Origin of the sequence: Kitasatospora sp. NPDC096077 (genome assembly GCF_040303245.1) — a bacterium.
Lineage (GTDB): Bacteria > Actinomycetota > Actinomycetes > Streptomycetales > Streptomycetaceae > Kitasatospora.
Genome location: NZ_JBEOSV010000001.1, coordinates 254,048 through 310,632 on the forward strand (window position 1 = coordinate 254,048; position 56,585 = coordinate 310,632).

At 73.3% G+C, this 56,585-nt stretch carries 50 protein-coding genes (2 of these 50 running past the window's edge); 28 read left to right on the top strand and 22 right to left on the bottom strand.

The annotated features are described in order from the left end of the window. The 3 genes in view from bufB to ABTZ03_RS00890 are tightly spaced (each overlapping or abutting the next) and all read left to right on the top strand, a layout consistent with a single transcriptional unit that may run on beyond the window. Positions 1 to 290, top strand: the 3' portion of a protein-coding gene (gene bufB / locus ABTZ03_RS00880) for an MNIO family bufferin maturase (protein ID WP_350510684.1). 583 nt of this gene lie to the left of the window's left edge; only the last 290 of its 873 coding nucleotides appear in the window; its start codon lies off the left edge, out of view; it ends in the stop codon at positions 288 to 290. Then, positions 283 to 1,206 (top strand): HvfC/BufC family peptide modification chaperone, encoded by a 924-nt coding sequence (locus ABTZ03_RS00885; RefSeq protein WP_350510685.1) that lies wholly within the window; start codon positions 283 to 285, stop codon positions 1,204 to 1,206. The genes bufB and ABTZ03_RS00885 overlap by 8 nt, the downstream gene beginning before the upstream one ends. Next, positions 1,203 to 2,450, top strand: coding sequence for a ferritin-like domain-containing protein (locus tag ABTZ03_RS00890; RefSeq protein ID WP_350510686.1), 1,248 nt, complete (start codon positions 1,203 to 1,205; stop codon positions 2,448 to 2,450). Before ABTZ03_RS00885 ends, ABTZ03_RS00890 begins: the two co-directional genes overlap by 4 nt. Before the next feature lie 42 nt (positions 2,451 to 2,492). Here ABTZ03_RS00890 and ABTZ03_RS00895 read toward each other — a convergent pair whose 3' ends face one another. Both ABTZ03_RS00895 and ABTZ03_RS00900 read right to left on the bottom strand, forming a co-directional pair. After that, complete coding sequence (locus ABTZ03_RS00895; protein WP_350510687.1) at positions 2,493 to 3,053, bottom strand: GNAT family N-acetyltransferase; 561 nt, start codon at positions 3,051 to 3,053, stop codon at positions 2,493 to 2,495. Beyond that, on the bottom strand, positions 3,037 to 3,972 hold the full coding sequence (locus ABTZ03_RS00900) for a class I SAM-dependent methyltransferase (protein WP_350510688.1): 936 nt from the start codon (positions 3,970 to 3,972) through the stop codon (positions 3,037 to 3,039). Before ABTZ03_RS00900 ends, ABTZ03_RS00895 begins: the two co-directional genes overlap by 17 nt. Before the next feature lie 418 nt (positions 3,973 to 4,390). Here ABTZ03_RS00900 and ABTZ03_RS00905 point away from each other — a divergent pair, with 418 nt between their 5' ends. The 6 genes from ABTZ03_RS00905 to ABTZ03_RS00930 all read left to right on the top strand — a co-directional run bounded on the left by ABTZ03_RS00905 (position 4,391) and on the right by ABTZ03_RS00930 (position 9,498). Then, positions 4,391 to 6,211, top strand: a complete 1,821-nt coding sequence (locus tag ABTZ03_RS00905; RefSeq protein ID WP_350510689.1) for an ATP-binding protein — start codon at positions 4,391 to 4,393, stop codon at positions 6,209 to 6,211. 17 nt (positions 6,212 to 6,228) lie between these two features. Further along, positions 6,229 to 6,615, top strand: a complete 387-nt coding sequence (locus ABTZ03_RS00910; protein WP_350510690.1) for a roadblock/LC7 domain-containing protein — start codon at positions 6,229 to 6,231, stop codon at positions 6,613 to 6,615. A 63-nt stretch (positions 6,616 to 6,678) separates the two neighbouring features. Then, positions 6,679 to 7,038 (top strand): DUF742 domain-containing protein, encoded by a 360-nt coding sequence (locus tag ABTZ03_RS00915; protein ID WP_350510691.1) that lies wholly within the window; start codon positions 6,679 to 6,681, stop codon positions 7,036 to 7,038. Next, positions 7,019 to 7,636, top strand: coding sequence for a GTP-binding protein (locus ABTZ03_RS00920; protein ID WP_350510692.1), 618 nt, complete (start codon positions 7,019 to 7,021; stop codon positions 7,634 to 7,636). Before ABTZ03_RS00915 ends, ABTZ03_RS00920 begins: the two co-directional genes overlap by 20 nt. A gap of 72 nt (positions 7,637 to 7,708) precedes the next feature. Further along, complete coding sequence (locus tag ABTZ03_RS00925) at positions 7,709 to 9,169, top strand: cytochrome P450 family protein (protein ID WP_350510693.1); 1,461 nt, start codon at positions 7,709 to 7,711, stop codon at positions 9,167 to 9,169. 92 nt (positions 9,170 to 9,261) lie between these two features. Further along, positions 9,262 to 9,498, top strand: a complete 237-nt coding sequence (locus ABTZ03_RS00930; protein ID WP_350510694.1) for a hypothetical protein — start codon at positions 9,262 to 9,264, stop codon at positions 9,496 to 9,498. 61 nt (positions 9,499 to 9,559) lie between these two features. Here ABTZ03_RS00930 and ABTZ03_RS00935 read toward each other — a convergent pair whose 3' ends face one another. Further along, a complete protein-coding gene (locus tag ABTZ03_RS00935) occupies positions 9,560 to 10,276 on the bottom strand; it encodes an SDR family NAD(P)-dependent oxidoreductase (protein ID WP_350510695.1) in 717 nt (238 codons plus the stop codon). 145 nt (positions 10,277 to 10,421) lie between these two features. Between ABTZ03_RS00935 and ABTZ03_RS00940 the strand changes: the two genes are divergently transcribed. Continuing rightward, on the top strand, positions 10,422 to 11,426 hold the full coding sequence (locus ABTZ03_RS00940) for an Lrp/AsnC family transcriptional regulator (protein ID WP_350510696.1): 1,005 nt from the start codon (positions 10,422 to 10,424) through the stop codon (positions 11,424 to 11,426). A gap of 69 nt (positions 11,427 to 11,495) precedes the next feature. On the opposite strand, the gene ABTZ03_RS00945 is transcribed toward ABTZ03_RS00940, so the two are convergent. The 3 genes from ABTZ03_RS00945 to ABTZ03_RS00955 all read right to left on the bottom strand — a co-directional run bounded on the left by ABTZ03_RS00945 (position 11,496) and on the right by ABTZ03_RS00955 (position 14,554). Beyond that, positions 11,496 to 12,137: a DUF4360 domain-containing protein gene (locus ABTZ03_RS00945; protein WP_350510697.1), complete on the bottom strand. Its 642-nt coding sequence runs from the start codon at positions 12,135 to 12,137 to the stop codon at positions 11,496 to 11,498. 141 nt (positions 12,138 to 12,278) lie between these two features. After that, complete coding sequence (locus tag ABTZ03_RS00950; RefSeq protein ID WP_350510698.1) at positions 12,279 to 13,127, bottom strand: SAM-dependent methyltransferase; 849 nt, start codon at positions 13,125 to 13,127, stop codon at positions 12,279 to 12,281. A 62-nt stretch (positions 13,128 to 13,189) separates the two neighbouring features. Continuing rightward, entirely contained in the window at positions 13,190 to 14,554 is a 1,365-nt protein-coding gene (locus ABTZ03_RS00955) for an MFS transporter (protein ID WP_350510699.1), read from the bottom strand. Between the two features lie 300 nt (positions 14,555 to 14,854). Between ABTZ03_RS00955 and ABTZ03_RS00960 the strand changes: the two genes are divergently transcribed. The 3 genes from ABTZ03_RS00960 to ABTZ03_RS00970 all read left to right on the top strand — a co-directional run bounded on the left by ABTZ03_RS00960 (position 14,855) and on the right by ABTZ03_RS00970 (position 20,126). Next, on the top strand, positions 14,855 to 17,188 hold the full coding sequence (locus tag ABTZ03_RS00960) for an ATP-binding protein (RefSeq protein WP_350510700.1): 2,334 nt from the start codon (positions 14,855 to 14,857) through the stop codon (positions 17,186 to 17,188). A gap of 275 nt (positions 17,189 to 17,463) precedes the next feature. Further along, positions 17,464 to 19,380 carry an MGDG synthase family glycosyltransferase gene (locus ABTZ03_RS00965; protein ID WP_350510701.1) on the top strand — a complete coding sequence of 639 codons (1,917 nt, stop codon included), beginning with the start codon at positions 17,464 to 17,466 and terminating at the stop codon, positions 19,378 to 19,380. A gap of 11 nt (positions 19,381 to 19,391) precedes the next feature. After that, positions 19,392 to 20,126, top strand: a complete 735-nt coding sequence (locus tag ABTZ03_RS00970; protein ID WP_350510702.1) for a polysaccharide deacetylase family protein — start codon at positions 19,392 to 19,394, stop codon at positions 20,124 to 20,126. 179 nt (positions 20,127 to 20,305) lie between these two features. Here ABTZ03_RS00970 and ABTZ03_RS00975 read toward each other — a convergent pair whose 3' ends face one another. Then, on the bottom strand, positions 20,306 to 21,280 hold the full coding sequence (locus tag ABTZ03_RS00975) for an AraC family transcriptional regulator (RefSeq protein WP_350510875.1): 975 nt from the start codon (positions 21,278 to 21,280) through the stop codon (positions 20,306 to 20,308). Positions 21,281 to 21,370: 90 nt separating this feature from the next. Beyond that, on the bottom strand, positions 21,371 to 24,469 hold the full coding sequence (locus ABTZ03_RS00980; protein WP_350510703.1) for a hypothetical protein: 3,099 nt from the start codon (positions 24,467 to 24,469) through the stop codon (positions 21,371 to 21,373). 331 nt (positions 24,470 to 24,800) lie between these two features. Between ABTZ03_RS00980 and ABTZ03_RS00985 the strand changes: the two genes are divergently transcribed. The 4 genes from ABTZ03_RS00985 (at position 24,801) to ABTZ03_RS01000 (ending at position 28,253) form a co-directional block, all read left to right on the top strand. Continuing rightward, positions 24,801 to 25,994, top strand: coding sequence for a molybdopterin-dependent oxidoreductase (locus tag ABTZ03_RS00985; protein ID WP_350510704.1), 1,194 nt, complete (start codon positions 24,801 to 24,803; stop codon positions 25,992 to 25,994). Beyond that, positions 25,991 to 26,407 (top strand): hypothetical protein, encoded by a 417-nt coding sequence (locus ABTZ03_RS00990; protein ID WP_350510705.1) that lies wholly within the window; start codon positions 25,991 to 25,993, stop codon positions 26,405 to 26,407. The genes ABTZ03_RS00985 and ABTZ03_RS00990 overlap by 4 nt, the downstream gene beginning before the upstream one ends. Before the next feature lie 144 nt (positions 26,408 to 26,551). Next, positions 26,552 to 27,352 carry an aldolase gene (locus ABTZ03_RS00995; protein WP_350510706.1) on the top strand — a complete coding sequence of 267 codons (801 nt, stop codon included), beginning with the start codon at positions 26,552 to 26,554 and terminating at the stop codon, positions 27,350 to 27,352. A 1-nt stretch (position 27,353) separates the two neighbouring features. Continuing rightward, a complete protein-coding gene (locus ABTZ03_RS01000; RefSeq protein WP_350510707.1) occupies positions 27,354 to 28,253 on the top strand; it encodes a dihydrodipicolinate synthase family protein in 900 nt (299 codons plus the stop codon). A 6-nt stretch (positions 28,254 to 28,259) separates the two neighbouring features. On the opposite strand, the gene ABTZ03_RS01005 is transcribed toward ABTZ03_RS01000, so the two are convergent. Both ABTZ03_RS01005 and ABTZ03_RS01010 read right to left on the bottom strand, forming a co-directional pair. Beyond that, positions 28,260 to 28,835 carry a helix-turn-helix domain-containing protein gene (locus ABTZ03_RS01005; protein ID WP_350510708.1) on the bottom strand — a complete coding sequence of 192 codons (576 nt, stop codon included), beginning with the start codon at positions 28,833 to 28,835 and terminating at the stop codon, positions 28,260 to 28,262. Between the two features lie 132 nt (positions 28,836 to 28,967). Next, positions 28,968 to 30,458 (bottom strand): UbiD family decarboxylase, encoded by a 1,491-nt coding sequence (locus tag ABTZ03_RS01010; RefSeq protein WP_350510709.1) that lies wholly within the window; start codon positions 30,456 to 30,458, stop codon positions 28,968 to 28,970. 130 nt (positions 30,459 to 30,588) lie between these two features. Here ABTZ03_RS01010 and ABTZ03_RS01015 point away from each other — a divergent pair, with 130 nt between their 5' ends. Both ABTZ03_RS01015 and ABTZ03_RS01020 read left to right on the top strand, forming a co-directional pair. Further along, positions 30,589 to 31,515: a helix-turn-helix transcriptional regulator gene (locus ABTZ03_RS01015; protein ID WP_350510710.1), complete on the top strand. Its 927-nt coding sequence runs from the start codon at positions 30,589 to 30,591 to the stop codon at positions 31,513 to 31,515. Between the two features lie 102 nt (positions 31,516 to 31,617). Continuing rightward, complete coding sequence (locus tag ABTZ03_RS01020; protein ID WP_350510711.1) at positions 31,618 to 31,908, top strand: YciI family protein; 291 nt, start codon at positions 31,618 to 31,620, stop codon at positions 31,906 to 31,908. 5 nt (positions 31,909 to 31,913) lie between these two features. Here ABTZ03_RS01020 and ABTZ03_RS01025 read toward each other — a convergent pair whose 3' ends face one another. Beyond that, positions 31,914 to 34,607, bottom strand: coding sequence for an NACHT domain-containing protein (locus ABTZ03_RS01025; RefSeq protein ID WP_350510712.1), 2,694 nt, complete (start codon positions 34,605 to 34,607; stop codon positions 31,914 to 31,916). 48 nt (positions 34,608 to 34,655) lie between these two features. Continuing rightward, positions 34,656 to 35,732 (bottom strand): helix-turn-helix domain-containing protein, encoded by a 1,077-nt coding sequence (locus ABTZ03_RS01030; protein WP_350510713.1) that lies wholly within the window; start codon positions 35,730 to 35,732, stop codon positions 34,656 to 34,658. A gap of 152 nt (positions 35,733 to 35,884) precedes the next feature. On the opposite strand from ABTZ03_RS01030, the gene ABTZ03_RS01035 reads away from it, so the two are divergent. Further along, on the top strand, positions 35,885 to 36,433 hold the full coding sequence (locus ABTZ03_RS01035) for a hypothetical protein (protein ID WP_350510714.1): 549 nt from the start codon (positions 35,885 to 35,887) through the stop codon (positions 36,431 to 36,433). 88 nt (positions 36,434 to 36,521) lie between these two features. Here the strand turns inward: ABTZ03_RS01035 and ABTZ03_RS01040 are convergent, their stop codons facing one another. Next, positions 36,522 to 37,517 (bottom strand): serine hydrolase, encoded by a 996-nt coding sequence (locus ABTZ03_RS01040; RefSeq protein WP_350510715.1) that lies wholly within the window; start codon positions 37,515 to 37,517, stop codon positions 36,522 to 36,524. 370 nt (positions 37,518 to 37,887) lie between these two features. Between ABTZ03_RS01040 and ABTZ03_RS01045 the strand changes: the two genes are divergently transcribed. Genes ABTZ03_RS01045 through ABTZ03_RS01060 form a run of 4 tightly spaced genes read left to right on the top strand, consistent with a single transcriptional unit; the run spans position 37,888 to position 43,812 of the window. Next, the gene (locus tag ABTZ03_RS01045) at positions 37,888 to 39,807 is read left to right on the top strand and encodes an ABC transporter substrate-binding protein (protein ID WP_350510716.1); all 1,920 of its coding nucleotides are present in this window, start codon (positions 37,888 to 37,890) and stop codon (positions 39,805 to 39,807) included. Between the two features lie 43 nt (positions 39,808 to 39,850). Next, positions 39,851 to 40,795, top strand: a complete 945-nt coding sequence (locus ABTZ03_RS01050) for an ABC transporter permease (RefSeq protein WP_350510717.1) — start codon at positions 39,851 to 39,853, stop codon at positions 40,793 to 40,795. Continuing rightward, positions 40,795 to 41,745: an ABC transporter permease gene (locus ABTZ03_RS01055; protein ID WP_350510718.1), complete on the top strand. Its 951-nt coding sequence runs from the start codon at positions 40,795 to 40,797 to the stop codon at positions 41,743 to 41,745. The genes ABTZ03_RS01050 and ABTZ03_RS01055 overlap by 1 nt, the downstream gene beginning before the upstream one ends. Positions 41,746 to 41,766: 21 nt before the next feature. After that, positions 41,767 to 43,812 carry an ABC transporter ATP-binding protein gene (locus ABTZ03_RS01060; protein ID WP_350510719.1) on the top strand — a complete coding sequence of 682 codons (2,046 nt, stop codon included), beginning with the start codon at positions 41,767 to 41,769 and terminating at the stop codon, positions 43,810 to 43,812. Between the two features lie 71 nt (positions 43,813 to 43,883). Here the strand turns inward: ABTZ03_RS01060 and ABTZ03_RS01065 are convergent, their stop codons facing one another. Continuing rightward, entirely contained in the window at positions 43,884 to 45,272 is a 1,389-nt protein-coding gene (locus tag ABTZ03_RS01065; RefSeq protein WP_350510720.1) for a hypothetical protein, read from the bottom strand. Positions 45,273 to 45,624: 352 nt separating this feature from the next. Here ABTZ03_RS01065 and ABTZ03_RS01070 point away from each other — a divergent pair, with 352 nt between their 5' ends. Then, positions 45,625 to 46,449, top strand: a complete 825-nt coding sequence (locus ABTZ03_RS01070; protein ID WP_350510721.1) for an alpha/beta hydrolase family protein — start codon at positions 45,625 to 45,627, stop codon at positions 46,447 to 46,449. Positions 46,450 to 46,495: 46 nt separating this feature from the next. Here the strand turns inward: ABTZ03_RS01070 and ABTZ03_RS01075 are convergent, their stop codons facing one another. The 3 genes from ABTZ03_RS01075 to ABTZ03_RS01085 form a co-directional block, all read right to left on the bottom strand. Next, a complete protein-coding gene (locus ABTZ03_RS01075) occupies positions 46,496 to 47,185 on the bottom strand; it encodes an isochorismatase family protein (RefSeq protein ID WP_350510722.1) in 690 nt (229 codons plus the stop codon). Between the two features lie 130 nt (positions 47,186 to 47,315). Further along, a complete protein-coding gene (locus ABTZ03_RS01080; protein ID WP_350510723.1) occupies positions 47,316 to 47,903 on the bottom strand; it encodes a TetR/AcrR family transcriptional regulator in 588 nt (195 codons plus the stop codon). A 99-nt stretch (positions 47,904 to 48,002) separates the two neighbouring features. Further along, positions 48,003 to 48,950: a LysR family transcriptional regulator gene (locus tag ABTZ03_RS01085; RefSeq protein WP_502894361.1), complete on the bottom strand. Its 948-nt coding sequence runs from the start codon at positions 48,948 to 48,950 to the stop codon at positions 48,003 to 48,005. A gap of 98 nt (positions 48,951 to 49,048) precedes the next feature. Here ABTZ03_RS01085 and ABTZ03_RS01090 point away from each other — a divergent pair, with 98 nt between their 5' ends. Next, on the top strand, positions 49,049 to 49,744 hold the full coding sequence (locus ABTZ03_RS01090; RefSeq protein WP_350510724.1) for a type 1 glutamine amidotransferase domain-containing protein: 696 nt from the start codon (positions 49,049 to 49,051) through the stop codon (positions 49,742 to 49,744). Positions 49,745 to 49,753: 9 nt separating this feature from the next. Here ABTZ03_RS01090 and ABTZ03_RS01095 read toward each other — a convergent pair whose 3' ends face one another. The 4 genes from ABTZ03_RS01095 to ABTZ03_RS01110 form a co-directional block, all read right to left on the bottom strand. After that, on the bottom strand, positions 49,754 to 49,891 hold the full coding sequence (locus tag ABTZ03_RS01095; protein WP_350510725.1) for a hypothetical protein: 138 nt from the start codon (positions 49,889 to 49,891) through the stop codon (positions 49,754 to 49,756). Between the two features lie 114 nt (positions 49,892 to 50,005). Continuing rightward, the gene (locus tag ABTZ03_RS01100) at positions 50,006 to 51,070 is read right to left on the bottom strand and encodes a M12 family metallopeptidase (protein ID WP_350510726.1); all 1,065 of its coding nucleotides are present in this window, start codon (positions 51,068 to 51,070) and stop codon (positions 50,006 to 50,008) included. Between the two features lie 172 nt (positions 51,071 to 51,242). Then, positions 51,243 to 53,120, bottom strand: coding sequence for an FG-GAP-like repeat-containing protein (locus ABTZ03_RS01105; protein WP_350510727.1), 1,878 nt, complete (start codon positions 53,118 to 53,120; stop codon positions 51,243 to 51,245). A gap of 76 nt (positions 53,121 to 53,196) precedes the next feature. Next, positions 53,197 to 53,919, bottom strand: coding sequence for a hypothetical protein (locus ABTZ03_RS01110; RefSeq protein WP_350510728.1), 723 nt, complete (start codon positions 53,917 to 53,919; stop codon positions 53,197 to 53,199). Between the two features lie 343 nt (positions 53,920 to 54,262). On the opposite strand from ABTZ03_RS01110, the gene ABTZ03_RS01115 reads away from it, so the two are divergent. Then, positions 54,263 to 55,408: a hypothetical protein gene (locus ABTZ03_RS01115; protein ID WP_350510729.1), complete on the top strand. Its 1,146-nt coding sequence runs from the start codon at positions 54,263 to 54,265 to the stop codon at positions 55,406 to 55,408. Positions 55,409 to 55,460: 52 nt separating this feature from the next. Next, positions 55,461 to 56,009 (top strand): hypothetical protein, encoded by a 549-nt coding sequence (locus tag ABTZ03_RS01120; RefSeq protein ID WP_350510730.1) that lies wholly within the window; start codon positions 55,461 to 55,463, stop codon positions 56,007 to 56,009. 92 nt (positions 56,010 to 56,101) lie between these two features. Here ABTZ03_RS01120 and ABTZ03_RS01125 read toward each other — a convergent pair whose 3' ends face one another. Then, a protein-coding gene (locus ABTZ03_RS01125) for an NHL domain-containing protein (RefSeq protein ID WP_350510731.1) crosses the window boundary here: on the bottom strand, positions 56,102 to 56,585 show its final stretch. It continues 1,046 nt past the right edge of the window; the window shows 484 of its 1,530 coding nt (coding positions 1,047-1,530); its start codon lies beyond the right edge, outside the window; it ends in the stop codon at positions 56,102 to 56,104.

Sequence of the window (56,585 nt, forward strand, 5' to 3'; positions counted from 1 at the left end):
GGTTCGACCCCGAGCGGTATCTGCGGGCGCTCCCGGCCGGGCGGGTGGTGCAGATCCACCTCGCCGGCCACACCCATCTCGGGACGCACGTCATCGACACCCACGACCGTCCGGTGGCCGAACCGGTCTGGGAGCTCTACGCGTTGGCGCTCCGCCTGACCGGCCGGCCGACCCCCACCCTGCTCGAATGGGACGACCGCATCCCGCCGTTGCCCGAACTCCTCGCCGAGCTCGGCAAGGCCCGCCGCCACCTGCCCGCGCCGGCCGCGGTACCGGCGAGCCATGGCTGACCCGCCCGCCGCGACGGCCACCGCCACCGCGCAGCGCTGGTTCCAGGACGCGATCCTCGCCCCGGAGCCACCGGAGGCTGCGGAGGCAGCGGAGGCAGCGGATCCGCCGGGTCCGCGCGCTCCGACCGGTCCGCACGCTCCCACCGGTCCGACCGGTCCGCCCCGGGCACGGCCCGTCGAGGCCGTGCTGGCCCCCGGCGCCCGGCTCTCCCCCGGCCAGTGCCTGGAGGTCTACCGGCGGGGCTACCGGCTGCGCCTGCTGGAGGCGATGCGCGGCCTCCATCCCGCGCTGCGGGCCCTGTTGGGCGAGGAGCTCTTCGACGACTTCGCCCTGGAGTACCTCGACTCCCGCCCCTCCCGTTCCTACACCCTGTTCCAACTCGACGCCCGTTTCGCCGAGTTCCTCGCCGACCACCGCCCCGACCGGGACCGTCCGGCAGCCGGGCGGGAGGCGTGGATCGACCTGGTGATCGATCTGGCGCGCTACGAGCGGGCGTTCGCCGAGGTGTACGACGGCCCGGGCACCGAGGGCCTACCGGTACGGTCCGCCGCCCCGCCCGGTCCGGGGGACACCGTGCGGCCGGCCCCGTCGCTGCGGCTGCTCACCCTGAGCGCGCCCGTACACACCTACGCGGCGGCCGTCCGCCGGGGCCGGCCCACCGAGGATCCGGTGCCCCGGCCGGTGGTGCTCGCGCTCCACCGTCGCGACTACGTCGTCACCGCCACCGAACTGAGCGGGCCCGCCCACCGGTTGCTCACCGCCCTGGTCGACGGCCGCACCGTCCGGGCGGCCGCCGCCGAAGCGGACCTGAACGAGGCCACCACCAGGCACCTGCTCCACCGCTGGACGGCGGACGGCTGGGTGCTGGCCGACCCCCTCCCCCCGACCCCCGACCTCAGGAGACAGACACCGTGACCGCCACCGCCAAGATCGACGAGACCCTCGTCCCCGACTTCCTCACCGGCACGGCCACCAGGGTCAACGCCGCCGAGCCCATCACCACGCGCGACGAGCTGATCAGACACCTCAAGCAGGCCGCCCGCCTGGAGCTGCTCGCCGTCCCGATGTACCTCTACCCGTCCTTCTCCATCGCCTCGCGCGGGTACTCGCAGTGGGACCCCGGGATGGGCGCGTTCCGGCTGATCCGCAGCGTCGTGGTGGAGGAGATGCTGCACCTGTGCCTGGTGCGCAACCTGCTGGTGGCCCTCGGGGAGGGAGACAAGGTCAAGTTCAACGACCGGGACTTCATGCCGACCTTCCCGATGTACATGCCGCACCGCTGGCCCCCGCTCCAGCTGCACCTGGGGCCGTGCTCCCGGGAGCTGGTCCGGGACGTCTTCATGGAGTTCGAGAAGCCGGCGCCGAAGGGGTCCCAGCAGCCGATGGAGCCGGGGTGGTACCCCAGCATCGGCAAGTTCTACGAAGCCGTCGGCGAGGGGCTGAAGTTCCTCGACTCCGAGCTCCCGGACCTCTGGAAGTCCAACCAGCCGGACCTCCAGTACGTCGCGGCCTACTGGAACAAGGACGGCGGCGGCGAACCGGTCCTGATCAAGGACCTGAAGACCGCCCAGGACGCCCTCAAGATCATCGTCGACCAGGGCGAGGGGACCAAGGACGACCGGCTCACCGTCCCCATCGACCCGCTCAAGCCGGTCCCCGGCCTGGACGAGATGCCCCACTACATCAAGTTCAAGCGGATCGGCGACGGCATCGAGCCGATCGGCCCGGTCTGGCCGCTCCCCACCGATCCGCAGGCGAAGCTCTACGCCGACGACCCGGCCGTCACCAGCCTCAACACCCTGTTCAACGCGATGTACTGCTACGTGCTGCACATGATCGACCTGCTGTACCACACCTCCCGGAGCGACGTCCGGCCCGGCGTCCAGAGCCCGCGCTACCACTACGAGCGGACCTTCGTCTCCGCGATGCAGGGCATCCTCGTCTCGGTCGCCGAACTGATGGCCGCCACCCAGGTCACCGTTCCGCAACCGATGGTGCTCCACGCCGGCCCGACCTTCGAGTACCACCGGCTGCCCGGCGCCGGGAAGAACAAGCAGCACCTCATGAAGCTGTGCGACGCCGCCATGGCCCACTTCCCCCAGCTCGGCGGCGACAACAGCGTGCGCTGGCTGATCAGCCACCTCCCGGACGGGGTCTGAGCGGCCCGGACGCCCCACGGCCGGGCCCGCCGCGCGGATCCGCTACCGGACCGCCGCGAGCGGGCGGATCATGTGCAGCTTGGTGACCGGCCGGCCGTCCACCAGGACGGCCCGGGGCTCGCGGCCCCAGACCTCGAAGCCGCGCGAGGTGTAGAGCCGCAGCGCCGGTTCGTTGCCCTCCGAGACGGTCAGCAGCACCTGCCGCAGCCGGCCGTCCTCGGCGGCGACCGCGAGCACCCGGTCGACCAGGGCGCGGCCGATCCCCCGGCCGGCCGCCGCGCGCGCCACGGCCATGCCGTACAGGGTGGCCTTGTGCCGCTCCTGCTCGCGCCGGCCGACCCGCAGTCCGGCGGTGCCGAGCAGGATGCCGTCCGGGCCGAAGGCGCCGAGCAGGGCGCCCGGCCCCTGCTCGGCCCCCGCGAGGCGGGCCAGGGTGGCGGCGAGCGGTTTGGCGCGCTCCTCGGCGTAGCCGGAGGTGAAGGCGCTGGGCGTCTCGCGCAGGGCGGTGAGCCGGAAGGCGCGGTACGGTTCGGCGTCCGCGACGCCGAGGCGCCGGACGGTGACGGCCTCGGCGGAGGTGACCGGCTCAGCCGAGGCGGACACGGGTGCACCTGGTCAGGTAGGGCATGGCGATCCCGTCCCGGCCGGCCAACGCCGGGTGGGTGGTGAGCAGTTGCTCGACCTCGGCCAGCAGCCGGGCGCGTTCGGCCTCGGGCAGCGCGATGACGTAGCTGCGCGAGGCGACCAGGTCGACGATGCCGGCCGGGGTGGTGGGGTGTTCCCAGCGGATCTCCAGCCGCTCGGGCGGGCCGAAGGGGGCGGGCGGCACGGGGGCGGTGTCGATCCGCTGCCGGGCCGACCGGTGCATCAGGGCGCCGAGTTCGGCGGCCCAGGGCTCTGTCTCGTCCCGGACGTTCCACACCAGCGCGAGGGTCCCGCCGGGGGCGAGCACCCGGGCGATCTCCGGGACGGCCGCGGCCTGGTCGAACCAGTGCCAGGCCTGCGCCACCACCACGGCGTCCACGCTCGCGTCGGGCAGCGGGATGCGCTCGGCCGTACCGGCCCGGACCGCGGCCTTCGGCACCGCGGCGGCGAGCCGGTCGCGCATGCCCGGGTCGGGTTCGACCGCGACCACGTCCAGCCCGGCGTCGACCAGCATCCGGGTCAACTTGCCCGTCCCGGCGCCCAGTTCGAGCACCCGGCGGGCCTCGCGCGGGACCGCCGAGCCGATCAGCGCCTGCGGGTAGCCGGGACGGCCGTGCTGGTAGGAGTCGACGGCCAGGCCGAAGGAGCGGGCCCGCAGCCGGTCGGCCCATCGCCGGGTCGCGCCCTGCCGGGTCAGCCCGCAGGCCCGGCCGATCTCCTCCCAGGTCGCCTGTCGGCCGCGCCGCAGCTCCTCCACCAGGTCGGTGCGCCGTTCCTCCAGCGCCTCGATCGCCGCCGAGAGCCGCTGCAGGCCGTCCAGCCCGCCCGTTCCGGCCACATCCCGCGCCACCCGTCGACCGGGGTCGTTGTCGTCCATGGCCCCGCACTGTAGGGAGCGGACGCCCGGGTCGTCAACAGCCATTGCCCAGGAGCGCAACAGGTGTTGCGCCACGCCGCGATGTCCCCCACATGAGTGAAGCGGACCGCATGTAGCACGAACTCTCCCCCACTCGCGGCGACTTGGGCCGGAAACCCTTCACATGGGCGAATCCTGGCCGGGTTGCCGGTGCGCGGGCGAGCGGGCGAGAAGCCTGGTGCCCGGGCGGCGGCCGACCGTGCTGCGACAAGTGTACGAGATGTCTGGAATATCCGGCACATCGCCACAAGTCGGTTGACGGACGGTATTTTTGAGTTTCGGTCAGGATTGTCCTGAACTTGGCTATGCTGCAGCACCACGCCTCCGGAGCCGGCCGTCGCCCGTCCCCGTTCTGTTCCGATCGTTTGAGGATTGCCGAATGCTTCGAGCTGGATCGTCATCCGCCAGACGGCGCCCCGCGCCCCTGCTCGGCTGGCTGCTGCCCACCGCCGTGACGGCGGCGGCGGTGGCGGTCGCCGCGGCGGTGGTGTCCGCCGGAGCCCGGACCCAGGTGCTGTGGTGCGGGGCGACGGCCACCGTGCTGGTCGCCGTGGTGGCCGCCGAATCCGCCCGCCGCGGCCGGGCCCTCGCCGAACTGCGCGACGAACACACCCGCCAGATCGACGTGTTGAACCGCAAGCTGGCCGGGCAGGAGGACGAGATCGAGCGGATGGCCGCCGGTGAGCTGCGCCGGCTGGTCGGCGGCGCCCGGTACGGCTCGTCCATCGACGTACTGCTCCAGCCCTTCCAACGCCCGAACCCGCTGCTGTCCCGGAAGTTCCGCGGCTCGCTGGAGAAGGTGGTCTGCGGCATCGCCCAGGCCGTCGACGACGAGGTCAGCCGACGCGACTCCGCCGAGCGCGCCTTCGTCAACCTCGCCCGCCGGGTGCAGGCCATCATCCACCGCCAGGCCAAGGACCTGCGGGAGATGGAGGACCGGCACGGCAACGACCCGGCGGTCTTCGACGACCTGCTCCGCCTCGACCACGGCAACGCCCTGGTCGGCCGCCTCGCCGACTCCATCGCCGTGCTCTCGGGTTCCCGGCCGGGCCGCCAGTGGACCCGGCCGATCGCGCTCTACAGCGTGCTGCGCGGCGGGATGTCCCGGATCCTGGAGTACCAGCGGGTCGACCTCCACCCGGTCGCCCAGATCTCGGTCACCGGCCCGGCCGTCGAACCCCTGATCCACGCCGTCGCCGAACTGCTCGACAACGCCACCCGCTACTCCCCGCCGCACACCCACGTCCACCTCAGCGCCTCCGAGGTGCAGAGCGGGATAGCGATCGAGGTCGAGGACGGCGGCCTCGGCCTCACCGACGAGGCCCGCATCCGGGCCGAGCGCTCGATGCGCGAGGCCATGGTCTCCAAGGACTTCGACGACCTCACCGAGTCCCCCCGACTGGGCTTCGCCATCCTCGGCCGGCTCTGCCAGGCGTACGGTTTCCAGGTGTCGCTGCGCCGCTCCGCGTACGGCGGGGTGCGCGCGGTGCTGGTGGTCCCCCAGGAGCTGCTGACCACCGCGCCGCCGACCGGGCGGGCGCACGGCATCGGCGCCTTCTCCGGCCCGCGCCCGCTCCCGGCCAACAGCGCCCGGCACGCGGCCCCCGCCCGGCCCTGGGGCTCCCGCACCGCCCCGGCCGGCGGCCCGCTCGGCACCGGCTCGACCGCCGGGCTCGGGCAGTCCGCCGGGGTCGGACCGTCCTACGGCTCGACCAACCCGTGGGGGCCGACCGCCGCCGCGCCCGTCCCCGGCCCCGCGAACGGGTACGGGCCCGGGGACGACGAGGTGGTCGTCACCGAGCGCACCGCGAACGGCCTCCCGCAGCGCCGCCGCAGCCGCCCCACCGGCCGGGCCGCCTTCGCCACGCCCCCACGCGGCACCGCCCAACCCGGCGGCCCCGACCGGCCCAGCGGCCCCACGGCCGGGCCGGCGGCGGGCCCGGCCACCCCGGCCTCCCGCCCCAAGACGCAGCCCGGCCTGTGGCTGGAGGCCTTCATGGAGGGCTACAAGGGCACCGGCAAGGCCGGGACCGCCGGTGGCGACGGCACCGGAACGACCGGCACCGGAACAGCCGGCACAGGCACGAGCAACACAGGCACGAGCAACACCGCTATCAGCAGCACCGGAACGAGCAGCACCGCACCGAACAGCGCCGGACAGACCAGTAGTGAAGAGACGGCAGGGAAAGGCGAGCAGTGATTCCGCACCGCAGCAACATGGACTGGATCCTCAACGACCTCGCACACAGCGTCCCGTACGTGCGCCACGTCATCGTGCTCTCCGCCGACGGCCTGCGGATCGCCCAGTACGGCGCCGACCCGGACACCGCGGACCGGCTGGCCGCCGCCTGCGCCGGACTGCAGAGCCTGGCCGCCGCCGTCGGGCACGAGTTCCCGCACGGCAACGGCGCGATGAAGCTGGTCGTGATCGAGGTCGACGGCGGCTACTTCTACCTGATGTCGGCCGGCGACCGCGCCTACCTCGCGGTGCTCGCCGACGAGGGGGTGGACGCCGGACTGGTCAGCCACCAGATGCGCGACCTGGTGGACCGGATCGGCGAGCACCTCTCCACCCCGCCGCGCAACCCGGAGACGGTCGCGTGAACCGGCCCGCGAGCACACCCGGTGCCCGGGCGGGCACATGAACGAGCACAGTGAGGCGATGACATGACCGCCGAGCAGGGCGGCTGGGACGGACCCGAGCCCGATCGCCTGTACGTGATCACCCGCGGCCGCAGCGGCCCCTCCGGGCCGGGCGTCTTCGACCTGGTCACGCTGATCGTCTCCCTCGCCGAACCGACCCCCGCCATGCAGCCCGAGCACGCGGCGATCCTGCGGCTGTGCCGCTCGCCGCTCTCGGTGGCGGAGGTCTCCGCCTACCTCGAACTGCCCACGAGCGTGGTCACCGTCCTGCTGGCGGACCTGCTCGACGACGGGCGGATCGAGGCCCGCGCCGCGATCCCGGCGGCCGAACTCCCCGACCGTGCCCTGTTGGAGGCGGTGATCCATGGACTTCAGCGGCTCTGACACGGTCGTCGGCCCGGCGAGCGCGGACCTGCTGCCCGACTCCGTCACCACGGCGGTCAAGGTGGTCATCGTCGGCGGCTTCGGGGTCGGCAAGACCACCCTGGTCGGCGCGGTCAGCGAGATCCGCCCGCTGACCACCGAGGAGACCATGACCCAGGCCGGGGTCGGCGTGGACGACCCGACGGGCGTCGAACGCAAGACCTCGACCACCGTGGCCATGGACTTCGGCCGGATCAGCATCAGCGACAAGCTGGTGCTGTACGTCTTCGGCACCCCCGGCCAGGAGCGGTTCTGGTTCCTCTGGAACGGCCTGTTCGAGGGCGCGCTCGGCGCCGTGGTCCTGGTGGACACCCGTCGGCTGGAGGTCAGCTTCGAGGTGATCGGCCGGCTGGAGGACCGCGGCGTCCCCTTCGTGGTGGCCGTCAACGGCTTTCCCGAGGCGCCCAGTTTCCCCCTGGACGAGCTGCGCCAGGCCCTGGACCTGCCGCCCGAGGTGCCGATCGTCGCCTGCGACGCCCGCAGCCGGGAGTCCAGCCGGGACACCCTGATGACCCTGATGCGCTACCTGTACGAGCTCGCCGCGCCCTCGGCCGGCTGACCCCGCACTGCCCCTTTCCGTCCCGCCCCGTCCCCGCCCCCGACTCCCCCGACTCTCGTGACCGGAGATCCTGTGACCACCCCGTTCCCCGACGACGCCGCGCCCGTCCCGCCGCCCGGCTGCCCCGCGCACGGGCGCGTGATCGAGCCGACCGGCCCCGGCGGGCTGCGCCGGCTGTACGGCCCGGAGGCCGAGGCCGACCCGGCGGGCCTGTACGAGAAGCTGCGCGCCGAACACGGCGACGTCGCCCCGGTGCTGCTGCACGGCGACCAGCGGGCCTGGCTGATCCTCGGCCACGCCGCCAACATCACCGCGATGCGCACCCCCTCGCTGTTCTCCCGCGACTCCCGGCTGTGGAGCGCCTTCCGCAACGACGAGGTGCCGGCCGACTCGCCGCTGCTGCCGGTGGTCGCCTGGCAGCCGATCTGCGTGTTCGCCGACGGCGAGGAGCACCGCCGGCTGCGCAACGCCGTGCTGGACGGCCTGAACGGCTTCGACCGGCGCGGCATCCGCCGGCACGTCCGCCGCTTCACCACCGACCTGGTCCAGGTGGTCGGGCCGACCGGCAAGGCCGAGCTGATCACCCAGTTCGCCGAGCACCTGCCGATGCTGGTGATGACCAAGCTGATCGGCATGCCGGACGAGTACGGCCCCCAACTCGTCGACGCCGCACGGGACCTGATGAAGGGCACCGAGACGGCGATCGCCAGCAACGAGTACGTGGTGACCAGCCTACGCCGGACCATCGCGATCAAGCACGACGTCCCCGGCGACGACCTGACCAGCCGGCTGCTCGCCCACCCGGCCAAGCTCACCGACGACGAGGTGATGGAGCACCTGCGGGTGGTGCTGCTGGCCGCCAACGAGTCGACCGTCAACCTGATCGCCGACTCGCTGAAGATGGTGCTCACCGACCCGCGCTTCCGCGCCCACCTGTCCGGCGGCCAGATGACCCTGGGCGAGGCACTGGACCAGGTGCTCTGGGACTCCCCGCCGATGTCCCTGGTGGCCGGGCGCTGGGCGACCGCCGACACCGAACTGGGCGGCCAGCAGATCCGGGCCGGGGACCTCCTGCTGCTCGGCCTCGCCGCCGGCAACGTCGACCCGGTGGTCCGGCCCGACCTGGCCACCCCGCTGTACGGCAACCGCTCCCATCTGTCCTTCGGGGCCGGGCCGCACGAGTGCCCCGGGCAGGACATCGGCCGGCACGTCGCCGAGGCCGGCATCGACATCCTGCTCACCCTGCTGCCGGACGTCCGACTGGCCGTCCCGGAGGAGGAGTTGACCTGGAGCTCGGCCTGGATCTCGCGCCATCTGACCGCGCTGCTGGTGGAGTTCACCCCGCAGGAGATCGAGCCGGACCCGGAGTCGGTCGCGGAGGCGGAGCGGGCGAAGGAGGAACGCGAGCTCGCCGTCCGGGCCCTGGAGGCCGCCCAGCGCGCGGCGGCGGCCCCCGAACCGGCCCCGACGGCCGCCCTCCCGGCGCAGCGGCGCAGCTGGTGGGACACCCTGACCGGGCTGTTCCGGCGTTGAAGTCCCGCTCCGGATCGGCGCGTTGACCGATCGTCTGCTCGCGGCCGGTCTACTTCGGGAACCGATCCAACCGAGCTCTCCGGAGGACCATCGTGATCAAGCGTGTCATCGTCGGCGCGGCCGCGGCCGCCCTGTTCGGCCTCGGCACCGGTGCGGCGTTCGCCGCCGACGGGCCGTCCGTCCCGTCGGCCCCTCCGGGTACGGGGGCTTCCGCGGACGGCTGGAAGGGCGACGCCAACGACGCCGCCGTCCGGCCGGCGCCGAGCGGCGGGGCGGCCCGTGCGCAGGCCGCCGCGTTCCCGTGGGAGGGGGACGTCTACGGGGCGTGACGACGCCCGGCCGCCCCGCCGGGTCCCCGTACCGGGCGGGGCGGCTCCCTCCGGCCGGCCGCTACCAGGGGACGGTCCGCCCGAAGCGGTCCAGGTACGCCAGGCCGGGTGTGCCCAGCCGGGAGAGCAGCACGTCCGCCAGCAGCGGGACGGTCTCCTCGATGGTGAACGGTGCGTCCGGGCCGCCCAGCGCGGTGCGGATCCAGCCGGGCGCCAGCAGCACGAAGGCGCGCCGCGTCCCGCTCTGCCGGGCCGCGAAGCTCCGCAGGAACATGTTCAGCGCCGCCTTGCTCCCCCGGTAGACCTCGCGGCCGCCGGTCGTGTTGTCGGTGAGGCTGCCCTGCCCGGAGGACATCGCCCCGATCAGCCCCGCCGGGGACACCAGGTCCTCCAGGGCTTCGATGACGCGCATCGGGCCGAGCGCGTTGGTGACCATCACCTCGATGAAGTCGGCCGTCGGGATCGCGCCGATCGGCGTCCGCTCGTGGCTGGTGGTGCCCGCGTTGACGAAGAGCAGGTCGAGCCGGCGGTGTGCCAGGCGTCGGTGCAGCGACGGCAGGCGGTCGGGCTCGTTCAGGTCGAGCTGTTCGATGGTCACCCGCCCGTCGGCCCGCTCGGCGAGCTCGTGCAGCGGTGTCCGGGCGGTGGTGTCGCGGACCGTGCCGACGACGTTCCAGCCCCGGCCGAGGAACTCCGCGGCCAGGGCGTGGCCGAGGCCGCGCGAGGCCCCGACGATTAGTGCGGTGGGTGGGTGCGGTGCGGTGCCGGTGGGGTCCATCGGGTGTCGTTCTCCGTTCTTCGGGCATCGTGCCCCGAGTGTTGCCCCGGGTCGCGCCGTGGGCGAGCGGTCGGCCCCGTTCTGTAGGATCGCCGCCGTGGGAAGGGTCCTGATGACGGAATCCGCTGGCTTGCACCCCGACGACGTGCGAATCATCCGCGCCCTGCAGATCGCGCCGAGGGCTTCGTTCGCCGCGATCGCGACCGCCCTGGGCCTGACCGAGGGGGCCGTCAACCGCCGCTACCGCCGGCTGCGCGCCGAGGGTGTGATCCGGGTGGTCGGCATGGTCGAGCCCGGCGCCCTGGGGCAGAGCCGGTGGCTGGTGCGGCTGCGCTGCCGCCCGGGCAGCGTCGCGGCGATCGCCGACGCGCTCGCCGAGCGGGAGGACGTCAACTGGGTGGCCCTGGGCGCGGCGGGCTGCGAGATCACCTGCGCGACCCAGTCCCGGAGCCGGGAGCAGCGCGAGGACCTGCTGGAGCGCCGGCTTCCCCGGACGGCCGCGGTGATCGACATCAACGCCTTCGCCGTCCTGCGCCAGTTCCTCGGGGGCCGCGGCCACTACTGGGCCGCGCTGCGCGGCACGCTGACCGAGGCGGAGGAAGCCGCGTTGGGGAGCGACGGGCGCCCCTTCACCGAGTCCCCGGTGGTCAGCCGCGAGCCGCTGCACCTCACGCCCGAGGACGAGAAGCTGTTCGCCGCGCTCGGCCGGGACGGTCGCGCCGGTCTGGTCGATCTCGCCGCGGCCGCCGGGCTCACTCCGGGCCGGGTCTCGCGCCGCCTCGACGCCCTGCTCCGGCAGCGCGCCCTCCGCCTCGACGTGGAGATCGCCGCGGCGGCCCTGGGCTATCACGCCCGCGCGAACCTCTGGCTGCGGGTGCATCCGTCGGCGGTGAAGAGCGTGGGCCGCGCCCTCGCGGAGGAACCGGGGATCGCCTTCGTCGCGGCCGTCTCCGGGCCCTGGAACCTGCACGCCGTCGCCCACTGCCGGGACCTCGACGAACTGTTCGAGTTCACCTCGGAGCGCGTCGGCTCGCTGGCCGGGCTGCAGGGCCTGGAGGTGTCCCCCGTGCTCCGGCACGTGAAGCAGGCCGGCACCCGGCTGGTCGACGACCGCCTCGTCGACCCCGTCCGCGCCCGCGCCCGGCGCTGAGGCGGGCCCGTCCCGGCCCCGGCGGCCGGGGCTCCGCCGGGGCCGGGACGGGCCCTGTCCGTGCGGGGGTCAGGGGCACTGCTTCCAGGCGAGGTGGTAGGTGGTGTTGATGCTCCCGTCGGTGGAGTCCATCGTCATGAAGCTGGTGGTGTGGGCCTGGTCCGAGCTGCCGCCGCTGACCCGCAGTTCGGTGTTGATGTTGAAGTTGCGCTCCTCCCCGCAGGGGGCGAAGACCAGGGCGGCGACGTCGACGGTGTCGGTCGCCTGCCAGTTGTCGTCGGTCGGGCCGTCGTAGTGGTGGCTCTGGTAGACGGTCCCCGGGTCGCCCTGGAAGTAGTAGTTGGCGCGCTCGGTGCCGCTGGCGCCGTTCTCCAGGTGGGCGAAGCCGCGGTAGTCGGCGGAGGCGATGGCGTAGGTGAAGCCCTGGGGGACGTGCACCCGCAGGTCGAGCTGACAGTTCTTCCGGAAGTCGGTCGGCTTCGAGCCCACGCCGACCTGGGCGAGGTAGCTGCTGTACGTGACGGTGAAGGCGGTGTTGTCGGGCGAGACGGCCACGGCGGCGGTCCCGGCCGGACAGCCGGAGCCGTTGACGGTCGCGACGTCGATGACGATCCGGTCCGGCGGGGTCGGCAGCGAGTCGCCGCCGAGGGTGGACGAGCCGACCAGTGCGGTGGTGACGGCGGCCGCGACGGCCACGGTGCGAACCAGCATGGGCTTGCCCTTCTGCAGGAGCGCGAGTTGACGTGGATATGTCAGCACACCGAGCGGACTGTGTACAAGAGGTGACTCATGGTCACTTTCCCCGGCGTGAAGGCCCGCCGACAGCGCTGCGCCCACGGCTCCGGCGGGGGGCTACGGCTTGCGCGCCAGCCCGCCGTACACCGACACCTGCGCCTCGGCCTGGGCCGTCGGCTCGCCGAGCTCCGGGTGCCACCGGTTGATCAGCACCACCCCCGGGTCGTCCAACTCCAGCCCGGCGAAGAACCGTTCGACCTCGGCGTGCGAGCGGGTATGCACCTCGATCCCGGCCTCCTGGTAGCGCTGGGCGCCGATCCTGGCCGCCTCGGGCGCGTTGTCCGCGGTGCCGGCGGTCAGCGCCAGGAAACTGCCCGGAGGCAGGGCGTCCAGCAGCTCGCGGACCGGCGGGTGCGCGGCCTCGTCGGAGAGGAAGTGCACGATGTTGATCAGCGTCAGCGCGACCGGCCGGGACAGGTCCAGGGTGGCGGCCAGCGCCGGGTCGGCGAGGAACTTCCCCGGGTCGCGCAGATCGCCCTCGACGTAGGCGGTGCGCCCCTCGGGGGTGCTGTTGAGCAGCGCGCGCGAATGGGCCAGCACGATCGGGTCGTTGTCGACGTAGACCACCCGGCAGGCCGGGTCGACCGCCTGGACGATCTCGTGCAGGTTCGGGGCGGTGGGGATGCCGGTGCCGACGTCCAGGAACTGGCGGATGCCGTGCCGGCCGGCCAGCCGGCGGACCATCCGGTGCATCACGGCCCGGGCGGCCGCGGCGCCGTCGCGGGCGGCGGGCAGGTCGGCGAGCACCCGGTCGCCGACCTCGCGGTCGGCCGGGAAGTTGGTCTTGCCGCCGAGCAGGTAGTCGTAGACCCGCGCGGAGTGCGCGCGGTCGGTCCGCAGATCGACCTGCGGCGGCTCCTCGAAGTCCGCCTCGAACAGCCAGCTGTCCGGTCCGGTGCCGTCCACGTGTCGCCCCTCCCCGTACCGCCTTTGGTCCGGACCACTCAACCACACCATATGACTGTTCGTCAGGCGGATCCCGGTGTCCGCTGAATCCCGGGTTCCGCCTCCCGGACGGCGGCCACGAAGGAGGGCGCCCGCATCGCCGTCAGCAGGCCCACCGCCGGCCCCGCCGTGCAGAGCGTGACGTAGAACGGGATCAGCCCCAGGCCGTTGTGGTCGCCCAGCCACTCGGCCAGCAGCGGGAAGGTGCCGCCGAACGCCGCGATGGTGGCCGCGTTGACCACCCCGAGGCCCACCGCCCGCACCTCGGTCGGGAACAGCAGTCCGGTGAAGACGTTGAGCGTGCCCAGCACCGTCGCCACCATCATCCCCAGCAGCACGGCCACCAGTTGGAACGGCAGCCAGCCCCCGCGCAGCCCGACCAGCAGGAACCCGACCAGCGGGATCGGCAGCCCGAAGCCGATCCGGGCCACCGGCAGCAGGCCGAAGCGGTCCGCGGCCGCGCCGGTGAGCAGCATGGTGACCAGCACCACGGCGAGCACGATCGTCATGAAGGAGGACGCCCGCTCCTTGTCGATGACGTGGTAGGCGGCGGCGTACTGCGGCAGGTAGGTCAGCGCGAAGTAGTAACCGACCGTGCCGCCCAGGGTGTTGAGGAAGACGGTGAGCACCGCCCAGCGGTGCTCGCGCAGCGTGCGCAGGAACGGCGGGCGCCCGCCCGGCCGCATCCCGGCCCGGGCCCGGTGGAACTCCTCGCTCTCCGGCGCGGCCCGCCGCACCCAGACCGCGCCCAGCCCGAGCAGCGCCGCCACCAGGAAGCCCCAGCGCCACCCGCCGTTCTCCAGGCCGGACTTGCCGAGGGTGTGGATCAGCGTGGTGAGCACCCCGAAGGAGAGCAGCGAGCCGAGGATGATCCCGCCGTAGGAGACCGAGCTGAACGCGAAGCGGTGCCGCGGCGGCGCCGTCTCGGTCACGTACGCGGCCACGCTCGGCGCCTCCCCGCCGAAGGCCAGCCCCTGCACCACCCGCACCAGCACGGCCAGCACCGCCGCCCAGACGCCGATCGAGCGCTGCCCCGGCAGCGCGGCGAGGCCCAGGCTCGCGACGGCGATCACGGCCATCCCGAGGCTGAGCGCGAAGCGGCGTCCCCGGGTGTCGCTGAGCCGGCCGATCAGGTAGGAGCCGACCGGGCGGGCCACGAAGCCGACCGCGAAGGTGGCGTAGGCGGCGAGCACGCCGCTGACCCCGCCCTTGCCGTGGCCGAACAGGTCGGCGGCGAAGTAGGGCGCGAGCACGGCGTAGATGTTCCAGTCGAAGGACTCGACCACCGACCCCACCGTCGCCGCCGCCAACTCCCGTCGCCGGCCCCCCTCGTACGGCCCGGAGCGAGCCCCGGTGCGGGCGGGGGCGGGCTCGATGTGATCTGTCATGGCCTCAGCATGACACCGTTCGACCAGCGGCGGAATCGGTTTCGCCACCCCGGGACGCCGCCCCGGCAGGTGGCCGCGGACGGGCCCCGCCGGGCCGGGGCGGACGAGCCGCGGCACCCCCGTAGCCGCGCCTCGCCGCCGGTCCGTCGGTCGTTCATCCTCGCGGCGCCACGGTGATGATGACCATGACGTTGACCCGACGTTGACCTGACACTTGGGCCGCGTGGCGCTACGCTCATCCGCGATCCGGGTCGGACGGGCGGGGCGACGGCACGGTTCCCAGGGATCCGGGGAGAACGGGTGGGACCTGCTGCATTCGCCGCGCTGCTGCGGGAGTGCCGACTGGCCGCGGGGTGGAGCCAGGACGAACTGGCCGACCGCTCGGGGGTGTCGGCCCGGTCCATCAGCGCGTTGGAGAAGGGCGGGCGCCGACCGCGGATGTCCTCCGTGCTCCGGCTCGCCGAGGCACTCGGCGTCGATCCGGACACCCGCACCCGCTGGCTGACCGCCGCCCGGGAACCGGAGCTCCAGCCCGGCGAGGCGACGGACGGCCCGACGGCGGCCCCCGGCGGCGCCCCCGCCCGCCCGGCCGGCCCGCCCCGGACCTCCGCACCGCCCAAGCAACTCCCCCTGGCCATCCGGCACTTCACCGGGCGCACCCGGGAGCTGCGGGCCCTGGCGGAGCTGCTGCCCGACGGCGCCCCCGGCTGCGGCGCCGTGGTCATCTCGGCGATCGCCGGGACCGCGGGCGTCGGCAAGACCACCCTGGCCGTGCACTTCGCCCACCGGGTCGCCGAGCACTTCCCCGACGGGCAGCTCTTCGCCGACCTGCGCGGCTTCGACCCGGCCCGGGCCCCGGTGGCCGCCGCCGACGTGGCCCGCGCCTTCCTGGACGCGCTGGGCGTCCCCGCGCTACGGGTGCCCGCCGACCCGGACGGCCAACTGGCCCTGCTGCGCAGCCGGTTGGCGGGAACCCGGACGCTGATCGTGCTCGACAACGTCCGGGAGGCGGAGCAGGTCCGCCCGCTGCTGCCGGGTTCGGACAGCTGCCTCGTCCTGGTCACCAGCCGGAACCGGCTGCCCGCGCTGATCGCCCTGGACGGCGCCGTCCCGCTGCCGCTGGACGTGCTCTCCCCGGCCGAGGCGCGCGAACTGTTCGCCCGTCGCCTCGGCGCCGACCTGGTCGCCGCCCAGCAGGACGCGGCCGACGAGTTGATCGAACTCTGCGCCCGGCTGCCGCTCGCCCTGAACATCGCCGCCGCCCGGGCCGCCGACCGGCCCTGCACCCCGCTCGCCGTCTGGGCGGCCGAACTGCGCGACTCCGGGGTCCGGCTGGACCTGCTGTCGGCCGGGGACAGCCACGCCGACGTCCGGGTGGTCCTCTCCTGGTCCTACCGCGCGCTGGCCCCGCAGGCCGCCCGGCTGTTCCGGCTGCTCGGCCTGCACCCGGGCCCGCACCTCAGCGCGGCGGCGGCCGCGAGCCTCGCCGGCCTGCCGCTCGCCAAGACCCGCGCCCTGCTGGAGGACCTGCACCGCGCCCACCTGATCACCTCTCCGGAGCACGGCCGCTACACCTTCCACGACCTGCTGCGCGCCTACGCCGCCGAGCAGGCGGCCGCCCTCGAACCCCGGCCGGAGCAGGACGCGGCCACGCTGCGGATGCTCGACCACTACCTGCACACCGCGCACCGGGCGGCCTGCCTGGCCTACGCCGACGACGTCTCCTGGCAGTCCTTCGACCTGGCGCCGCCCACCGCCGGGGCGGCCCCCGAGGAGCTCGCCGACCGGCAGCGGGCGCTCGCCTGGTACCGGGAGGAGCAGCCGGTGCTGGAGCGGGTCGTCGACGCCGCACTCCGGGCGGAGGCCGACGTGCACGCCTGGCAGCTGGTCGGCGCGCAGGTGCCGTACCTGCTCAAGTCCGGGCTGTGGCAGCAGTGGGAGCGGGCGAGCGGGACGGCGCTGGCCGCCGCCGAACGCCTCGGGGACCTCGGCCGGCAGGCCCACGCCCACCGCTGGCTCGGCCAGGTGCACCGCTCCCAGGACCGCCAGCCGCTGGCCCAGCGCGAACTGCGGCTGGCCCTGGAGCTGTTCGAGGCGCTCGGCGACCGACCGCGGGAGGGCCGGACCCGGCTCGACCTGGCCATCGCGCACGGCGAGGTGCGCGCCGACGCCGAGGCGGTGGCCGAGTCCCGTCGGGCACTGGAGCTGTTCCGGGCCCTCGGCGACCCCTCCGGGCAGGCGCTCGCGCTCAACAGCATCGGCTGGTACCTGGCGCAGCAGGGCGAGTTGCGGGAGGCGCTGCCGCAGTGCCGGCTCGCCCTCGACCTGGCCCGGGAGGCCGGCAACCTACCCGGCCAGTCGTCGATCTGGGACAGCATCGGGTTCATCCACCACCACCTCGGCGAGTACCGGGAGGCGCTCCCCGCGTACCGGGAGTCGCTGCGGCTGCGGCGGGCGATCGGCGACTACTTCCTTCAGGCCGACATCCACACCCACCTCGGTGACACCCACCTCGCCCTCGGCGACCCGGAGGCCGCCCGGGCCGACTGGGTACGCGGCCTCGCCATCCTGGAGGACCTCCAGCACCGGGACGCCGACGCCGTCCGGGTGCGCCTCGCGCGACTGGAGGACTGATCGACCGCGGGTCGAAGGGTGCTCGAACAATGATCGACAGGTGCTCGGCACGTGGTCGACAGGTGATCGACGCCCGGTCGAACGTTCGGCCGCAGGTCGAGTGATCGGACGCGGGTCGTCGCAGGTCGCCCCAGGGGCGCCGCGGCTCCTCGCAGGTCGTCTAAGCGGAATTACCAAGCATCTTTCAACTTAAGCCGATCTTCAGCAAGGCCCTGCCATTCTGACCTTGCCGCCCGGGGACCACCCGGGCCCCGCCGAGGATCGGAACCAGTGCCGTGACCGAGCTCATCGATCCCGCACCACGGAGCACGGCACCGCCGTGCCCGCCCGGACCCGCCGCCGGGCGGGTCGTCATCGTCTCCGCGAGCGTGGGCGCCGGACACGACGGAGCCGCGGCCCAACTCGCGCTGCGCCTCAGCGGTTTGGGATTCGAGGTGGACCGCCACGACTTCCTGGACCTGGTCCCCGCCGGGCTCGGCCAGCTGGTCTCGCGCAGCTACCGGCTGCTGCTGACCGTCGCCCCCGCCGCCTACCAGCGGATCTACTCCAGCACCGAGCACGCCGGACGTCCCGGCGTCTTCATCCGACTGCTCCAACGCAGCAGCCACCGGCGGCTGTTGCGCGCGCTCCCGGCCGACACCCGGGCGGTGGTGGCCACCTATCCGCTCGCCGGACAGGTCCTCGGCCGGCTGCGCCGGCTGGGGCGTCTCGCCACGCCCGCCGCGGTCTACCTGACCGACTTCTCCGTCCACCCGCTCTGGGTGGCCCCCGGCGCCGACCTGCACCTGGCCGCCCACCCGGTCCCGGCCGAACAGGCCCGCGGGCTCGGCGCCGAGCGGGTGGAGGTGACCGGCCCGGTGGTCGACCCGCGGTGCACCCCGGTCACCGCGGACCGGCGCCGGGCGGCCCGGGCCCGGTTCGGCCTGCCGCCGGACGTGCCGCTGGCACTGCTGGTGGCCGGCTCCTGGGGAGTCGGCGAGGTGGCGACGGTGGCCGCCGAGGTGCGGGCCACCGGGGCGGCCGTACCGGTCGTGGTGTGCGGGCGGAACCGGGCGCTGGCGGAGCGGTTGCGGGCGGAGGGCGTCGAGCACGCCTTCGGCTGGGTCGACGACATGCCCGGGCTGATGCACGCCTGCGACGTCCTGGTGCAGAACGCCGGCGGGCTGACCTCGCTGGAGGCCTTCGCCTGCGGCCTGCCCGCCGTCAGCTACCGCTGCATACCCGGGCACGGCCTGACCAACGCCGCCGCCCTCGACGAGGCCGGGCTCGCCCCCTGGATCCGGGACCCGGCCGAACTCGGGGCCGTGCTCGCCGCCATGGTCGACGGCCCCGCCGGACGCCGTCACCGGGCGGCCGGACTGGCGCTGCACCGCGACGCGGCCGGCCCGGCGAACGCCATCGCGGCCGTCGCGACCCCGGCCGCCGACGCCCCGCGGCCGCTCATCCCGACCCAACGACGCCACCCCGCCGAGGAGGACCGGACACCGGCCGCCCCGGCGCCGCACCACCCGGTCGGCCACCCCGCCCGTCGCCCGGTCCGCCGCCCCGTCCGCCGCCCGGTCCGAAGACTCGGCATCGCCGCCGCGGCGCTGACCGCGACCGCCTGGCTGACCACCGGCGGCACCCAACTCGCCGTCGCCTACGGCGGACTGGACGCCGTCGACGCCAGCCGCACCGACCGGACGTACCTCGTGGTGCACCCGCCGAACGGCGAACGCCTGGACGACGCCACCCTGCGCATCCTGCGGGCCGCCAAGGCCGCCGTCTCGATCGACGCGGCCCAGGCCGGCGCCGACCCGGGTGAGGTCCGCCGCCTCGCGGCCGCCGGCCTCACCCTGGTCAACGCCGGTTACGGCCCGCCGTACGGGACCGGACTGGTCACCCGCCGGGGCTCCCTGGACGCCGGGGCCGCCGCCCTGCGCACGGCCACCGGCTCGACCCCCGGGTACTACCTCTCCAGCCGCGACGTGGACGCCCTCGACCTCGGCCTGGCCGCCTACCACCACGAGCACCTGGTGGTCCCCGACGCCCGGATCAACTGCGCCGCCGCCACCGCTCCGCAGGTCAAGCCCGGCCAGGTCGTCCTGGTCGAGTGCGGCAGCGCCCGCGCCGCCGACCTCACCGCCGCCCTGCGCGGCCTGCTCGCCCCCCGCCCGCTGCCGCGCCTCGGCGCGCTCACCACCCTGTCCTGAGGCCACCTGCCATGAAGCCCCGCACCCTGCTGAACGTCGGCGCCGCCGCCGCGGCCGCCGTCACCGCCGCCCACGCCGCCCCCGTGCTGTCCACCTACGGGCCGCTGCGCAACCGCCTGCTGCCCCGCCTCGCCGGGACCGGCCGCCCGGACCACGTCGCCCTCACCTTCGACGACGGCCCGGACCCGTTCTCCACGCCGAACTTCCTCGCCCTGCTCGACGCGCACGACGTGCGCGCCACCTTCTTCCTGCTCGGCTCGATGGCCGCCAGGTCCCCCGCCCTGGTCCGGGAGATCGCCGACGCCGGGCACGAGATCGCCGTCCACGGCTGGGCGCACCGCCCGCTGCTGCTGCGCGGCCCCCGCGCCACCCACCAGGACCTGCGCCGCGCCCGCGACACCGTCGGCGACCTGACCGGCACCGCACCCCGCTGGTTCCGGCCCCCGTACGGCGTGATGAGCACCGCCGCCCACCTGTCCGCCCGCCGGCTCGGCCTCACCCCGGTGCTGTGGACCAGCTGGGGCGAGGACTGGACCAGCCGCGCCACCCCCGACTCGGTCCACCGCACCGTCACCGCCGACCTGTACGGCGGCGGCACCGTGCTGCTGCACGACTCCGACTGCACGTCCTTCCCCGCCGCCTGGCGGTCCGCCCTCGGCGCCCTCCCCCACCTCCTCGACCACTGCGCCGCCCACGGCTGGCAGGTCGGGCCGCTCCGCGACCACGGCGTGGCAGAACGCTCCTGAGCGTTCCGGTCGCGAACAGGCGACTACACGTGAGCGGGACGAGGCATCCGGTGCGATCCGGCTGCCCCGCCCCGGGTGCCCGTCCGCGCGCACCGGGCAGGGGCGTGGCGCAGGGTCGGGCGGCTCCCCCGTGGCCGCCCGTGGCACCGCCAAGTGTGGCGGCGGTGCGGCGGGTGGGACTATCCGGTTCCGGTGCTTCCGGCGGCGCTTTGTGGACGGCCGCGGTCCAGGACCTCGGACGGCAGCCGCCCGTAGGCCTCCCGGTACTCCTGGGAGAAGCGGCCGAGGTGGCCGAAGCCCCAGCGCAGTGCCACCTGGGTGACGGTCGTGGCGTCCCCGCTGCCGGCGGCGGCGAGCAGGTCGTGGTGGGCGAGGTCCAGCCGGACCCGGCGCAGGTGGGCGAGGGGCGTGGTGCCCAGGTGGGTACGGAAGCCCCGGCGCAGGCTGGGCAGGCTGACCCGGGCGGCCCGGGCGAGGTCCGCGACCGAGATCGGCTCGTGGGCGTGCTCGGCGCAGAAGGTGACGGCACGGCGTACCGCGGCCGGGGCGGCGACCAGGGCCGGGACGCGGCCCAGGCTGTGCTGCTGGATGTCCAGCAGGCCGTGCAGCAGCAGCTGTTCGTGGTGCTGCCGGGCGAGCGGCGAGCGGGCGAACAGCTCACCGCCGACGGTGCGCGCGTAGCAGCGGGCGAGCTCCAGCCACTCGGCCACGGCGGCGCGGTCCCCGTCCAGGGCCGGGTCGAAGCGGACGGCCTCGCGGCCGGGTTCGCCCCGGCGGACGGTCACCGCCCGGTCGACCGCCTGGCGGGTGATCAGCAGGACCTGGTTCACGCTGGCCCGGTCCCAGGACATCGCGAGGCGCTGGCCGGGCCCGGCGATGCTGAACGGCGTGGCCAGCGGACGGCCGTCCACCGTGACCACGCCCGATCCGGTGAGCGGGATCTGCAGGCTGTAGAAGTCGGCCAGTTCGCCGGGGACGACGTCGACGTCCGCGCCGTAGCCCAGCTCGTACACGGACACCTCTCCGCGCCAGCGCCGCACGAACCGGCCGCCGTCGCCGGGTCCGGGGGCCTCGCGCACCCGCAGCCTGTGCGGGGCGAACTCGGCGGACACCGCGTCGTGCAGGTCCCGTACCTCGCCGCCGCTGAACAGCACCGTCGACAACGCTCTCCCTCCCGGGCCGCTGCGGGGGGCAGCGGCCCGGGATCAAGTATCGGCGGTCGGGTGTGCGGGGTGCGGGGGTGGTCAGGCCTTCGCCGCGTCCCCGCCGTCGGACTTGCTCTCCGGCTTGGTGTCCGGCTTGGCCTCGGACTTGGTCTCCGACTTGCCGTCCTTCTCGTCCTTCTTGCCCTGGTTCAGCAGGCCGCCGAGGGCGCTGAGGTTGCTGCCGCCGCCGGCCACCGCCGGTGCCGCCTTCTCGGCGGCGTCGACGGCGAGCTTGGCCATCTTCTGCAGGTGTTCGGTGGCGGTCTTCAAGGCCTCCTGGGCACGTGCGCCGGCGTCCTTGTCGTTGCCGGCGGCGGCTTCGATGCCCTTGGTGAGCACCTGGCTCATGTTGTTGAGGCCGCTCATGTCCCGGAACAGGTTGGCGGTGGTGAGGGCCTGCACCGTCTGCAGGCCGACCGGGTCGGGCATCGCCGCCACCGGGGTGAACCTCGCCTGGGTGGCGCCCAGGGCGGCCACCGTGGTGTCGAGGTTCTGCGCGCGCGAGGCGGTGGACACCGGCGCGATGTCGGCCGGGGTGATCTGGATCGGCGAGTCCTTCCAGTTCCAGAACCGGGTGAGGTCGATCTTCTCGGCCGAGTTGGACCGGCCGAGCACGGCCTCGGCGAAGACGCCCTTGGTGGCGATGGCAATGGTGTTGGTCACCGCCGCGCCGAAGGTGGCGTCGCCCGCCTGGCGGGTCTTCGTCCACTCCTGGCGTTCCTGCTCGCTGGCGAAGTTCCACCGGAAGCCGAGGTAGTTGCCGGTGGCGGCGATCGGCTTCGGGTCCAGCAGCGTGCCGAGCAGCACCGGAGCCGCGTTCGAACCCGCCGGGGTGTACGAGTAGTTGGCGAGGATGCGGCTGAGCGTCAGCTCGTCCGCGTTGGCCCAGACGGCCTGGCTGTAGTGGCGGCGGTTGTCGTTCAGGTGGTCCAGGACCGCCTGCGACACGTTCCCGCCGCGCACGTAGAAGCCGATCGACGAGACGTAGGTGCGGTTGTCGGCCTTCACCGTCGCACCGAACAGCCCGCAGATGGCCGCGCCGCCGGCGTCCTCGCTCTGGTCGGGCGCGACGGTGGTGGTCCCGGCGATCCCGAAGTTGACCACGCCCGAGGTCATGGTCAGGCGCAGCCCGGCGAGGCTGCCGCGCGCGCCGGTGCCGGACCACGCGTCGAAGGAGATCAGCTTGTCGGCGCCGGGGAACGAGTAGGAGGCGCGCTGCAGCACGCCGGCGCCACCGGTGTCGCCGCAGCGGAAGACCTGGCCCTGGAAGACCATCTGGAGGCTGCGGATCCCGACCTCGTCGTACCAGACGTCGATCTTGGTGGCGTAGGGGGAGTCGGGCTTCGGCGGGACGTCGAAGGGTATCGGCGCCTCCCGTGCCGCGGTGAGGAATCGGGAGAGGGCCCCGTTGCTGCGAATCAGCCAGAGATCCCCGCTGACGGACGAGGTGGCCTTCGCCGACCCGGAGATCAGTGCGCTCGCGAAGTTCCTGAAGCTGGGAACGCTGAAGTTCACCGTACCGGCGTCCAGGAGAATGATCTTGCCGTCGTTGGTGGTGCCGAAGAGCACGCCGTCCGCTGCGGCGGACAGCCGCTGCGCGTTCGTCAGTGACGGATTCCGCTCCACCCAGGTGGTACCGGTGCGTGCGTAGGCCCGCCCCTGGCGGATGTACCAGAGCTTGTCCTTGCCGACGACGGCCACCTCGTCGGCCGCGATGTTCAGGCTCTGCCACGTGCCGTTCACCGAGCGCTGCCAGAGCATGTTGTCCGTGGCGGAGACGACGTAGAGCACCTCGTCCGTGCCGCAGGCGAGGCTCAGCCCCGCCGGGGCCTGCGGTTCGGTCCGCCAGGTCGTCCCGTCGAACTGCACGACCGTGTTGTCCGACTTGAGCGCCCAGACGGTGCTCCGGCCCGGTGCGATGCGGAGCAGGCTGCCGTCCAGTCCGGTGGTGGGCAGCAGGTTCCACTGCCGGCCCGCCGGATCGAACCGGACCGGGCTGTTGTCGCCCTTGCGCACCCCGTACACGCCCATGGGCGACGCGGTGAGGTCGACCAGGTCGACCCCCTCGAAGTCCTGGGTAGGCGGCGCCTCCGTCGCCGTACAGGCGTCCAGCTTGCGCACGGCGGTGTCGAACGGGTTCGCCGCCCGGATCTTCGCCGCCCAGTCGGCCGGCGCCACCGAGGCGAGCACCTCCTTGTACCGCTGCAGGCTGGCGTAGTTGAAGTTGAGCTCCTGCAGCGGGATGAACAGACAGCGCTCCAGCTTGGTCGGCTTGGTCGTCACGTTGTAGACCTGCACGACCTCGTAGTACTGCACCGACATCGCGTGCATGTGGTTGTAGTTGGTGACGACCCGGGTGAGGACCTGGTCCTTCTCCGACTGCGTCGTCTCGCGCACCACCGTCATGTTCCGGCTGCGGGCCGCGGTCGCCAGCTGCTGGGTCCGCGCGCTGATGCGCTGGGTCGCCTCCTCCGCGACCGTCTTCACACCGGTCGAGCGGGACACCGCGGTCGCGAAGGCCGAGTTCGACGACTCGCTCCAGTTGCCGCCGACGCCGAAGCCGAAGAACGCGATCCCGGCGCTGCCGCCGGAGCTCGACGACCTGCTCTGCTGGTTCAGCTGGGAGCTGCCGTACTGCTCCTCGCGGGCGATCGCGTTCGCGACCTCGCTGATCGACCGGCTCTGGTCGGTGCTGCTGGAGAGCGTGTCGGCCTCGGCGGTCGTCTCGGTGCCGGTGGCCTTGGTGCTGCGCTGCCAGTCGACGACCGCGACCTTGGTGCTCTCGCCGGGTGCGAGCGCGAGGCTGTGCAGCAGCCGGCCGAGCGTGACGCCCTGGGCCGACCAGCTCTGCTCGGTCGTGACGATCATCCCCTCGGCGGGGCGGTCGTAGAACGGCAGGTTCTCCTCACCGAGGTCGATGGCGCCGGTCAGCTTGCGGGTCGGCTTGGCACCGGGGATGTCGGTGAGCACCACCGAGCGGTACCGGACGATCTCCACCGGGTAGTTGCCGGTGGTCGGAAGCAGGTCCTTCGGCGTCGCGCCGTCGAGCATCGCCCGGTCCACTTCGAACGTGGGCGTCGTACTCGCCGGCGGCGTCGCCGGCGTGGTGGCGGGTGTTCCGGTGCTCGGGGTGGTCATCACGAATCCCGTTCTGCGGAGAAGGTCAGGGAGAGGCCGATGCGGCCGCCGGGCGGTGGAACGCCCGGCCCGAAAGTGAATGCTGCCTTCCGGATCGCTCGAAACTACACAGCCCGATCACGGCGGTGGCACAACTTGGGGAACTTGGCCAGAATCTGTGCTCGTCCCAGCAGGCAGATGTTCGATGCGCTGCTGGTAAGCGAGTTGACTGACCATCAGCACAATCAAGCCAGGCAGGATGACGATCCATCAGGCCGGCCGGCCCCGCCGTTCGCAATCCGTAAGGACGCCGCAGCGCCTCCCGAGGCCCCCCGGGCGCTTCGATGGACGGGTGGATTCCAAGCCCCCCGGCGCACCACGCCGCCTCGACCGCCGCCTCGACCGCCCGCTCCCCGCCCCACCCGCGTTCCTACGGCGCGGCCCGTTCCGCGAGGGCGCGTTCACCTCCGCCCTGCACGAGCCGCGCACCGCCGTCGTGCTCGGGCGGTGGCTCGGGGCCGCACTGCTGCTCTGCTTCGTCGCCGGCCTGACCAGCCATCTGCTCCAGGACCCGCCGCACTGGCCGACCGGGTGGCTACCCTCCCGCCCGGTGAACGGCTACCGGGTCACCCAGGGTCTCCACGTGATCAGCGGGATCGCCGCGATCCCGCTGGCCGGGGCGAAGTTGTGGACGGTCTACCCCCGGCTGTTCGAATGGCCGCCCGCCCGCAGCGTCCTGCACGCCCTCGAACGCCTCGGCATCGCCGTCCTGGTGGCCTCCGTCCTGCTGGAACTGACCACCGGCCTCCTCAACACCCTTCAGTGGTACCCCTGGCCGTTCCCCTTCCGCCAGACCCACTTCTGGCTGGCCTGGCCGGCGGTCGGCGGCCTGCTGATCCATCTGGCCGTCAAGGCCCCGCTGATCGCCCGGCACTGGCGCGGACGGCGACAGGCCCAACTGACGGGCCGGCGGGGCTTCCTGCTCTCCGTGGGCGCGGCGGTCGGCGTCGTCACCCTCGCCACCGCCGGGCAGAGCGTGCCGTGGTTGCGGCCGCTGAACCTCCTCGCCCCGCGCCGCCCCGGCGACGGTCCGGACGGCCTTCCGGTCAACCGCACGGCCGCCCAGGCCGGAACGGTCACCGTCCCCCCGGACTGGAAGCTGCTGGTCGACGGCCCCCGGCCCTACCGCCTGAGCCTCGCCGAGTTGCGCGAACTCCCGCAGCACGATGCAGAGTTGCCGATCGCCTGCGTGGAGGGCTGGAGCGTGAGCGCCCGGTGGGCCGGGGTGCGGATGGTCGACCTGCTGGCCCGGGCCGGCGCCCCCGCCGGCTCCGCCGTACGGGTCACCTCGCTCGAAGCCGCGGGCCCGTACCGGGTGATGGAGATGCCCGCCCCCTACGCGGAGGACCCGCTCACCCTGCTGGCCCTGCGGGTGGACGGCACGGAACTCACGGCGGACCACGGCTTCCCGGCGCGGATCATCGCGCCGAACCGGCCCGGGGTGCTGCAGACCAAGTGGGTCACCCGGATCGAGGTGCTCGGATGACGGCCTGGCTCCGGGGTGCCGCACTGGCGGCCGGGTTGGCGGTGACCGGCTTCGGCCTGTCCGGCCTGCTCGACGACTCCTTCATCAGCGAGCCCGCCGGCGTGCTCCGGTGGGCGGTCGGCGCGCTGGTCCTGCACGACGGCCTGTGGCTGCCGCTGGTGTGCCTGGCCGGTTCGCTCCTGGCCGCCGCGGGCCTGGCCCGGGCTCCGGTGCTGCGCGGGTGGCTGGTCGTCGCCGCGGCGCTGACCGCCGTCGGGCTGCCGGCCGTCGCCCGGGCCGGCCACGACTCCGGCAATCCGACCCTGCTGCCGCTGCCGTACCTGCGCAACTGGCTGCTGCTGCTCGCCGGCACGGCCGCACTCGCGGTGCTGGTCGCGCTCGCCCGGCGGTGGCGCCCGGCCGCCCGCGACTGAGCCCTTGCCTTCGGTGCGCCATGGACGCAGGACACCATGTGTCCTAAAGTGAACCGTGTGTTCTTCCGGGCGCGGCGCACCCCCAGCGGGTCCGCCACGCCCGGCCGCACGCAACACCCAGAGTCACCGAGGAGAACCACGGCCATGACCGACACCTTCGAGGCCGACAAGTCCGAACTGGTGGGCCTCGCCCACCACCGGATGCTGACCGCGATACCCGACAACGGCTGGACGGTGCGCCAGAAGCTCGCACTGACCTGCCGCATCCTGTTCGACGCCGGGCACGACTCCGGCCTCGCCGGGCAGATCACCGCCCGCGCCGAACGCCCCGGCACCTACTACACCCAGCGGCTGGGCCTCGGCTTCGACGAGATCACCGAGGACAACCTCCTCCTCGTCGACGAGGACCTCACCGTCCTGGAGGGCGACGGGATGGCCAACCCGGCCAACCGGTTCCACAGTTGGGTCTACCGCGCCCGGCCCGACGTCAACTGCATCATCCACACCCACCCGCTGCACATCTCCGCGCTGTCCATGCTGGAGACCCCGCTCGTGGTCTCGCACATGGACATGTGCCCGCTGTACGACGACTGCGCGTTCCTGGAGACCTGGCCCGGCATCCCGGTCGGCAACGAGGAGGGCGAGATCATCTCCGCCGCCCTCGGCGACAAGCGCGCCCTGCTGCTCGCCCACCACGGCCAGCTCGTCGCCACCGGGACGGTCGAGGAGGCGTGCACGCTCGCCCTGCTCTTCGAACGGGCCGCGAAGCTCCAGCTGCTGGCGAGCGCCGCCGGGACGATCCAGGAGATCCCCGAACTGCTCGCCCAGGAGGCCCACGACTGGATCTCCACCCCCAAGCGCGGCCAGGCGAACTTCGCCTACTACGCCCGCCGCGCCCTGCGCGCCGGCCACCATGACGCCCTCACCACCGGGGATGACTGCTGACATGACGACCCACCCGACCACCGTGCTCGAAGGGATCATCGCCTACCCGGTGACCCCGTTCTCGCAGACCGACGGCAGCCTCGACCTCGACCGACTGACCACGCTCATCGACCGGTTGATCGTCGACGGCTGCCACGCCGTGGCCCCGCTCGGCTCCACCGGCGAGAGCACCTACCTCGACGACGCCGAGTGGTACGCCGTCGCCGAGGCCTCCGTCGCCGCCGTCGCCGGTCGCGTCCCGACCGTCGTCGGCATCGCCGACCTCACCACCCGCAGCGCCGTCCGCCGCGCCCGGTTCGCCGAACAGGCCGGCGCCGACGTGGTGATGGTCCTGCCGCTCTCCTACTGGCGGCTCGACGAAGCCGAGGTCGTCCGGCACTACACCGCCGTCGCCGACGCGATCGGCATCCCGGTGATGATCTACAACAACCCGGCGACCGCCGGAATCGACCTCCCGCCGGAGCTGATCCACCGGCTGGTCCGGGAGGTCGAGAACATCACCATGGTCAAGGAGAGCAGCGGCGACCTCCAGCGGATGCACCGGCTCACCCAACTCTCCGACGGCGCACTGCCCTTCTACAACGGCTCCAATCCGCTCGCCCTGGCCGCCTTCGCGGCCGGTGCGGCCGGCTGGTGCACGGCCGCACCCTGCCTGATCCCGGAACTCACCCTGGAGCTGCACCGGGCGGTGCGCGCCGGCGACCTGGACGGCGCCCGCGAGGTGTTCCACCGCCAGCTGCCCGTCCTGCAGTTCCTGCTGCGCGGCGGACTGCCGAGGACGGTCAAGGCGGGCCTGGCCCTACGCGGCCTGGACGTCGGCGTGCCCCGCGAACCGCTGCTGCCCCTGGACCCCGAGCGCACCGCCCAGTTGGCCCGGCTGCTGGCCGACAGCGCAGGCTGACGCCCGTCAGGGCAGACTGGGGACCCGCCCCCCGGAGCCGGCCTCGTCGTCGTGGATGACCACCAGGACATGGGCCGGCTCCGGGCCGGTGCTCCGACAGCGGTGCGGCAGCGCGGAGTTGAAGTACACGCTGTCACCCGACCCCAGTTCGACGGTCCGCTCGGGGAACTCCAGCTCCACGGTGCCCGCGTGGACGAAGAAGAACTCCTCCCCCGCATGGGACTTGAAGGGGGAGCTGGTGGCGTCGGTCGGCGGGTACATCATGAACGGCACCATCCGCTTGCCGCTGAGCCCGGTCGCGATGCCCTCGTAGTGCGGCGCGCCGGGCCCGCCGCCGCCCGCGATCGGGGTTCGCTCACGGGCCCGGACCACGGTGACCAGCTCCGGCTCCACCTCCTCCGCGAAGAGCCGCCCGACGTCGACCTTCAGGGCATGGGCCAGCTTGATCGCGGTCGAGATCGACGGGTCGCTGAGGCCCCGCTCAACCTTGGAGAGGTAACTCTTGGTGACGCCGACCTGCTCGGCCAGCGCGTCCAGGCTCAGCCGGTTCTGCTGTCTCAGCACCCGCAACCTGCTGCCCATGCGCCACCCCTCACCTGCGGAACCGTCCGGTCCATTATCCCACCCGCCACCGGACGGCCCCGCCCGGGCACCGCCCGGCGCACGGCACCGACCACCTCACGGCACCGCGCCGCTCACGGCAGCGCCCGGCGCTCAGTAGCCGTAGCGGGACCAGTTCGCCAGCACGTGCCGCTGGAGCTCCTCCGGGTAGGAGCCGCGGAAGGACGCGGTCGTGCCCCGGAACCCCTCCGGGAGGAGGCAGTTGGTGATCGACTTGCCGCCGGTACCGGTACGGGCCTCCTCCGGGGTGAGGTAGGGGACCATCGGGATGCCGGGCGCGTCCGGGAAGACGTGCTCGCCGGTGCCGGGGCGGCAGCGGGTGGCGAGGGCCCAGACCACCTGGCGGATGTCGGTGACGTCGATGTCGTCGTCGACCAGGATCACCTTGGGCACCAGCCAGCCGACGTGGGACGGGAACAGCACCTCGGCGACGGCGTCGACCAGTCGGCGGTCCGTCCAGCCGGGCACGCCGCGCCGGGACCGGTCGATCGCCAGGACTATCCAGCAGGTGGCCGCCTCGTAGGAGCACCACGCGAGGTCGACCGGCAGGCCGGCGGTGCGCAGCAGGTCGAGGGCCGAGGCGGAGATCATCGTGCCCCAGACGGTGTGGTTCTCCTCCGGGGGCAGCCCGGCCACGCAGACCGGCAGGACCGGGTCGTCGCGCCAGCTGACCGCCTCGACGTGGAAGACCGGCTGCGGCCTGCCCTCGGGGAACGCGTAGCCGTGGTACTCCCCCATCGGGCCCTCGGGGGCGGTCTCGTCGCGGCTGAGGTACCCCTCCAGCACGATCTCGGCGTACGCGGGCACGTGCAGACCGTTGGCCAGGGCGCGGACCACCTCGACCGGCCGGCCGGTGAGGGCGCCGACGTAGCCGTCCTCGCTCACCCCGTCCGGCAGCGGCATCGCCGCCGCGGCCAGCGCGGCGGGCGGAGCGCCGAGGACCATGGCCCAGGGGGTGTGCTCGCCGCGCTCCCGCCACATCCGGTGGATCATGCCGATGTGCTGCTGCGGCATCGCCGGTCCGACCAGGGTGGTGCGGTCCCGCAGCATGGTCCGGGCCACCGACCAGCTGGTCCACTCCCCGTCCGGGCTCCGGACGACGTGGAAGCCGTACGTGCCCAGGTAGCGTCCGCCGTCCTCCTGGTGCAGCAGGGGGACGGGGAGGCGCTCCAGGTCGACGGCCTCGCCGGTCACGACGTTCTGCCGGCACGGGCCGGTCGGCACCACCACCGGGGGGACGGGCTCCGCGTGCATGGCGCGGATCAGGTGCTCCAGGAGGTCGCGCGGGCTCGCGGTGCGCGGCAGGCCGAAGTGGGCGGCGATCCGGCCGTACCGCTGCCCGGGCAGGGCGCTGAGTCCGGCGGGCGCACCGAGGATCCGGAAGCCGGGGGCGGCGCCGGTCAGCGAGCCGAACAGCGGTGCGGGGGCGTGGGTTTCGTACACCCGGCGGGTGACCGCGCCGACTTCGAGGTGCGGGTCGACGGTGCGCTCTATCGCCACCGCGTCGCCTGCGGCGAGGAGTTCGGCGAGGAAGGCGCGGAAGTCGAGGGCGGGGGCGGTGGTCGGGTACTCGTACCGGGGCATTGGCGTCGCATCCTTGCTGTCGTCGGGAAGGAGGGGACGAGGGGTCGGAGCGCTCACGCTAGGGGCGGAAAGCGGCCGCGCCATGGATAAACTCGGTCGCCCTCTGTGCAGAAACGGACAAGCTGTGGACGTGGCCGATCTCCCCTTCCCGACCACCCCGGGCGGGCCGCCGGGCGTGGAGGTCACCGACCTCCCCGGGTGGGCCGACCGCCTCCGCGCCCTCGGCATCGCCCGCGACGCGCCGGTCCGCCCGGCCTTCCACCTGCTGGTCACGGTGGTCGAGGGGCGACTGCCGTGCGCCGTGGACCTGACGGAGTGCACGGTCGACGCCGGGCAGTGGCTCTGGGTCCGCCCCGGCCAGATCCTCCGGCTCCGCGAACCCCACGACCCGGCGGACACCGGGGCGACCGGCACCGCCGTCCTGTTCCAACCCGGCTTCCTGGACCGGGACACCGTCACCGCCGCGCACCTGGACCGCCGGGCCTGGCGGCTGCCGCTCGCCCCCGCCCCGGAGGCCGAGCCGCCGGTCACCCGGACCCTGGCCCTGCTGGCGGACGAGTACCACCGGCTGCGCGGACTGCCGCTGGAGGTGCACGTCGAGGTGGTGCGCCACCTGCTCGCCGTCCTGGTGCTGCGCCTGTCCCACCTCCCCGGCGGGGACCGGCGCAGCACCGCCGGCGACGAGACCTTCCACCGCTTCCGGGCCGCGGTGGAACGGGACTTCGGCCACACCCACCGGGTCGAGCAGTACGCGGCCCGGCTCGGCTACAGCGTGCGCACCCTGACCCGGGCCGCCAACGCGGCCGTCGGGCGCAGCGCCAAGGGCGTCATCGACGACCGGCTGGTCACCGAGGCCAAGCGGCTGCTGCTGCACACCGACCTGACCGCCCACGCGGTCGGCGACCGCCTCGGCTTCGGCTCCGCGCCGGTGTTCACCCGCTTCTTCCGGCACCGCACCGGCGAGACCCCGACGGGCTTCCGCACCCGCGCCCGCGGCGACGGCACCATCCAGCCCGGCGACCGACTCGGCACCGGCACCGCGCGGACCACCTCCTGAGCCGCCGACCCGACCCACCACCGCCCGGGGCCGGAGCCTGGCAGAGTGGAGGGACGATCCACTCCCCCGATCGACCACCGAACGAGGAGCACGGCGGACACCATGGCCTACTACGCGGTCGAGTACGTCTTCACCCCCGACAAGCGCCACCTGCCCGTGCGGCCCGCGCACCGCGCGTTCCTGACGGAGCTCCAGGTGGCGGGCAGCCTGGTCCTCTCCGGGCCGTTCACCAGCGACACCGGAGGACTGCTGGTCTTCCGGGCGGACGACGAGGCCGAGTTGCGGCGGCTCCTCGACCGCGATCCGTACCACGAGGCCGCGGTGCTCGGCGGGGTCCGGATCGAGGAGTGGTCCCCGGTGCTCGGGTACCTCGCGGAGCACCTCAAGGACTGACGGGGTCACGGACCGGGCGGCCGCCAGCGCCCGCCGGAGAGCTGCTCCAGCGCCTCCACGAGGTCCGGGGGCAGAGCGCGGAAGACGGTCATCGGCTGCACCAGGTACCACCCGTCCCGCCCCCGGAAGCGCTCCGGCGGGACGGGTGCACCCGGCCGCAACCGGACGTGGATGCCGTGGGCCCGGGTGTCCCGACCGCGCAGGTGCACCGGACGGAGGGCCGCCTCGGCCACGTCGGACCACTCGTAGCGGCAGCGGAACCGGCCCTGCCCGGCGGCGATGAAGGTGTCGGTGATGTGCAGTTCGAGGCGCCGCCGGCGCAGCAGGCTGATCAGCATCACCAGCAGGCCGAGGGCGGGCAGCCCGAGCAGCGGCTTCCAGGAGTCCGCCTGGTCCCAGGCGCCGCTCACCGTGATCCGGACCAGGTGCAGGCCGAGCAGGGCGCCGATCGGGGCCCAGTGCGCGAGCATGACCGTCCGGATCCGGCCGCTGAGCAGGTACGAGCCCGGCTCCCGACGCACGGTGATTCCGCGCCAGGCCGAGGCCGGGCGCAGGGAGACGCCGGCGAGCGGACCGGTCGCGACCGTCGCCGGACCGGGCACGACCGGACCGTTCGGAGTCGCCCGGGGAGCGGGGACCACCGGGCCCACCGGGGCCCCCTGGGCGACGGCACCACCCGGACCGGCAACGGCCCGGCCGGCCAGGTGCTGCTGCAGCCGCAGGTTGCGGAAGCGGTACGTCCCGGCGGTCCGCTGCAGCAGGCCGGCCCGGTGGGCGTCCCGCAGGAAGGTCATCAGCGGCCAGGGCAGCCGGCCGGCCAGCGCCAGCGAGCACCGCGCCAGCAGCCACCGGCTCCACGGGCTGAGCAGCAGGAAGGTCGCGGCGGCCCCGCACCAGGTCGCCGCCGCGTGGATCCAGTCCACCTGGTGGGAGCCGTAGCGCTGGGCCACCGACCAGTCGACCAGCCCGGCTCCCACGGCGAGCAGCGGCGCGAGGACGAGCAGCGTGACCAGGACCGAGGTCCGCTCCGAGCGCAGCAGCGCGTCGGGGGTGGCGGCGTCCACGGTGTCCGAGGGGGCCGCCAGCACGATCGTCAGATAGCCGGACAGCAGCACCGCCGCCATCAGGGCGATGCCCTCCGTCCCCGGTTCCAGCAGCTGCCACAGTCCCAGGGCGAGGACCACCGGCGGCCCGCCGATCACCACGGTGAGCCGCCAGGCCCGGCCCAGCCGCCCGTTGCGGCCGGCCGAGCGGAGCGCCCCGGCGAAGCGCAGCGGATCGACCCGCCGCCGGGGCGTCGCCGTGGCGTCGTCCCCGAACCACACCTGCCCGGCCGTCCGGGACACCCCCGCGAGGGCCACGCCGAGGCCCAGGGAGCTGCCGTAGCCGAACGGGTTCCTGGAGCCCTCGACGGCTCCCAGCACCTGGTCGAACAGCACCGACAGGACGATCCCCACCGCGATCAGCGCGGGCCCCGTCAGCGCCCGCGGCAGCGGCGCGCCGAACAGCCGCCACCAGGCCAGCTCGGCGGTCTGCTGGCGGTTCATCAGCCGGGCGAGGAAGGACAGCCAGACCCGCGCCCGCCGCGGTTCCCACTGCCGGGGCGGGTGCAGCCGGTCGGGCGAGGGCGGCAGCGGCGGGAAGGAGGCGGGCACGATCCGGTCGAGCAGGTGCTGTTCCACCTGCCAGGCGTTCGCGAAGCGCCCGCGGTCCAGCAGTTCCCCCGGCTCCGCCGGCGCCCGCTCGTACCCGCGCCGCAGCAGCCACACCATCAGCGGCGTCGACAGCGCCCGGCTCACCGGGCTGTCCGGCGCGGAGCGGAGTTCCTCCAGCAACGGCGCCCACTGCGCGGCGCGCGAGGGCTGCCGGACGCGGCGCAGGTAGGAGGCGACGTCGGTGGGGTCGAGCGGCAGCGCCTCGATCGCCGAGTCCACCCGGAGCACGTCCTGCTGGGTGGCCACCAGTTCGCGGTAGGGCTCGGTCCGGCAGATCAGCACCACCCCGCCCTCGCCGCCCAGTTGGTGGCCGAGCGCGCGGAGCACGGCGATCCGGCGGTGCCCGGGCAGTTCGTCGAGGCTGTCCAGGACGGGCAGCAGCCGGCGCTCGCTCACCAGCCGGCGGGCCGGGTGGAGCCCGTCCACCCGTGGCAGACCGGGGTGCTCCTCGGTGACCCGGCCGATCAGCCAGTCATGGAAGTTGACCCGCTCGGCGTCCCAGGACTCCAGCGACAGCAGCACGGGCACCGGGACGTCCTCGCCCCGGGTGAGCCGACGGGCGAGCAGCTCCAGGGTGAGCAGCACGGCGAGGGTCGTCTTGCCCGCGCCGGCCCCGCCGAGGATCAGCAGCCGGCGGTGGTCGAGCCCCAGCAGGGCCCCGGCCATCGTGTCGACCCGGTCGCCGCGCCCGCGCAGCTCGGTCCCCGGCGCGAGCGCGGTGCGGCTGTGCACCCAGCGGACGGCCAGCGGTTCGGGGTCGGCCATCTCCCAGGCGTCGGCCTCGGCCCGCCACTGGTGCAGCAGGCTGCGGGCGAGCCGCTCCTCGGCACGGCCGAGCGGCGTGTCCGCCGCCTCCGTCCGGGGCGGCACGGTGAGGTGCAGGTCGCCGTTGAGCACACCGATCTGCACCAGGTAGTGGACCGTGCTGTCGGTGACCACGTTACGGATGTGGGTGGCCCCGTGGCCGCGCTCGTGCTCCGTCAACTCCCCCGCTCCGCCCCTGTGTCGACCGCTTGCCGCGCGGCCTCTTTTCTACCAGTTCCGGTCCGCGTTATCCGACTGACCGTCAGTTTTCGTTCGCGCTCCTCCCACCAGGGCGGAGGCGCGCCCCGGACGCGGCGCGGAGGTGCGCGCCGCGGCGGCGAGCAGCCGGTGCCCGAGCGGGGTGCAACTGTGCCGCACCGCCCGGCCGGCCCGCACGGTGCTGACCAGCCCGGCCCGCCGCAGCGCCCGGGCGTGCTCGGAGGCGCTGGCCGCCGAGATGCCGAGCTCACGGGCGAGTTGGCTGGTGGTCGGTTCGCGCAGCGTCAGCCGCAGGACCGCCGAGCGGGTCCGCCCGAGCAGGGCGGCCACCGGCTCGTCCGGGTCCGCCCCCGGCGCGGGCGCCTCCTCGAACAGCTGGGGCAACGGGGTGAGCGCCGGGTAGACCAGCAGCAGCGATCCGTCCGGCAGCGGGGCGCACAGCGGCTCCCCGGTCCACTGCGCGGAGGGCAGCAGCAGGACGCCGCCGCCCTCCAGCCGGAAGTCCAACTCCCGTTCCACCGCGATCTCCAGGGTGCTGCCGCGCCATCGGCTGCCCGGGTGGAGGCCGGCCAGCATCCCGCGCAGCCCCTGCTCGCGCTGCACCTGTCCGCGCCAGGCGAGGTCGGTGTCGAAGCCGGTGCGCAGCCGCGGCCAGACCGCGTCGATCAGCGCCGCGTGGGAGGCGCGCAGGCTGGCCTCCAGGTACTGCCAGGCCTGCCGGTCCTGATTGGCCAGGCCGCGCATCAACGGGGTGACGGGCAGCCCGTTGCGGCAGATCCGACCGAGTTCGCTGCGCACCAGGGTGTCCGCCGACGACCGCACCAGCTCCAGCCCGTGCTCCAGGTCGGCGCTGAGCGGATCGAGGAAGAACGGGCCCGCGCCGGTCGCCGGGACCAGCTCGGTCAGCGGCGCGACGGACCGCGCGGCCATCGTCCCGAGCAGCCGCTGCCGCCGGGCGAACGCCGGGTCCGTACCGGGCCGTTGCAGCATGGCGACGGCCAGTTCGACCTCCAGCAGCGGCGCCGGACCGTCCGCGAACCGGGTGCCGAGCAGGTCCTCGGCCGTGAAGTGGATCCGCAGCACCATGCTCCGCACCTCCCGGCGTTCCCGGGCTTTCGGCCCAGACCGAAAACGTCGCGCCGGTGCCGCCGCGGTCCGACGATAACCGGTGCGCGGCCGCGGCGGCAGTGGGCCACCGGTCGGCCGTCCGGTCCCGCCCCGACGCCCAGGAGGCCTCCATGCGCATGCCGTCGCCCCTCGCCCGTTCCGCCGTCCTCGCCCGTTCCGCCGCCCTCGTCGCGGTCCTGGCCACGGTCGTCCTGCTGCCGGCCGCCCCTGCCGCACACGCCGACGACGACGGCTGGCAGCCGTACCACGGCCAGGACTACGACGCGCCCGCCGGCACGGTCTGCCCGTTCCACCTGTACATCACCGACCTGCTCGACCAGGAGGAGACCAAGACGGTCGCCCGGCACCCCGACGGCTCGCCCGCGACGGTCCTCTGGCGCGGCCCGCTGACCCTGCGCTACACCAATCTGGACACCGGTGCCCAGGTCGACCGCGACCAGAGCGGCCGGGCCACCGAGTACCGGCTGACGGACGGCAGCACGCTGTGGGACGTCCCGAAGTCCTCGCACATCTCCGCGAAGATCCACCCCGGCAACCCCTACCACCCGGTCGGGGACTACGTGTTCAGCGGCGGCGCGGTCCTGCTGGTGCACCCGGACCAGCAGGTCGAGGTGCTGGCCCAGCACCGGGTGGAGAACATGTGCCGGACCCTCGCCTGAGCGACCGGCCACCGGGGTCCGCCCGCCACAGGGGTGCGGGCGGCCCTCGGTGACCGGTCGGCCAGGGGGACGGGGGACGAAAGAACGATCACCCCCCGTTCAGCGAGCCGGCGGCCGCCTGGGCCACCGACTGCACCAGGGCGATGCCGTCGGACTCGTCGGCGTTGCCGTCCGAGACCACCGCGATCAGCAGCTGGTGCCCGTCGTGCTCGACCGTCCCGATGCTGTTGATCACCCACAGGCCGTCCGCGTCGCGCGGCAGCCAGCCGTCCTTGACCGCGGACGTGCCGCCGGTCGCCGCCGCGCTCACCCCCCAGCGCTGGTCGCTCTCCACCTGGCCCAGCAACTGCTGGAGGTAGCCGCGCGAGGCCGGGGAGAGGATCGAGTCGCCGGTGAACACCTGGCGCAGCAGCTGCGCCTGGTCGGCGGCGGTCGTGGTGGTCAGGCCCCAGTAGCCGTCCGTGCCGCCCGTGGTGGCGGTCAGTCCGAAGCGCCGGTCCGCGGCGTTCAGACCGGCGTCCTGGCCGATCGCGTTCCACAGGGCCGTCGCCGAGTCGTTGTCGCTGTTCTCGATCATGGCGGTGGCGAGGTCCTGCTGCGCGGCGGTCAGCGCGCTGCCGCTGTCCTGGGACTGGAGCAGCAGGGTGGCCAGGATGTCGACCTTGACGATGCTGGCGGTGGCGAACGCGTGGCCGGGCGCGCCGTAGTCGAGCGACTGCCCGGTCGTCAGGTCGGTGACCGACACCGAGAGGGCGCCACCCGCCCGGGCGGCCGCCGTGCGCAGCGCCTCGTCGGCGACGGGGGCGGGGGCGGGGGCGGGCGTGGGAGTCGGCGTGGGCGTGGGCGTGGGAGTCGGTGTCGGCACAGGAGCCGCGGTAGGTGTCGGCACAGGAGCCGCCGTGGACGCCGCCGGGGTCGGCACGGCGGGCCCCGGCGCCGGGACGGCGGCGGCCACGACGGACATCCGCGGCCGGCTGGGAGCCGCGCCGGAATGCCCGTGCAGCACCCCGGTGATGATCCCCGCGGCCGCGAGGACGCCGACGGGTGCCAGCAGCCCCGTCCGGAGGACGCTTCGCTTCGTCATGTCCACCGACGCTAGGGAACGCGGCTTTGAACGGGCTGAGAACCGGATGGGGGTTTCCTCACACCCGCTCCGCCCCTCCGGCCCCGTCCGAGGTCAGGAGCCTTCAGCCGTCTCAAGATCCGTTCCTTGAAAAAAACTTGACGAACCGTGAGCGACTGTACTCTTCTCTCCGCCCGAGAAATCGGTGTAACTGTTAGCACCCGACGGGGCCCGGCCGGCAACGCGCGGCCGAGGCCCGGACACACCGGCGCCTTCCCACGTCGGGAGAGCCACCCCATGCCCGAACGCGGCACCACCGTGCCCGCTTTCGGTGAACCGTCGGATCGCGCAAGGAACGTACTCACTGGTACTCGCGTGAGGTGAGAGGGGCATGCCCAGGATGACGAAGCCCGTAAGAGCACGCAGACTCGCCCGGCCCGTGGCACTGGTCACGCTGCTGGCGGCCGCCACGGCCTGCACCGGCGGAAGCAGCGGCGGCGGCGCGAACGGCAGCAGCCCCGGCCCGACCGGGGCGCCGGTCCAGGGCGGGGTGGTGCGGGTCGCGGAGCCGCCCTCCACCTTCCCGGACGCCATCTGGCCGTTCGACACCGCGGCCCAGGTCAGCACGGTGAACACCAGCCAGTTCCAGGACCTGTTCTACCGCCCGCTGTACTACTGGGGCCTGAACGACAAGGTCACCCTGGACCAGGACGTCTCCGTCGGGGAGATGCCCACCTGGAGCCCGGACGGGACGACCGTCACCATCCAGGTCAAGCCGTGGAAGTGGTCCAACGGCGAGGACGTCACCGCCCAGGACGTGCTGTTCTGGATCAACATGGCCAAGGCCGAGACCTCCAACAGCGGCTACTACACCCCGCCGAACCCGGCGATCGGCGCCAAGTACTTCCCGGACAACGTGGCGTCGGCCACCGCCTCCGGCCAGACCCTGACGCTGACCCTCAACACCCCGGTCAACCAGAGCTGGTTCACCGACGACGAGCTCAGCCAGATCACCCCGATGCCGCTCGCCTGGGACGTCACCGGCGCGGGCCAGAAGGGCAGTTGCGCGAGCGACGCGTTCGGCTCGGACGCCGCCGCGAAGGACTGCGCGGCCGACTACACCTACCTCAACGCCCAGTCGACCAAGGGCGGCGACTTCGCAGGCAGCCCGCTGTGGGCGGTGGTCGACGGCCCGTGGAAGCTGAAGAGCTACAACGGAACCTCCGGCGCGTACTCGATCGTGCCGAACGCCACCTACTCGGGACCGCAGAAGCCCCACCTCGACGAGGTGGACTTCGTCCCCTACACCTCGGACACCACCGAGTACGCGGACCTGAAGGCCGGCAGCGGCGGCACCAACGCCATCGACGTCGGCTACCTGCCGGCCGAGGACTCCCCGGTCTTCAACGCCAAGAACCCGGACGCCGGCAACCCGCTGAGCTCCGCGGGCTACTACATCCCGGCCCCGACCTACCTGGACGAGATCTCGTACTACCAGATCAACTTCGCCAACCCGGACGTGGGCCCGCTGTTCAAGCAGCCGTACTTCACCAAGGCGGTCCAGGAGACCGTGGACCAGCAGGGCATCATCAACGGCGTCTGGAAGGGCTGGGCCTACCCGAGCACCGGCGCCGTGCCCACCCAGCCGGCCGGCAACCCGCTCTCCCCCAAGAGCCAGTCCGAGCGCGCCGTCTACGACCCGGCGGCCGCCAAACAGCTGCTGAAGAGCCACGGTTGGAACACCGACAGCACCCCGGCCACCTGCGCCAACCCGGGCACCGGCCCGGACCAGTGCGGGGCCGGCATCGCGGCGGGCACCAAGGCCGCGTTCACCATGGACTACCCCTCCGGCCAGGCCGCGCTGGACACCATGGCGGCGGACATGCGCTCGGACGCGGCCAAGGCCGGCATCGGCATCACCGCGGTCAGCAAGACCCAGAACACCATCGGCAACGAGGGCGTGGCCTGCACCCCCGCCCAGCCGGCCGGCTGCCAGTGGCAGGCGCTGCTCTACGGCGGCTGGGTCTTCGCGCCCGACTACTACCCGACCGGTGACGCGCTGTTCGCGACCGGGGCCGGGCCGAACGTCTGGAGCTTCTCCGACCCGAAGCTGGACCAGCTGATCGTGAAGACCACCACCGGCAGCGACGTCAAGGACATGTACGCCTACGAGGACTACATCGCGGGCGTGCAGCCGGTGATCTACACCCCCAACACCCTCACGGTCAGCGAGGTCACCAAGAAGCTGCACGTCGACCCCGGTGACCCGTTCCAGGGCTACGAGCCGGAGTACTGGTACCTGACGAAATGACGGCCATCCCCGAGCGCACCGCGGCCCCCTCCGGGGGGCCGCGGTGACCACCTACCTGATCCGTCGACTGTTCCAGGCCCTCGTGACGGTGCTGCTGGTCACGGTCATCTCCTTCGGCCTGATGCAGCTGATGCCGGGCGGCCCGGTCCGGGCGATCCTCGGCTCCCACGCCACCCCGGCCAACATCGCCCACCTCACCCACCAGATGGGCCTGGACCGCCCCGTCTACGTGCAGTACTGGACCTGGCTGGACGGCCTGCTCCACGGCGACCTGGGCTTCGACTACATCCAGCAGCGCCCGATCTCCGACCTGCTGTTCAACGCCCTCGGCGCCTCCGCCTACATCGTCGGCGCCTCGCTGCTGCTGGCGCTGCTGATCTCGGTGCCGGCGGGCCTGCTCCAGGCCACCCGGCGCAACAGCGGGCTGGACCACGCCTTCACGGTGTTCTCCTTCGTCGCCTACGGCGTGCCGACCTTCTTCCTCGGCTTCCTGATCCAGCAGTGGTTCGAGGACGACCTGCGGTGGGTGTCGGTGCAGAACCAGGTGGCCACCTTCGGCGAGGCGCTGACCCACCCGCAGGCCGTCTGCCTGCCGATCCTCACCCTGACCATCACCACCGTGGCCGGCTACAGCCGCTACATGCGCTCCGGGGTGCTGGACCAGATCACCCAGGACTACGTGCGGTCCGCCCAGGCCAAGGGCGCCTCCCGGCGCCGCACCCTGTACGGCCACGTGCTGCGCAACGCCCTGATCCCGATGGTCACCCTGGTCGGCCTCTCGATGCCCGCGCTGGTCGGCGGCGCGCTGATCGTCGAGTACGTCTTCAACATCCAGGGCATCGGCCTGCTGACCACCCGGGCCGCCCTGCAGAGCGACTACGGCATCACGCTGGCCGCCACCCTGCTCACCGCGGTGACCACCGTGGTCGGTTCACTGCTGGCCGACCTCGGCTACGCCGTGCTGGACCCACGAGTGAGGTTCACCTGATGGCCACCGCACCCGACACCACGCCCGGCCCGCCCTCCGACGCCTCGGCCGGCACGCCCCCGGGCCGCACCGCCGCCCCGGGCGGGGAACCGGCCGGGCGGCCGCGCTCGATGTTCCGCCGCGGCGCCGAGGTCTTCGCCGAGAACCGGCTCGCCCTGGTCTCCGTCGGCGTCCTGGTCGCGATCACCGCGTTCTGCTTCCTGGGCCCGCTGTTCTACCACTCCGACACCTCGGTGGTGGACCTCTCCGCCGTCACCCTGCCCCCGGGCGCCGGGCATCCGCTCGGCACGGACAACGACGGGCTCGACGAGCTCGGCAAGGTGATGGCCGGCGGCCAGACCAGTCTGGAGATCGGCCTCGCCGCCGGGCTGATCGCCGCCGTCATCGGCGCGCTGTACGGCGCCGTCGCGGGCTACCTGGGCGGCTGGCTCGACGCGTTGATGATGCGGGTGATCGACTCCTTCATGTCCTTCCCGCTGATCTTCCTGCTGATCTACCTCAGCAGCGTCTACGGCAAGAGCAAGACCATGCTGATCCTGGAGGTCGGTCTGACCTCCTGGTTCGGCATCACCCGCCTGGTCCGCGGCGAGGCCCTGGCGATCAAGGTCCGCGACTACGTCGCCGCGTCCCGGATGATGGGCGCGGGCGGGCGGCGGATCGTGCTGAAGCACATCCTGCCCAACACCATCGGGACCACGATCGTCAACACCACGTTCTCGATCGCCGACGCGGTCTTCGCCCTGTCCACGCTCAGCTACATCGGCCTGGGCCTCCAGGCGCCCGACAACGACCTGGGCGGCATGCTCGACGTCGGCACCAACTACGCGGGCCAGGGCTTCTGGTGGATGATCTATCCGCCCGCCGCCGTGATCATCCTGATCATCCTGTGCTTCAACGTGATCGGCGACGCCCTGCGCGACGCCTTCGAGACCCGGCTCCAGAAGCGGTGACCAAGTGACGGAGGTTCGGCAGTGGCACTCCTCGAAGTGACCGGCCTGCGCACCGAGATCCGGCTGAAGCGCTCGGTGGTGCACGCCCTGGACGGCGTCGACCTCGCGGTGGACGCGGGTGAGACCCTCGGCATCGTCGGCGAGTCGGGCTGCGGCAAGACCATGACCGCCATGTCGATCATGCAACTGCTGCCGAACGGCGGCAGCGTGGTCGGCGGCAGCGTCCGGCTCGACGGCCGGGACCTGCTCGCGCTCGGGCCGGACGGGATGGACCGGGTGCGCGGCAACGACATCGGAATGATCTTCCAGGACCCGACCACCTCGCTCAACCCGACGATGACCATCGGCCGGCAGATCTCCGAGTCCGTCCGCATCCACCGCCGGGCCTCCCGGAAGGAGGCGCACGAGCGCGCCGTCGAGGTGCTCTCGCTGGTGGGGATGCCCAGCCCGGCCCGGCGGGCGCTGGTCTACCCGCACGAACTGTCCGGCGGCATGCGCCAACGGGCCATGATCGCGATGGCCCTGGCCAACGAGCCCAAGCTGCTCATCGCCGACGAACCGACCACCGCCCTCGACGTGACCGTCCAGAAGCAGATCCTCGAACTCATCGACCACCTCAAGGAACAGCTCGGCATGGCCGTCATCCTGGTCACCCACGACCTCGGCGTGATCGCCGGACGGGCCGACCGGATCGCCGTCATGTACGCCGGGAAGGTCGTCGAGACCACCGGCACCGAGGAGCTCTACAGCAGCCCCCGGCACCCGTACACCGAGGCGCTGTTCGACTCCCTGCCGGAACGTTTCGCCCAGTCCGGCGAACGGCTCTACTCGATCCCCGGCCTGCCGCCGGACCTCACCGCTCCCCCGCCCGGCTGCCGGTTCGCCTCCCGCTGCCGCTACGCCACGGAGCTGTGCCACACCCAGGAGCCGCCGCTCGCCGGGGAGAGCCCGGACCACCGCTACGCCTGCCACTTCCCGGTCGACGGCGCGGGGAGCGGGACCGCCGGCCACCCGGTCGCCGTGGCACTGCTGAAGGACGCGGCGGAGCCGGCGGTGGCCGACGCGGCGCCCGCCGAGCCGCTGTTGCGCGTGGACGACCTGGTCAAGGAGTACGCGGTGACCAGCGGCCTGGTCCTGCGCCGGACGGTGGGCGCGGTCAGCGCCGTGGCCGGCCTCTCGCTGACCGTCCGCCGGGGGGAGACCCTCGGCCTGGTCGGCGAGTCCGGCTGCGGCAAGACCACCGTCGGCAAACTCATCGTCGGCCTGGAGCGGCCCACCAGCGGCAGCCTGGTGTTCGACGGCCGGGACCTCACCCTGGTACCCCGGGCCGAGCGGCGCCGACTGCGCCGCGACGTCCAGTTGATGTTCCAGGACTCCTACGCGGCCATGAACCCCCGGATGCCGGTCCAGTCGATCATGCGCGAACCCCTGGACATCCACCGGGTCGACGGCCAGGCCGACCGGGACCGGCGGATCCGGGAGATCTTCGACCTGGTCGGCCTGCCGCTCAGCGCGCTGGAGCGCTACCCGCACGAGTTCTCCGGCGGCCAGCGCCAACGCATCGGCCTGGCCCGCGCGTTGACGCTGAGCCCGCGACTGATCGTCGCCGACGAACCCGTCTCGGCACTGGACGTGTCGATCCAGTCGCAGGTGCTCAACCTGATGCGCGACCTCCAGGGCGAGCTCGGGCTGTCCTACCTGTTCATCTCGCACGACCTGTCGGTGGTCCGCTACCTCTCCGACCGGATCGGCGTGATGTACCTGGGCAAGCTGGTGGAGATCGGGCCGGCGCCGTCGGTGTACGCCCGGCCGGTGCACCACTACACCCGCGGCCTGCTGGACACCGTCCCGGTGGCCGACCCGGTGGTGGAGCGGGCCAAGAGCAGCCGGGGCGTCGCCGGGGAGCTGCCGTCGGCGATCGACCCGCCGTCCGGCTGCCGCTTCCGCACCCGCTGCCCGGCGGCGCAGCAGATCTGCGCGGAGGCCGAGCCGCCGCTCACCGCCTTCGGGCCGGACGACCACCTGGCCGCCTGCCACTTCCCGCTGCGGGCCGCGCCGGGAAGCTGACTCCGGGCCGGGAAGCTGACCCCGGGCCACCGGCCGCCGACCGTCGCGGCGGCCGGTGGCGCGGGCCGGGCTCAGCGCCGGAACAGGCCGCGCCGCTTCGGCTTCGCCGGCGGCGCGGGCGGCGGGTCGAGCAGGGCCACCACGGCCTGGAGGAAGGGACGCGCCTCCGCGGTCATGCCCATCCGGTGCATCCGGCGTCGGCCGGCCGTCTCCCACTCGCCCAGCACCGCTCCGCGCTCGCCGGTGATCGGGTCCACCGCGTACTCCAGGGTGAAGGCCCGCTGCGCGGAGCCGTCGCCCGGCCAGGCCAGTACGACCGCGAAGGCCTCCGGCACCGCCCGGGGCGCCGGGAGCGCGACCATGAGCAGCCGGTGCCCCCGGGCCTGGACGAAGTCGGCCTGGACGAACCCGCCTTGGAGGCCGTCCGGCGCCAGCCGCTGGTCCGCGGGCAGCGTCGCGCCGAACTCCTCCCAGAGCCGCACCAGTTCGGCGCCGATCCGCTCCCCCGGTACCGACCCCAGGTGGGTGAGCGAGGGCAGCACCCGGTGCGCGAAGCCGTAGTGGTGCGGGCGCTTCCCGGACACCTCCCCGCCCCCGTCGGCCAGCCGGGTGACCGCGGCGATCACCGCGTCGGCGTTCAGCAGTTCCAGCAGTCCGCCCTCCGCCACCGCGGTGAGCGGGGTCAACTCGCCGTCCCGCCACCAGTAGCTGTGCGGGGACAGCGGCGCGCCGGAGGCCTCGTACTCCCGGACCGCCGTCTCGATCAAGTCCTGGAACACCTCCGGCACCCGGACGTCGAAGGGCGCGAACAGCAGGCAGAACGGCGTGGGGAAGGCCACCACCGCGCCGTCCGGCGGCAGTTCCCGGCCGGTCAGCTCCCGGTGGACGGCGTCCAGGGCGAGCACCCGGCTCCCGGTCAGCGCCGAATTCCCGGTGACCACATGGAGGTTGCCGCCCTGCCCGGCCGGCCGGACCTGGTGCTGCTCGACCGGCAGCCGGGCGAGCCGGGCCCGCGCGTCCCGGCGCAGCGACGGCACGTCCCCGAGTTCGGCGACGGCGGCGGCGGTCAGCACCTGCCAGCCGAGCGGCGACTCCAGCGCGAGGAACTCCAGGATCCCGGGCGCGACTTCGAGCGCGTGCGGGTGCTGTGCGGGGTCGGCCAGGTCGGCGGCGGCCAGCAGCAGCGGATGGAGCCGGGCGGCCTCCTCCTCCGGCGAGCCGGGGTCGTCCGCGGCCCGGCCCTGGACGGCGGCGACCAGGTCGAGGACATGGCTGCGGACCAGCAGCCCCAGCGGGACGTCCGACCGCCGTGCCACCAGTTCCAGCAGACCGCCGAGCCCGTAGTCGCGCCCGTGGGCGTCCCGGGCGACGTCCCCGTGCAGGGTCACCTCGGTCCCCGCCTCCGCGAACGCCGTCCGTACCAGCACGGCCAGTTCCGGTTCCAGCTCGTGACGTCCCATCGTCCCCTCCCGGTTCACGGTTCGCCCCCGCCCTCACGGGACGTCACCGGCCCCCGCCCGGTCGCCCCGCGCGGGACACTACCCGCCCCGGGGCCCCTGGCGCGCGGGGCTTCCCGGCGGTCGGGGGCTGCCGGCGGGCGGCCTCGCGCGTCTCGTCCGGGCCGCGATCGAGCGGGCCCGTGAGTCCGCCAACCAGCCCGGCTGAGGCGGTGGTTGGCGTGACTGTGCGGAACATCACGGGTGCCGGGCCGTTCGGACCGGGCAGGGTCACGTTCGTGCACCACCGGCACCCGCGCCTCCCGGACACCGCGAACATCACGGACTTCACGGACTTCACGGACGGACCGACCCGATGACGACGACGGACAAGGCACCGCCGCAGGCCTTCCCGCCGCAGACCTACCCGCCGGAACTGGCCCGGCTGACCGACAGCCCGCCGGGATCCTTCGAGCTCGCCCGGTACGGCTCCGCGCCGGAGCAGTACGGCGAGTACTGGCCCGGCGGCGACGGCGCGGCAGCGGTGCTGCTGCACGGCGGCTACTGGCGGGCCCGCTACCGCCTCGACCTGATGCACCTGCTCGCGGCCGACCTCCAGGCCCGCGGCTACGCGGTCTGGAACGTCGAGTACCGGCGCACCGGCCTGCCCGGCGGCGGCTGGCCGGGCACCTTCGAGGACGTCGCCACCGCACTGGACGCCCTCCCCGGCCTCGACGGCGGGGCGGTCGACCCCGCCCGGGTCGCCCTGATCGGCCACTCGGCCGGGGGCCAACTCGCCCTCTGGGCAGCCGCGCTGTCCCGGACCGTCCGGCCGGCGGCGGTGGTGTCGCTGGCCGGCGTCTGCGATCTCGGCCTGGCCGCACGGCTGGGCCTGAGCAACGGGGCGGTGGCCGAACTGCTCGGCGGCGGGCCGACCGAACGCCCGGAGGTGTACCGGCGGGCCGACCCGATGGCCCTGCTCCCGCTCGGCGTACCGCAGTTGATCGTGCACGGCAGCGCCGACCCGCACGTGCCCCCGGAACTCAGCCGCCGCTACGCCGACGCCGCCGGACCGGAGGCCCTCCTGCTGGAACTCCCCGGCGCCGACCACTTCGACGTCATCGACCCCGCCACCCCCGCCTGGGCCCGGACGGCCCGGGAGTTGGCACGCCTGCTGCCCGCCGCCGCCACACCGGCGTGAGGCGGCCGCCGGACGGCAAGCGGCAGGACGACAGGCGACAGGCGCCTCAACGGAGTTCGGCGGCTCGGACCGCGGTGCGCAGCGAGGCGGCGAAGGCGGCGGCGTCGGTCTCGGCGCCGAAGTGGTGGATCACGTGCTCGCGGACGTGCTCCTGCTGGCCCCGGGTGAAGGCCGCGCAGGCGTCGTGGACGACATGGGCGGTGTAGCCGCGGTCATGGGCCTCGCGCAGGGTGGACTCGACGCACACGTGGGTGGCGAAGCCGGCCAGGTAGAGGTCGGTGACGCCGAGCCGGCGCAGGATCAGGTCGAAGTCGGAGGAGCCGGCGAAGGCGCTCGCCCCGGCCCGGCCGCGCACGACCGGTTCGCCGGGCGCGGGCCGGAACGCCTCGGCGAACTCGACGCCGGCGCTGCCCTCGATCCAGGTACCGGCCTTCGGGATAGCCGCGCGCAGGCCGAGCCGCGCCGGGGTCCAGCTCGCCAGCTCGGGCGCACCGGGGGTGAGCACCAGCGGCACGTGCACGACGGGGACGCCGTGCGCGCGGGCGGCGGCCAGCGCGGCGGCCGCGCCGCGGACGGCGGTGTCGAGCAGGCCACGGTCCTCGACGAGGTGGTTGAGGCGGCCGTGCTCGGGGTCGAGCCACTCGCGCTGGAACTCGATCAGGACGAGAGCGGCGTCGGGACGTGCGGCGTCGGGGTGTGCAGCGTCGGGGCGTGCAGCGTCGGGGCGTGCGGACATGACCGGCATGGTCGGCTCCCTGCGGTTCACGGAAGGATTTCCAACTGACGAGTTGGACACTAGCCGGAAGCGGCCCCATTTCCAACCCGCCAGTTGGAAATGGGGCCCGAGTCGATTCAGGAAGGTCGATTCAGGAAGCGAGCCTGCGCACCATCTCCACCACAGCCGCACGCCGGGACGCCGGATCCGCCACCGCCGCCCCGCCGAGGATCATCCGGGCCAGCTGCGGCGCGGCGAACTGCCAGCCCGCCAGCGCCACCACGGCGTACAGCAGGTCCTCCGGCCGCACCGCGCCCGCCCCCTCCCCCCGCGCACGGGCGACCGCCTCGACCTTCCCCGCGTAGTACGCCGTTCGCTGCTCCTCACCCGCGGCCGGAGCAGCCGCGTCGCCGCACAGCGCCTCCCACTGCAGCAGGCGCAGCAGGTGCGGATGGGCGAGGTGGTAGTCGAACACCCGCCCGGCGTACTCCGGGAGCTCCACCGCCCGCCCGTCCGCCTCCGCCATCGGCACCGCGGCGGCCAGCTGCTCCAGCTCCCGCTGGACCACCGCCTCGAACAACCGGGCCTTGCCCCCGAAGTAGGGGTAGATCCGCTCCTTGTTGACCCCGGCCACGGCCGCGATGCGGTCGATCCTCGCCCCCTCGGGCCCGTGCGCGGCGAACTCGTCCACGGCCGCGTCCAGCAGCAGCCTCTTGGTCTTCGCGGTGTCCCATGCCATGTGACCAGCATAGGAAGTCCCAACCCACCGGTTGGATCCCGGTCCGCCGGGCGGCCCCGGAGCCCGCCCGGTCGGGATCGTGACCGGCTGCCGCGGCGCTCAGGCCTCGTGGGCGGTGCGCAGCAGATGGTCGCGCACCAGCGTGACATGGGGGTTCGTGGACGATCCCGGGCGCTGGACCAGGAAGCCGGTGTTGATCGGCGGGTCCTCCGGCTCGTCGAGCAGGACCAGGGTGCCCGCGGCCAGTTCGGCGGCGCAGAGGTAGCGCGGCAGCACGCTGTACCCGGCACCGCCGACGACCGCCTCCTTGACCGCGCCGAGGTCGGGGACGGTGACGGCCGGACGGCAGGTCAGCCGCCGGCCGAAGACGTGGCGCCAGTAGCGCCGGACGATCGGCAGGTCCTCGGCGTACGAGACGAGCGGCACCGCGTGCAGGACCGTGGGCCCCTCGGTGGCGAGGCGGGATCCGATCCGTTCGGCCCATGCGGGGGCGGCGACCAGGACGAACTCCTCGTCGGCCAGCGGCACGGAGGCGAGCGCGCGCCCCCTCGGGCGCAACGTGGCCACCACCAGGTCGTGCCGGCCCGCCCGCAGTCCGTCGAGCAGGTCGTCGGTGAGGCCGAAGGCGATGCGCAGGCGCACCCCCTTGTCGACGAGCGGGGCGAGCGTCGGCATGACGCAGTGCCGGAGGTACTCGGCGGGCCCGGCCAGGTGCACCGGCTCCGCGTCGCCCTCGCCGAGGAGGGCGCCGCCGACCGGGCCGAGGGCGTCCAACGGCTCCATGACCCGCGCGGCCAGCTCGTCGGCGAACGGTGTCGGGGCGACGCCGCGCGACAGCCGCTCGAACAGCTCCCGGCCCAGCTGGGCCTCCAGGGAGCGGATCTGCGTCGTCACCGTCGGTTGCGACAGGCCCAGCACCCGGGCGCCCGCGGTGAAGGCGCCGGCCCGGTACACCGCGAGGAAGGTGCGCAGCAGATTCAGATCGAGCAGGCCGTTCCCCTGCGGCGTCGACGGTCCGGCCCGGCCATCGGAATCCCTATCTCTCACATGCGGGAGCCTATTGGATTCCGATGGGGCAGGCGTCTACCTTCGGCGATGTACCGTCCGCGATCCCGTACGGGATCCGCACGCTCGGGAGTACCCCCATGTCGAAGATCCTCTTCGTCGTCACCGGCGCCGACCACTGGACGCTGGCCGACGGCACCAAGAACCCCACCGGCTTCTGGGCCGAGGAGGCCGTCGCCCCGTACCAGGCCTTCAAGGCGGCCGGTCACGAGATCGTGGTCGCCACACCCGGCGGCGTCGTTCCCGTCGTCGACCGGGGCAGCCTCACCCCCGAGGCCAACGGCGGGCAGGAGAACGCCGACCGCATCGCCGACGCGCTGGCCGGCTTCGGCGAGCTGCGGTCGCCCGTCCGGCTCGACGACGTGGACCTCGGCGACTACGCCGCCGTCTTCTACCCCGGTGGCCACGGCCCGATGGAGGACCTCGCGGTCGACGCCGACTCCGGCCGTCTCCTCACCCTCGCCCTGGCGTCCGGCAAGCCGCTCGGCGTGGTCTGCCACGCCCCGGCCGCGCTGCTGGCCGCCACCGGCGCCGACGGGACCAACGCCTTCGCCGGCTACGACGTCGCCGCCTTCACCAACGCCGAGGAGACCCAGGCCGGCTTCGCCGACCGGGCGAAGTGGCTGCTCCAGGACCGCCTCACCGAGGCCGGCGTGAACGTCCGGGTCGGCGAGCCGTGGGCGCCGAACGTGGTCGTCGACCGCAACCTGGTCACCGGCCAGAACCCGGCCTCCTCCGCCCCGGTCGCCGCCGAGCTGCTCAAGAAGCTGGCCTGACCCGAGGGCTCAAGTCCCGTCGGGCCGTCGGCCGGTGGGCTGCTCCAGGCACCGGACCGTCAGCAGGTGGGAGAAGCCCGTGCAGGTCCTCGACGGGCTGTGGTCGGGCCGGCCGTTCACCTTCCACGGCCGCCGGTGCACGGTCACCGACCTCACCTTCCAGCCGGTGAGCCCGAAACGCCCGCACATCCCGGCGTGGATCGCCGGCACCTGGCCCGCACGACGCCCCATGCGGCGCGCCGCGGGCTGGGACGGCGTCTTCTACTTGTACATGGCCTTGACCCCGGCGATGTCGCCGGCGGACAGCTCGGTGGCCTCGCCCAGGACGACCCCCGGGGGGAGCGGCTTCTTCGGGGTCATGGTGTCCTTGCCGTTCTTGGAGTAGGACTTCGTCCCGTAGTGCATGATCGACGCGTAGTCGTAGGCCGTACCGAAGGTGCTCTCGTTCTTCTGCATCTGGAAGTTGTGCTTGTCCTTCGGCTCGATGTTGTCGAAGGAGACCTTGATGTAGGTGTCCCGGTCGGGACGTGCCTGCTCGTGGAAGAGGCCGACGGTGTGCCCGATCTCGTGGACCAGTTCGACGGCGTCGCAGGAGGCGTCGTCGACGATGTCGACGGTCTGCCGTCCGCCGACGCGGCCGACCTCGGAGCTGCAGCTGCCGTCCGGGCTGGGCTGGAACTCCACGTAGTCCGGGTAGGACTTGGCGTTCTTGGCGGTGCGGGCGACGAACCTGATCGGGGTCTTCTGCTGCCAGTGGTCGATCGCGGCCTTGACGTCGGCCTGCTGGTCCTTGCTGAGCTTGGAGTTGACCACGTAGGGGACGGTCGCCTTCTTCCAGCGGTACTTCTTGTCCGCCCGGCCCAGAGCCCGGCCCTGCGCACGGGGGCGGCCGGACGCGTCGACGGCGAACGCGTCCTCGACGACCGGCTCGTCGTCCCCGGTCAGGGTGATGACGACCTGGCCGGTGAGGGGCTCCTCGAAGTCGGGACCGCCGTCGCTGGTCGGGATGTCGACCTCCACGGTCTGGACGGTGTCGTCGCAGATGAGGTCCTGGACGGTGGCGCTGCCGGCGGCCTCGTCCCCGGCCTCCAGCTCCTCCTCGTAGCCGAGGACCAGGGACGTGGCGGTGTCGGGCAGACAGCTGTAGGAGACGGCCGCCGTCACGGTGTCGGGCGCCTGGTAGGTCAGACCCTCCAGCGCGACGGTGCCCTCCGGCGCGTCCGGGTCGGAGTCATCGGCGGCCGCCGTCGGACCGAGCGGTCCGGCGAGGGCGGCCAGCAACAGGGCGGCGACGGCGGAGAGGGTGACGGATCGGCGGATGGCCATGGGCTGTTCGGTGTCCCTCGTTCTCGGGCGGCGGGTGCCGGTCCCGGTGAGTCCGACGTCCTCACCGGGACCGCGCACGCAATGGATCGCCTACATACTGGCCGCGGCGAGGAACCGCGCCGTACCGCGACACGGGGCCGACCGGGTACCGCCGAGATCGACCGGAGCGGACCTAACGGGTCCGGAAGCGGCGGTGGAGGTTCCGGGCCACGTACACCCCCGGGCCGCCGAAGCCGACGAGATCGACGCGCCCGTCGCCGGTGATGTCGGCGACGAAGCGGGGGTGCCGATCGACCCGCCAGGCGCCCGAGTCGTCGCCGTACCCGAAACCGCGGCAGACCAACTGGGCCTGCTCGAACCGGCCTTCACCGAGTCCGTGCGACACCCAGACGCCCTCGTCGCCGAAGCCGACGATGTCCGGGACGCCGTTGCCGGTGACGTCGGCGAGGAAGCGGAGGTGCTTCCTGGGCGTCCAGCCCTGTGCCGTCCCGAAGTCGTTCAGGACGAGCTTCGCGGGCTCGAACGTGCCGTCGCCGCGCCCGCGGGCCACCGCGACGCCCTGCGGGCCGAAGCCGACGAGGTCCACCTGACCGCCGACGGTGGTCCTGACCAGGAACCGGGGGTGCTTGGCGACCGACTTCCAGCCCTGGGCGGTCCCGAAGTCGCCGAGGACGAGCTCCGGTTCGCCGAACGAGCCGGACGCGCCGGACGCACCCTCCCCCTCCTGACGGGAGACCCAGACGCCCTCGTCGTGGCAGCCGACGAGGTCGAGCCGGCCGTCACCGGTGGTGTCGGCCAGGAAGCGGGGATGCCTGTCGAGGAGCCAGCCGCCGGCCTCCTCGCCGCGGCCGAAGGCCTTGAGCACCGGTGCGTCGGGGAGTTCGGCGAACGTACCGTCCTCGTCCTGGCGGGAGACCCAGACGCCGCCGTCGTGGCAGCCGACCAGGTCGAGCCGGCCGTCACCGGTGGTGTCGACGAGGAAGCGGGGGTGCCGGTCGGCGAGCCAGCCGCCGGCCTTCGGGTCGCTCCCGAAGGCCTTGAGGACCAGCTTGCCGGCGGCGGGGGCGAATGTGCCGTCCTCGCCCCGGCGGGACACCCGGACGCCGTCGGCGGCCAGCACCACGATGTCGGGCTTGCCGCCGCCCGTGGTGTCCGCGAGGGTCCACAGGTCGGCGGGTGCCAGCGCGGCGGCGGTCTTGAGCAGGGGCTGCTCGGCGTCGAAGGTTCCGTCGCCCCGGCCGGGCGCGGTCACGGCTCCCTTGGCGGGCTTGAGCCCCACGATGTCGTGCCGCCCCGCCCCCGTGAGGTCGGCCAGGAACCGCGCCCCCGTCCCGGCCCACCAACCCGGCTGCCCGGGAACGCGGTTGAGCCCCTCGCCGGTCCACTCACCGGCGGCCTTGTCGCTGCCGAACTGCTCCAGGACCAGCAGCATGTCGCTGAAGGAGGGCGTCGCGCCGGGTGCCATCCGCAGTGCGGTGGAGCGGACCAGCGGCCAGGACCGGCGGCCGTTCCAGTGGTCCCGCTGCGCGAAGCGCAGCACGAGGTCGCTGGTGCGCTCGGGTTCGGCGGTGACGAACCGCCAGCGCTGGGTCTTCGAGCTGTCGTCGTACGCGCGCAGGACGACCCGGGTCTCGGCCGGCGGCTCGTCGTCCTCGTCGCGGTCGGGCAGGTCGAGGACGACGCCGTCGCTCGCGCTCTCGATGAAGTAGAGACCCGCCTCACCCTCGACGGGGACGACGTGCCACTGCTGGTTCTTCTTGCCCGCGGCGGCGGCCGCCTGGCGCAGGCCCCGGTCCTTGCCGCCGGGGTCGTCGAGCACCTTTCCCCCGGCCGCGTTGCGGATCACATAGCCCTGGTCGTCCTGTTCGAACCCGCCCTGCGCGGTCTTCACAGGGGTGAGCTGCCACTGCTCCGGGCGCGGGCCGTCGGCGGCGGCGAAATCGCGGACGACCAGCGCCCCGTCCGCGGTCGGGACCAGGGGGGCGCCGAGGGTCTTCCCCGTGGCGGCGTTGACGATCTCCAGTTTCAGTTCTTGCGTGGGCACGGGCATCGTGGTGCCTCTTCCAACTCTTCCGGACGGTGCGGGCGTTGGCCCGGGACGGGGGCTGCGCGGCGGTGGTCGCGGCTCACGTGAAGACGTGGTGGTAGGGCACGTTCCACTCGTTGGGCAGCCTCGGGTAGAAGGTGTTGATGATCGTCCCGGTGAAGTCCCCGCCCCAGTTGTAGGTGAGGCGCGCCTCGTTCTCGGGCGTCACCGCGTAGTCCTTGAAGCCGAGGATGGCGTCGGGGTGGGTGATCGGTACGAAGGTGATCCCGCCCCACGGCGTCACCGTGACGACCCAGAGCTGGGTGTCCTCGGGCGCGCCGTTGCGGCCGCGCCACTTGTCGCCGACCTTGTCGGGCAGGCCCACCTGCACGGTGTCGGCGGTCGCGGCCTTCGGGGCGTCCTGGTGGACGCTGATGCGCCGGCGCTGGGGCTTCGGGGTGCCGTCGTCACCGCGCCCGGCGGCGGTACCGGCCGGGTCGACGGGCTTGGGGACCACCTGGCCCGCGGCGCTCTCCAGGAAGTAGAGCGGCCGCTGCCCGAAGAAGCCGCCGGGGGTGATGTACCAGAGGTGGCCCTTGGCCTCCTTGGTGTCGGGGTCGAGCGTGGTCGCCAGCTTGACCCCCTTGTCGTGGACCGAGTCCTTGAGGTCGACCGGCCGCAGGTAGCCGCCGTTGAAGGCGTGCACCAGCATGACCGGCCGGTTCTCGACCAGCGCCGCCACGATCGCGTTGTCGTAGCTGTTCACCGCCACCGGGCCGCCGACCACCAAATTCGCCATAGCGGTGCGTTCTTGGGTGTACATAGCGGAAACCTCACCTGTTCTCAGGACGGGAGTGTTCTGTGCTGCGGGAGAGCAATGCGTCGGGCGCCAAGTTCGTGGGCGTGTCCCGGAATTGCCGAGTTGCCAGGGTTCCACACTCCCCAATTCACCGACAGGGCCCGGTCCTTGGTTCACCCGATCGAGTGTCATGCCCGCAACGGCCACTCCGCGGCATAGGGGCCGTGATAGCTTCCATCGCCGGAACGTGCACAGAATTCCGTTCCCGACCCACTCCCAACCCACCGAATTCACCGAATTCATCCGCGCGCGGTTCGGCCGGATCGATTCGAGGACATCATTCGAGGACACCATCCGAGGACGGGGAATGCCTTCCAACGCGTACAACCTGGATCGGGCCAAGCGCCGGCCACTGACCAAGAAGAACCTGCGGGAACTGGGCATCGAGCAGACCTGGCAGGCCATCCTGGACCACCCCAGCCTGGTCTACGTCGACGACTACGGTGTGCGGCACAAGCCGGTCGGCTTCTCCATGAACAAGTCCAGCTTCGGCGCCTTCCCCGGCACAGCGCACCAACTCGGCTGGCTCGCCTACCTCAACCTCGGCGAGCCGCTGGTCGAGGAACGGCGCAACATCCACCAGCCGCCGCCCGACATGTTCTCCTCGCGCAGTTATGTCAACCGCAGCCGGACGGCCGAAATGGACTTCACCGACACCGTCGAGTTCACCGTCTCCAACGCGATCACCTGGACCCTCCAGGGGGAATCCCAGCTCACCTTCGGCGGCAGCGTCAGCGCCGAACTCCAGCTGCAGTTGCAGAACCAGCTCCAGATCGAACTCCAGGGCCAGCTCCAGGGGCAACTTCAGGGGCAGCTCGGAACACAGCTGCAGAACGCCATGGACAACAAGTGCACCAACACGGTGACCAATGAGAACAGCAAGGACGACATCGGGGTGGACGTCGCGAACGCCACCGAGAACGGCGTGAACAACTCGGTGGCGAATTCTGCGTCGGCCTCCGCCACGGCCACCGCGACGAGCACGGTGACGGACTCGGTGGCGTTCACGACCACCGGCACCGCCACCGGCAACGCGCAGCTCAACGCCAGTTTGATGGCAGGCATCACGGGCTCCGTCAGCGGCACCCTGACCACCAGCTGGATGTCCAACTCGCAGATCTCCGGCAAGGTCCCGGCGGGCTCCCGGGTGGAGACCCTGGTCAGCCAGCGGCGCACCCGCAAGCAGTACTCCTACGAGATCCCGGTGACCTTCTCCGGGCTGCTCGCGGTGCGGTACGACGTGCCGGTGGCGGTGCTGTCGCCGCCGCAGCCCGGGGACTACCCCGGCCTCGACCGACTGGTGGCCCGCGACATCGCCGACCTCGACCTGGCGGGCGGCGGCTTCCGGATGAAGGGGCTGGCCGAGGTGGTCTCCGCCCTGGAGGTCCAGCACACGATGTTCGACGGCGAGAGCCTGACCGACAGCGAACGAGAGCTGTTCAAGCAGCCCTGACCGGGCGGGCGGTGACCACCACGACGACAAGAGACGACCAGAGGTGACAACCATGGTGTTCGGCAACATCTTCGACTCCGCGGGCAAGGGCGCGGGGCTGTTCTCGGTGATCACCGGCGACGGAAAGCCGGAGCCGGGGGCGGACGTCGACTTCGAGGACTCCGACGACGCCACGTACGACGACACGACCACGAGCCTGTTCACCAGCGGGATCCACGGGGCCAACAACCGCGCGAAGATCGTGCAGGAGCAGTCGCCCGAGGCACGGGCGGTCCTCGGTTTCCTCGGCTCCTTCGTACGGACCACCCAGGCGTCGGCCGGGGTGCAGGCGCAGTACAACCAGGACCCCGGCTCGGTGTCCACGGCGGCGGCCGGCGGCATGCGGGCCTCCAGCCCGACGGTGGCGGATCACGGCGATCTCCAGAAGGACCCGGACCTGGAGAGCCGGCCGAGGAAGAGCGACTACACCAAGCCGCCCAAGCCGGCCAAGCCGACCGTGGAGGCCCCCGACGCCCCGGCGGCACCGGCGGCCGCCAAGCCGAGTGCCGACAAGCCGAGCGCCGACACACCTCCGCGAGCCGACTCACCGCCGCGCTCGTAGCGGCGAACGCCCGATGAGGGGGGGTCAGGGACGCTGCCGTCCCTGCCCCCCCTTCGCGTGGGTCGGACCTGGTCAGACGGTGCCGGACGGTGTCACACGGGCAGCAGCTGCCACTGCCGGTTGCGCTGGTCGCCGTCCGACTCCTGCTGCTTCACCGCCGCGGGCGCGGTGGCGTCGACCCGCAGGAGCAGGCCGCTGCGCCGGTTGGCGATCTCGTACGTCCGCGCGCTGTCGGCCGCGGTGCCGACCGGGATCAGCCGCCACTGCTGGTGGTGCGCGTCGACGCCCTGGTAGGCGCGCTGCGCAGCCACCGCCCCGGCCGCCTCCTCCCCGTCGACGATCTCCAGGACCTTGCCGCTGCGCAGGTTCTCGAACGTGTAGAGCACCTCGCCGCCCCCGCTCCGGCCCGCCACGACCAGCCGCCACCGCTGGTGCTCCCGGGGGACGGCGAGCGACTGGTGGATCTCGGCCCCGTCCTTGGTGGACTCCCGCAGCACGCCCATCCGCAGCCCGCTGCGGACGTTGGACCAGGAGACCACCGTGCCGGACTCCGGCAGGCCGGCCATCAGCGGTGAG

Bases quoted from the DNA above. Each gene is read 5' to 3' on its own strand.
- ABTZ03_RS00885 (WP_350510685.1), top strand. From the start codon at position 283: ATGGCTGACCCGCCCGCCGCGACGGCCACCGCCACCGCGCAGCGCTGG.
- ABTZ03_RS00900 (WP_350510688.1), bottom strand. From the start codon at position 3,972: ATGGACGACAACGACCCCGGTCGACGGGTGGCGCGGGATGTGGCCGGA.
- ABTZ03_RS00905 (WP_350510689.1), top strand. From the start codon at position 4,391: ATGCTTCGAGCTGGATCGTCATCCGCCAGACGGCGCCCCGCGCCCCTG.
- ABTZ03_RS00910 (WP_350510690.1), top strand. From the start codon at position 6,229: ATGGACTGGATCCTCAACGACCTCGCACACAGCGTCCCGTACGTGCGC.
- ABTZ03_RS00915 (WP_350510691.1), top strand. From the start codon at position 6,679: ATGACCGCCGAGCAGGGCGGCTGGGACGGACCCGAGCCCGATCGCCTG.
- ABTZ03_RS00920 (WP_350510692.1), top strand. From the start codon at position 7,019: ATGGACTTCAGCGGCTCTGACACGGTCGTCGGCCCGGCGAGCGCGGAC.
- ABTZ03_RS00935 (WP_350510695.1), bottom strand. From the start codon at position 10,276: ATGGACCCCACCGGCACCGCACCGCACCCACCCACCGCACTAATCGTC.
- ABTZ03_RS00945 (WP_350510697.1), bottom strand. From the start codon at position 12,137: ATGCTGGTTCGCACCGTGGCCGTCGCGGCCGCCGTCACCACCGCACTG.
- ABTZ03_RS00955 (WP_350510699.1), bottom strand. From the start codon at position 14,554: ATGACAGATCACATCGAGCCCGCCCCCGCCCGCACCGGGGCTCGCTCC.
- ABTZ03_RS00970 (WP_350510702.1), top strand. From the start codon at position 19,392: ATGAAGCCCCGCACCCTGCTGAACGTCGGCGCCGCCGCCGCGGCCGCC.
- ABTZ03_RS00980 (WP_350510703.1), bottom strand. From the start codon at position 24,469: ATGACCACCCCGAGCACCGGAACACCCGCCACCACGCCGGCGACGCCG.
- ABTZ03_RS00990 (WP_350510705.1), top strand. From the start codon at position 25,991: ATGACGGCCTGGCTCCGGGGTGCCGCACTGGCGGCCGGGTTGGCGGTG.
- ABTZ03_RS00995 (WP_350510706.1), top strand. From the start codon at position 26,552: ATGACCGACACCTTCGAGGCCGACAAGTCCGAACTGGTGGGCCTCGCC.
- ABTZ03_RS01000 (WP_350510707.1), top strand. From the start codon at position 27,354: ATGACGACCCACCCGACCACCGTGCTCGAAGGGATCATCGCCTACCCG.
- ABTZ03_RS01005 (WP_350510708.1), bottom strand. From the start codon at position 28,835: ATGGGCAGCAGGTTGCGGGTGCTGAGACAGCAGAACCGGCTGAGCCTG.
- ABTZ03_RS01010 (WP_350510709.1), bottom strand. From the start codon at position 30,458: ATGCCCCGGTACGAGTACCCGACCACCGCCCCCGCCCTCGACTTCCGC.
- ABTZ03_RS01020 (WP_350510711.1), top strand. From the start codon at position 31,618: ATGGCCTACTACGCGGTCGAGTACGTCTTCACCCCCGACAAGCGCCAC.
- ABTZ03_RS01030 (WP_350510713.1), bottom strand. From the start codon at position 35,732: ATGGTGCTGCGGATCCACTTCACGGCCGAGGACCTGCTCGGCACCCGG.
- ABTZ03_RS01035 (WP_350510714.1), top strand. From the start codon at position 35,885: ATGCGCATGCCGTCGCCCCTCGCCCGTTCCGCCGTCCTCGCCCGTTCC.
- ABTZ03_RS01040 (WP_350510715.1), bottom strand. From the start codon at position 37,517: ATGACGAAGCGAAGCGTCCTCCGGACGGGGCTGCTGGCACCCGTCGGC.
- ABTZ03_RS01045 (WP_350510716.1), top strand. From the start codon at position 37,888: ATGCCCAGGATGACGAAGCCCGTAAGAGCACGCAGACTCGCCCGGCCC.
- ABTZ03_RS01055 (WP_350510718.1), top strand. From the start codon at position 40,795: ATGGCCACCGCACCCGACACCACGCCCGGCCCGCCCTCCGACGCCTCG.
- ABTZ03_RS01065 (WP_350510720.1), bottom strand. From the start codon at position 45,272: ATGGGACGTCACGAGCTGGAACCGGAACTGGCCGTGCTGGTACGGACG.
- ABTZ03_RS01070 (WP_350510721.1), top strand. From the start codon at position 45,625: ATGACGACGACGGACAAGGCACCGCCGCAGGCCTTCCCGCCGCAGACC.
- ABTZ03_RS01075 (WP_350510722.1), bottom strand. From the start codon at position 47,185: ATGTCCGCACGCCCCGACGCTGCACGCCCCGACGCTGCACACCCCGAC.
- ABTZ03_RS01080 (WP_350510723.1), bottom strand. From the start codon at position 47,903: ATGGCATGGGACACCGCGAAGACCAAGAGGCTGCTGCTGGACGCGGCC.
- ABTZ03_RS01090 (WP_350510724.1), top strand. From the start codon at position 49,049: ATGTCGAAGATCCTCTTCGTCGTCACCGGCGCCGACCACTGGACGCTG.
- ABTZ03_RS01100 (WP_350510726.1), bottom strand. From the start codon at position 51,070: ATGGCCATCCGCCGATCCGTCACCCTCTCCGCCGTCGCCGCCCTGTTG.
- ABTZ03_RS01105 (WP_350510727.1), bottom strand. From the start codon at position 53,120: ATGCCCGTGCCCACGCAAGAACTGAAACTGGAGATCGTCAACGCCGCC.
- ABTZ03_RS01110 (WP_350510728.1), bottom strand. From the start codon at position 53,919: ATGTACACCCAAGAACGCACCGCTATGGCGAATTTGGTGGTCGGCGGC.
- ABTZ03_RS01115 (WP_350510729.1), top strand. From the start codon at position 54,263: ATGCCTTCCAACGCGTACAACCTGGATCGGGCCAAGCGCCGGCCACTG.
- ABTZ03_RS01120 (WP_350510730.1), top strand. From the start codon at position 55,461: ATGGTGTTCGGCAACATCTTCGACTCCGCGGGCAAGGGCGCGGGGCTG.